47 protein-coding genes (1 of these 47 running past the window's edge) are annotated in these 57671 nt (G+C 56.3%); 17 read left to right on the top strand and 30 right to left on the bottom strand.

Going from position 1 to position 57671, the window contains the following annotated elements; all coding sequences use genetic code 11:
• From ACXJGX_RS00285 to hflX, 6 genes are all read left to right on the top strand, one after another.
• A protein-coding gene (locus tag ACXJGX_RS00285; RefSeq protein WP_474778138.1) for a sensor histidine kinase NtrY-like crosses the window boundary here: on the top strand, nucleotides 1-1656 show its 3' portion. 594 nt of this gene lie to the left of the window's left edge; the window shows 1656 of its 2250 coding nt (coding positions 595-2250); the start codon falls outside the window, past its left edge; it ends in the stop codon at nucleotides 1654-1656.
• An 8-nt stretch (nucleotides 1657-1664) separates the two neighbouring features.
• Nucleotides 1665-3065: a nitrogen assimilation response regulator NtrX gene (gene ntrX / locus ACXJGX_RS00280; RefSeq protein WP_474779139.1), complete on the top strand. Its 1401-nt coding sequence runs from the start codon at nucleotides 1665-1667 to the stop codon at nucleotides 3063-3065.
• Complete coding sequence (gene trkA, locus ACXJGX_RS00275) at nucleotides 3065-4441, top strand: Trk system potassium transporter TrkA (protein WP_474778137.1); 1377 nt, start codon at nucleotides 3065-3067, stop codon at nucleotides 4439-4441. The genes ntrX and trkA overlap by 1 nt, the downstream gene beginning before the upstream one ends.
• Entirely contained in the window at nucleotides 4441-5961 is a 1521-nt protein-coding gene (locus tag ACXJGX_RS00270; protein ID WP_474778136.1) for a TrkH family potassium uptake protein, read from the top strand. Before trkA ends, ACXJGX_RS00270 begins: the two co-directional genes overlap by 1 nt.
• Before the next feature lie 119 nt (nucleotides 5962-6080).
• Complete coding sequence (gene hfq / locus ACXJGX_RS00265; protein WP_045996137.1) at nucleotides 6081-6314, top strand: RNA chaperone Hfq; 234 nt, start codon at nucleotides 6081-6083, stop codon at nucleotides 6312-6314.
• Nucleotides 6315-6316: 2 nt separating this feature from the next.
• Nucleotides 6317-7591 carry a GTPase HflX gene (gene hflX, locus ACXJGX_RS00260; RefSeq protein WP_474778135.1) on the top strand — a complete coding sequence of 425 codons (1275 nt, stop codon included), beginning with the start codon at nucleotides 6317-6319 and terminating at the stop codon, nucleotides 7589-7591.
• A gap of 4 nt (nucleotides 7592-7595) precedes the next feature.
• Here hflX and ACXJGX_RS00255 read toward each other — a convergent pair whose 3' ends face one another.
• From ACXJGX_RS00255 to ACXJGX_RS00215, 9 genes are all read right to left on the bottom strand, one after another.
• Nucleotides 7596-8345: a GGDEF domain-containing protein gene (locus tag ACXJGX_RS00255; RefSeq protein WP_474778134.1), complete on the bottom strand. Its 750-nt coding sequence runs from the start codon at nucleotides 8343-8345 to the stop codon at nucleotides 7596-7598.
• Between the two features lie 42 nt (nucleotides 8346-8387).
• Nucleotides 8388-10850, bottom strand: coding sequence for a penicillin acylase family protein (locus ACXJGX_RS00250; protein WP_474778133.1), 2463 nt, complete (start codon nucleotides 10848-10850; stop codon nucleotides 8388-8390).
• A gap of 56 nt (nucleotides 10851-10906) precedes the next feature.
• Entirely contained in the window at nucleotides 10907-12253 is a 1347-nt protein-coding gene (locus ACXJGX_RS00245) for a branched-chain amino acid ABC transporter permease (protein WP_474778132.1), read from the bottom strand.
• Nucleotides 12250-13260 (bottom strand): branched-chain amino acid ABC transporter permease, encoded by a 1011-nt coding sequence (locus ACXJGX_RS00240; RefSeq protein ID WP_474778131.1) that lies wholly within the window; start codon nucleotides 13258-13260, stop codon nucleotides 12250-12252. Before ACXJGX_RS00240 ends, ACXJGX_RS00245 begins: the two co-directional genes overlap by 4 nt.
• A gap of 406 nt (nucleotides 13261-13666) precedes the next feature.
• Nucleotides 13667-14380 carry an ABC transporter ATP-binding protein gene (locus ACXJGX_RS00235; protein ID WP_474778130.1) on the bottom strand — a complete coding sequence of 238 codons (714 nt, stop codon included), beginning with the start codon at nucleotides 14378-14380 and terminating at the stop codon, nucleotides 13667-13669.
• Nucleotides 14377-14535 carry a hypothetical protein gene (locus tag ACXJGX_RS00230; protein WP_474778129.1) on the bottom strand — a complete coding sequence of 53 codons (159 nt, stop codon included), beginning with the start codon at nucleotides 14533-14535 and terminating at the stop codon, nucleotides 14377-14379. The genes ACXJGX_RS00235 and ACXJGX_RS00230 overlap by 4 nt, the downstream gene beginning before the upstream one ends.
• Entirely contained in the window at nucleotides 14532-15314 is a 783-nt protein-coding gene (locus ACXJGX_RS00225) for an ABC transporter ATP-binding protein (protein WP_474778128.1), read from the bottom strand. Before ACXJGX_RS00225 ends, ACXJGX_RS00230 begins: the two co-directional genes overlap by 4 nt.
• An 85-nt stretch (nucleotides 15315-15399) precedes the next feature.
• Nucleotides 15400-16596 carry an ABC transporter substrate-binding protein gene (locus ACXJGX_RS00220; RefSeq protein WP_474778127.1) on the bottom strand — a complete coding sequence of 399 codons (1197 nt, stop codon included), beginning with the start codon at nucleotides 16594-16596 and terminating at the stop codon, nucleotides 15400-15402.
• Nucleotides 16597-16761: 165 nt separating this feature from the next.
• Nucleotides 16762-17763 carry a GlxA family transcriptional regulator gene (locus tag ACXJGX_RS00215; RefSeq protein ID WP_474778126.1) on the bottom strand — a complete coding sequence of 334 codons (1002 nt, stop codon included), beginning with the start codon at nucleotides 17761-17763 and terminating at the stop codon, nucleotides 16762-16764.
• 170 nt (nucleotides 17764-17933) lie between these two features.
• Between ACXJGX_RS00215 and ACXJGX_RS00210 the strand changes: the two genes are divergently transcribed.
• Nucleotides 17934-19304: a class II 3-deoxy-7-phosphoheptulonate synthase gene (locus ACXJGX_RS00210; RefSeq protein ID WP_474778125.1), complete on the top strand. Its 1371-nt coding sequence runs from the start codon at nucleotides 17934-17936 to the stop codon at nucleotides 19302-19304.
• On the opposite strand, the gene ACXJGX_RS00205 is transcribed toward ACXJGX_RS00210, so the two are convergent.
• Nucleotides 19305-19946 carry a PAS domain-containing protein gene (locus ACXJGX_RS00205; RefSeq protein WP_474778124.1) on the bottom strand — a complete coding sequence of 214 codons (642 nt, stop codon included), beginning with the start codon at nucleotides 19944-19946 and terminating at the stop codon, nucleotides 19305-19307.
• Nucleotides 19947-20142: 196 nt separating this feature from the next.
• On the opposite strand from ACXJGX_RS00205, the gene ACXJGX_RS00200 reads away from it, so the two are divergent.
• The 10 genes from ACXJGX_RS00200 to phoB all read left to right on the top strand — a co-directional run bounded on the left by ACXJGX_RS00200 (nucleotide 20143) and on the right by phoB (nucleotide 29203).
• Nucleotides 20143-21021 carry a YicC/YloC family endoribonuclease gene (locus ACXJGX_RS00200; RefSeq protein WP_474778123.1) on the top strand — a complete coding sequence of 293 codons (879 nt, stop codon included), beginning with the start codon at nucleotides 20143-20145 and terminating at the stop codon, nucleotides 21019-21021.
• A 3-nt stretch (nucleotides 21022-21024) separates the two neighbouring features.
• Nucleotides 21025-21663 carry a guanylate kinase gene (gmk, locus tag ACXJGX_RS00195; protein ID WP_474778122.1) on the top strand — a complete coding sequence of 213 codons (639 nt, stop codon included), beginning with the start codon at nucleotides 21025-21027 and terminating at the stop codon, nucleotides 21661-21663.
• Entirely contained in the window at nucleotides 21660-22181 is a 522-nt protein-coding gene (locus tag ACXJGX_RS00190) for a gamma carbonic anhydrase family protein (RefSeq protein WP_474778121.1), read from the top strand. Before gmk ends, ACXJGX_RS00190 begins: the two co-directional genes overlap by 4 nt.
• Before the next feature lie 34 nt (nucleotides 22182-22215).
• Nucleotides 22216-23244, top strand: coding sequence for a sensor histidine kinase (locus ACXJGX_RS00185; RefSeq protein WP_474778120.1), 1029 nt, complete (start codon nucleotides 22216-22218; stop codon nucleotides 23242-23244).
• Nucleotides 23245-23358: 114 nt separating this feature from the next.
• Nucleotides 23359-24399, top strand: a complete 1041-nt coding sequence (locus ACXJGX_RS00180) for a substrate-binding domain-containing protein (protein WP_474778119.1) — start codon at nucleotides 23359-23361, stop codon at nucleotides 24397-24399.
• Nucleotides 24400-24461: 62 nt separating this feature from the next.
• A complete protein-coding gene (pstC, locus tag ACXJGX_RS00175) occupies nucleotides 24462-25664 on the top strand; it encodes a phosphate ABC transporter permease subunit PstC (RefSeq protein ID WP_474778118.1) in 1203 nt (400 codons plus the stop codon).
• On the top strand, nucleotides 25661-26980 hold the full coding sequence (gene pstA, locus ACXJGX_RS00170; RefSeq protein WP_474778117.1) for a phosphate ABC transporter permease PstA: 1320 nt from the start codon (nucleotides 25661-25663) through the stop codon (nucleotides 26978-26980). The genes pstC and pstA overlap by 4 nt, the downstream gene beginning before the upstream one ends.
• Nucleotides 26981-26991: 11 nt before the next feature.
• Nucleotides 26992-27792 (top strand): phosphate ABC transporter ATP-binding protein PstB, encoded by an 801-nt coding sequence (gene pstB / locus ACXJGX_RS00165; RefSeq protein WP_474778116.1) that lies wholly within the window; start codon nucleotides 26992-26994, stop codon nucleotides 27790-27792.
• 12 nt (nucleotides 27793-27804) lie between these two features.
• On the top strand, nucleotides 27805-28512 hold the full coding sequence (phoU, locus tag ACXJGX_RS00160) for a phosphate signaling complex protein PhoU (RefSeq protein WP_474778115.1): 708 nt from the start codon (nucleotides 27805-27807) through the stop codon (nucleotides 28510-28512).
• Between the two features lie 4 nt (nucleotides 28513-28516).
• Nucleotides 28517-29203: a phosphate regulon transcriptional regulator PhoB gene (gene phoB / locus ACXJGX_RS00155; RefSeq protein ID WP_474778114.1), complete on the top strand. Its 687-nt coding sequence runs from the start codon at nucleotides 28517-28519 to the stop codon at nucleotides 29201-29203.
• A 35-nt stretch (nucleotides 29204-29238) separates the two neighbouring features.
• Here phoB and gndA read toward each other — a convergent pair whose 3' ends face one another.
• From gndA to ACXJGX_RS00055, 20 genes are all read right to left on the bottom strand, one after another.
• Nucleotides 29239-30642 (bottom strand): NADP-dependent phosphogluconate dehydrogenase, encoded by a 1404-nt coding sequence (gene gndA / locus ACXJGX_RS00150; RefSeq protein WP_474778113.1) that lies wholly within the window; start codon nucleotides 30640-30642, stop codon nucleotides 29239-29241.
• Nucleotides 30643-30744: 102 nt separating this feature from the next.
• Nucleotides 30745-31728 (bottom strand): calcium/sodium antiporter, encoded by a 984-nt coding sequence (locus tag ACXJGX_RS00145; RefSeq protein WP_474778112.1) that lies wholly within the window; start codon nucleotides 31726-31728, stop codon nucleotides 30745-30747.
• A 118-nt stretch (nucleotides 31729-31846) separates the two neighbouring features.
• Complete coding sequence (locus tag ACXJGX_RS00140) at nucleotides 31847-34999, bottom strand: hypothetical protein (RefSeq protein WP_474778111.1); 3153 nt, start codon at nucleotides 34997-34999, stop codon at nucleotides 31847-31849.
• Nucleotides 34996-36351: an ATP-binding protein gene (locus tag ACXJGX_RS00135; RefSeq protein ID WP_474778110.1), complete on the bottom strand. Its 1356-nt coding sequence runs from the start codon at nucleotides 36349-36351 to the stop codon at nucleotides 34996-34998. Before ACXJGX_RS00135 ends, ACXJGX_RS00140 begins: the two co-directional genes overlap by 4 nt.
• Entirely contained in the window at nucleotides 36344-40045 is a 3702-nt protein-coding gene (locus tag ACXJGX_RS00130) for a contractile injection system tape measure protein (protein WP_474778109.1), read from the bottom strand. The genes ACXJGX_RS00135 and ACXJGX_RS00130 overlap by 8 nt, the downstream gene beginning before the upstream one ends.
• Complete coding sequence (locus tag ACXJGX_RS00125) at nucleotides 40042-42219, bottom strand: hypothetical protein (RefSeq protein ID WP_474778108.1); 2178 nt, start codon at nucleotides 42217-42219, stop codon at nucleotides 40042-40044. Before ACXJGX_RS00125 ends, ACXJGX_RS00130 begins: the two co-directional genes overlap by 4 nt.
• Entirely contained in the window at nucleotides 42216-43025 is an 810-nt protein-coding gene (locus tag ACXJGX_RS00120) for a hypothetical protein (RefSeq protein WP_474778107.1), read from the bottom strand. The genes ACXJGX_RS00125 and ACXJGX_RS00120 overlap by 4 nt, the downstream gene beginning before the upstream one ends.
• Nucleotides 43022-46879, bottom strand: a complete 3858-nt coding sequence (locus ACXJGX_RS00115; protein WP_474778106.1) for a hypothetical protein — start codon at nucleotides 46877-46879, stop codon at nucleotides 43022-43024. Before ACXJGX_RS00115 ends, ACXJGX_RS00120 begins: the two co-directional genes overlap by 4 nt.
• A gap of 55 nt (nucleotides 46880-46934) precedes the next feature.
• On the bottom strand, nucleotides 46935-47864 hold the full coding sequence (locus ACXJGX_RS00110) for a hypothetical protein (protein WP_474778105.1): 930 nt from the start codon (nucleotides 47862-47864) through the stop codon (nucleotides 46935-46937).
• 3 nt (nucleotides 47865-47867) lie between these two features.
• The gene (locus tag ACXJGX_RS00105; protein WP_474778104.1) at nucleotides 47868-48305 is read right to left on the bottom strand and encodes a GPW/gp25 family protein; all 438 of its coding nucleotides are present in this window, start codon (nucleotides 48303-48305) and stop codon (nucleotides 47868-47870) included.
• 3 nt (nucleotides 48306-48308) lie between these two features.
• Nucleotides 48309-48599 (bottom strand): PAAR domain-containing protein, encoded by a 291-nt coding sequence (locus ACXJGX_RS00100; RefSeq protein WP_474778103.1) that lies wholly within the window; start codon nucleotides 48597-48599, stop codon nucleotides 48309-48311.
• A 13-nt stretch (nucleotides 48600-48612) separates the two neighbouring features.
• Nucleotides 48613-50394, bottom strand: a complete 1782-nt coding sequence (locus ACXJGX_RS00095; RefSeq protein WP_474778102.1) for a phage baseplate assembly protein V — start codon at nucleotides 50392-50394, stop codon at nucleotides 48613-48615.
• 3 nt (nucleotides 50395-50397) lie between these two features.
• The gene (locus ACXJGX_RS00090; protein WP_474778101.1) at nucleotides 50398-51084 is read right to left on the bottom strand and encodes a CIS tube protein; all 687 of its coding nucleotides are present in this window, start codon (nucleotides 51082-51084) and stop codon (nucleotides 50398-50400) included.
• Complete coding sequence (locus tag ACXJGX_RS00085; RefSeq protein ID WP_474778100.1) at nucleotides 51084-51266, bottom strand: hypothetical protein; 183 nt, start codon at nucleotides 51264-51266, stop codon at nucleotides 51084-51086. Before ACXJGX_RS00085 ends, ACXJGX_RS00090 begins: the two co-directional genes overlap by 1 nt.
• Before the next feature lies 1 nt (nucleotide 51267).
• Nucleotides 51268-51723 (bottom strand): phage tail protein, encoded by a 456-nt coding sequence (locus tag ACXJGX_RS00080; protein WP_474778099.1) that lies wholly within the window; start codon nucleotides 51721-51723, stop codon nucleotides 51268-51270.
• A 2-nt stretch (nucleotides 51724-51725) separates the two neighbouring features.
• Nucleotides 51726-52184: a phage tail protein gene (locus tag ACXJGX_RS00075; RefSeq protein ID WP_090198084.1), complete on the bottom strand. Its 459-nt coding sequence runs from the start codon at nucleotides 52182-52184 to the stop codon at nucleotides 51726-51728.
• Nucleotides 52185-52207: 23 nt separating this feature from the next.
• Entirely contained in the window at nucleotides 52208-54403 is a 2196-nt protein-coding gene (locus ACXJGX_RS00070) for a phage tail sheath C-terminal domain-containing protein (RefSeq protein WP_474778098.1), read from the bottom strand.
• 13 nt (nucleotides 54404-54416) lie between these two features.
• Complete coding sequence (locus tag ACXJGX_RS00065) at nucleotides 54417-55163, bottom strand: hypothetical protein (protein WP_474778097.1); 747 nt, start codon at nucleotides 55161-55163, stop codon at nucleotides 54417-54419.
• Nucleotides 55163-55750, bottom strand: coding sequence for a Pvc16 family protein (locus ACXJGX_RS00060; protein ID WP_474778096.1), 588 nt, complete (start codon nucleotides 55748-55750; stop codon nucleotides 55163-55165). The genes ACXJGX_RS00065 and ACXJGX_RS00060 overlap by 1 nt, the downstream gene beginning before the upstream one ends.
• Nucleotides 55751-56329: 579 nt before the next feature.
• On the bottom strand, nucleotides 56330-57671 hold a 1342-nt coding region (locus ACXJGX_RS00055), incomplete at its 5' end, for an Ig-like domain-containing protein (protein WP_474778095.1).

Here is a 57671-nt window from a genome sequence, read left to right as displayed (position 1 = left end):
GAAGCCTACGTCATCGACGGGCTGGGAGAGATCGCGGCACGCGGGTCGGGGTCCTACGATTTCGACTACGAACGCCCGGATGCGGAAGCCTTTGCAGAGGCTGAAAGGGTCGGCATTTCGATTATCGAAGACGTCCATAACAACGAATTCAGGGCCCTGTTACCGCTTACTGCGTTTCGCAATCGATACCTTTATGTGACGCGGCGTGTCGATGGCAGCGTTCTGACGTTGCTGGATGATACGACCGAAACGGTCGCGCAATATGAACAGCTTGCGACGGAACGTGGTAAAATGTTGTTTCAATTTGGCCTTTTGTACCTAGGGTTCGCTGCAATCCTGATTTTGGGTTCGATTTGGGGCGCATTGTGGTTTGCAGAGCGTCTGTCGCGGCCCGTTGGGCGATTGGTATCGGCATCGCAGCGCGTTGGTTCGGGCGATTTGGATGTGCGGGTGATCGAAGACGACGGCGACGATGAAATTTCGCAGTTGGGACGTGATTTCAACCAGATGACCGCGCGGCTAAAGGGGCAGCGTGACGAGTTGTTGGAAACCAACCGGATGACCGAACAGCGTCGGCGGCTGTTTGACTCTGTCCTCAGTTCGGTCACGTCCGGCGTTGTGGGGCTCGATTCCGATGGTCGGGTCACGTTGGTTAATCCGTCCGCACGGCGTTTGTTATCGGTCGACCATATAAATGGGCCAACAGCGCTGGCGGCGGCAATTCCCGAATTTTCCGACCTTTTCAACGAATTGCGGGCCTCGGGAAACGACGGTGTGCAGGCTCAGGTCAACCTGATCCGTAACGGCCAACAAGAAAGCCTGCTGGTGCGGATGTCGCCGCGCCGGACGGCCGAGGGGGACTTGGAAGGGTTTGTTGTGGCCTTTGACGATGTCACCGACCTTGTCAGCGCCCAACGGATGGCTGCGTGGGGCGATGTCGCGCGCCGTATTGCGCATGAAATCAAGAACCCGCTTACACCGATCCAGTTGTCGGCTGAACGGATCAAACGGAAATTCGGCGGCCAGTTAGGCGAAGATGCGGGCAAGTTGGAACAAATGACGGATGTCATTGTACGACAGACCAATGACTTGCGCCGCATTGTTGATGACTTCTCAAAATTCGCTCGGATGCCGGAACCACAGATCGCCGCGGTCGACCTGACACAGCTTGTATCTGATGCCGTGTCGTTGCAACGCGTGGGCCAACCCAAAGTCGCAATCGATGCGGACCTGCCGTCCGTTCCGATGCTGGCCGATGTCGACGGAACGATGATTAGCCAAGCCCTGATGAATTTAATAAAAAATGCGGGCGAAGCGACTGAAACGTATATGGAAAAATATGGTACTGCGGACTACAAACCGCAGGTGCGCGTAACCCTTGTTCATCAGAATGATCAGGTTCAGATTACGGTTTCGGACAACGGTGTCGGCCTGCCAGAGGATCGCGCGCGGCTGTTTGAGCCATATGTGACGACGCGGGACAAGGGCACCGGTCTCGGGCTGCCCATCGTGAAAAAGATCATCGAGGAACATGCTGGCAGCCTGATCCTGACAGATGCCGAAATTTTTGATGGCCAGACCCACGCCGGGGCCTGCGCGATCATTCGACTGCCGTTGATGTCTGCGTCGGCGCAGACAGTGAAAATACCTGCATGAGGACGATTATGGGCGATATTCTGATTACCGATGATGAACGCGATATCCGAGAGCTTATCTCGGACATTTTAAAAGACGAGGGGTATAGCACACGCCTCGCGGGCACGTCCGACGAATGCATGAGCCAAATCGCGTCCGCGCCGCCCGCGTTGATGATCCTTGATATCTGGCTGAAAGACAGCAACATGGACGGGATCGATATTCTTAAAACCGTCAAACGTGACTATCCCGACATTCCTGTCGTGATCATTTCGGGGCATGGTAACATCGAGATTGCCGTGGCTGCGATAAAACAAGGCGCCTACGACTTTATCGAAAAACCGTTTAATATCGATCAGTTACTGGTCGTTATTCGCCGTGCAATGGAAACGTCGCGCCTGCGTCGTGAGAACCAGGAGTTAAAGCGTGGCGATGCGGTCAGTGCTGAAATGTTGGGCGACAGCGCCGCGTTTCGGACACTAAAGTCGCAGCTGGACAAGGTGACAAAATCGAACGGTCGGGTGATGCTGACAGGGCCAGCAGGCGCGGGCAAGGAAATTGCCGCCCGCTATATCCACGCCAATTCAAGCCGTGCGGGTGCGCCTTTTGTGACCGTAAGCTCGGCATCCATCGCCCCTGACCGCATGGAAGAAGTATTATTCGGACGCGAAGACAAGGGGCGCGGGATTGCACCGGGTCTTCTCGAAGAGGCACATGGTGGCGTTATCTATTTTGACGAAGTCGCAGATATGCCATTGGGAACGCAGTCAAAAATCCTGCGGGTTCTTGTTGATCAACGTTTTCAACGCGTTGGCGGAACAGATAAGGTGCAGGTTGATCTGCGCGTTATCTCTGGCACCAATCGCGATCTCAGCGAAAGCATTTCTGCGGGCACCTTTCGCGAAGAACTTTACCACCGCTTGAACGTCGTCCCGATCGCGGTGCCTTCGCTGGAAGAACGCCGCGAGGATATTCCGGTTCTGGCGAGCCACTTTATCGAAGTGTTCAACAAGGCACAGGGCCTGCCACTGCGCAAACTGGGCGATGACGCACGCGCATTGTTGCAAACCATGCTGTGGCCCGGGAACGTGCGTCAGTTGAAGAATGTCGTGGAACGTATTCTTATTCTTGGGGAAAATTCTGGTGACATTGGCGCAAAAGAACTGCCAACAACCGAAGATGTTGGGAATTCAGAGGGTAGGATCGCCTTGTCAGGCGGGCTTGCAACATTGCCGCTGCGCGAAGCGCGCGAGTTGTTCGAGCGCGAATATCTGTTGACGCAAATCAACCGCTTTGGTGGCAACATCAGCCGCACCGCGTCGTTTGTCGGGATGGAGCGATCCGCCTTGCACCGCAAGCTGAAATCCCTAGGTGTGGTCACGACAAACAAAGCGGGCGGTCGCGTCGCATACGTAGAGGGTGACGAATAATGAAGGTAATCATCTGCGGCGCTGGTCAGGTTGGCTGGCAGATCGCGCGGCACCTGTCTGGTGAGAAAAACGATGTAACGGTTGTCGACAACAACCCTGAACTGGTGCGTCGCGCCACCGATACGCTGGATGTGCAGGGGATTGCAGGCCATGCCAGCTATCCTGACGTGCTCGAACGCGCGGGTGCCCGCGATGCAGATATGATCATCGCCGCCACCCATTCAGACGAGGTCAATATGGTGACGTGTCAGGTGGCGCATTCTGTTTTCGCCGTGCAGCGCAAAATTGCGCGACTGCGGGCGCAAAGCTATCTGGATGCGATATATTCTGACCTGTACCGCCGTGACCATCTTCCGATCGACGTTGTTATTTCCCCGGAAAAAGAAGTTGCCGAAGCGGCCTTGCAGCGCCTTGCCGCACCCGCCGCGTTTGACACCGAAAGTTTTCTTGAAGGCAAGGCGCAGCTTTTGGGGATTACGATCGATCAGGATTGCCCGGTGATCAACACGCCTCTTCGGCAGTTGACCGACCTTTTTTCGACGCTGCGCGCCATTGTCGTTGGGATTCGCCGGGAAGGAACCCTTTTTGTCCCATCGGCTGGTGATCAGATATTTGCAGGCGACGATTGTTATATCTTCACCGTGACCGAAGACATGCCGCGCACGCTCGAGATTTTTGGTAAAACACAATCGAAACAAGAACGTATTGTCATCATTGGCGGCGGAAATGTCGGGCTTGGCGTGGCCAAGGCGCTGGAGGCGCGCACCGAAAAAGTACGTGTCAAAGTCATCGAATTAAATCGCTCTATTGCTGAAAAGGCCGCCGATTCATTGGATCGCACCATCGTGCTGCATGGTGATGGATTGGATAGCGCGCTGCTGGAAGAGGCCAATATTTCAACTGCAGACGCAGTTCTGGCCGTGACAGATGACGATAAAACCAACCTGTTGGCGTCAGTGCGCGCCAAAGAGATGGGCTGTGCGATGGCGATCTGTTTGATCAACGACCCGACCTTGGTTCCGCTCATGGGGCCGCTGGATATCGACGCCTATATCAACCCGCGCGCCACGACGGTCAGCTCGATCTTGCGTCACATCCGACATGGGCGTGTCCGGGGCGTTTATTCAATTGGTGACGCCGAAGCCGAGGTGATCGAGGCACAGGTTTTGGGCACATCGCCGATTGCGGGTCAGAAAATCAAAGATATCGCCTTTCCCGAAGGAACGCTGATTGGCGGCCTGATGAAACAAGGGAAATACGTCAAACCGGTCGGTGACACCCGTATCGAAGAGGGTGACGTGATTGCGATTTTCGCAATGAGTTCCGATGTCCGAGAGGTCGAACGCCTTTTGCAAGTCTCAATCGACTTTTTCTGATGAAGTGGATCGTCCGCCTGCCATTTTTCGTGGTGCTGATGGGGATTGGCGCGATCGCAATGATCGTGCCCGCAATTCACGCCGCGGTACTCCAAGATTTTGAAACCATGCGTGCCTTTTTCTACGGGTTTGTGCTGTTTTTAATCCTGACCGGCGTCATCGGCATGACGACGTCCGGGTATGCCCCGAAAAACGTCGCCCGCAGCCAGTTGGTCGGACTGTTGTCCGCTTTTACGGTGTTACCGGTGATGTTTGCTGTCCCGCTCTACGAAGCGATCGGCAACACAACATTTTTGGATGCGTGGTTCGAAATGGTGTCAAGCTTCACGACCACAGGCGCAACCGTCTATGACAATGCGGGTCATTTGACGCCGTCGATGCATCTTTGGCGGGCGCTGGTGGGGTGGCTAGGGGGGTTACTTGTCTGGATCACTGCGGTATCGATTTTTGCCCCGATGAACCTTGGCGGCTTTGAAGTCCGTGCAACGTCGAACATCGGCAAAGGCAGCGGTGCCAGCTTTAACCAAATCACCAAGATCGCGGATCCGTCAGAACGTCTGGTGCGCTACACGCTGTCGCTCACGCCAATTTACGTGGGGCTGACGTTTCTTTTGTGGATCGGCCTCGTGATTTTCGGCGAATACCCCTATGTCGCGCTGTGCCATGCGATGTCGACGCTTTCGACATCGGGGATCACACCAATCGGGGGGCTTTACTATGCGGCCTCCGGGTTTGGCGGCGAGGTGATTGTGTGCGTATTCTTTATCTTTGCCTTCTCACGCCTGACATTCAGCCGCGGTCTGATCGGCGAACGCGAAAATGGATTGCGTCGCGACCCTGAATTTTTAACGGCGCTGGTTCTGATCGGGCTGGTCACAGCAGGCCTGTTTATGGTGCATTTTTTAGGCGCGGCCGAGCAAAAAACAAGTACGTCGTTTGGCGAGATGACGCGCGCACTGTGGGGGACATTCTTTACGGTGACGTCGTTTCTGTCGACGACAGGGTTTGAATCGCATTTCTGGACCGGGGCGACAAGCTGGTCCGGGCTGCGTGTGCCCGGGCTGTTTTTGACCGGTATGGCGCTGATTGGCGGCGGCGTGGCGACAACGGCTGGTGGCGTCAAACTCTTGCGTATTTATGCACTTTATCGTCACTCTGAACGCGAACAAGAACGGCTGTTACACCCGTCATCAATTGGCGGCGGCGGGCGTGACGCACGGCGTATTCGTAAGCAGGGCGCCTATATTTCGTGGATTTTCTTTATGCTATTCGCGATCAGCATCGCGGTTGTCATGGCATTGATGTCGCTGACTGGGGTTCAGTTTGAAACCTCGATGGTCCTGTCGGTCGCGGCCTTGTCGACGACCGGTCCGCTAGCCGATGTCGCCGCAGAGGTTCCGATTGCCTATTCCGGCATTCCCAATTCCGCAAAGGCGATTTTGGCTGCGGCGATGGTTCTTGGGCGTCTTGAGACGCTCGCGATCATCGCGCTGTTCAACCCCGAAATATGGCGCCGGTAACACAGTCAGCAGTGCTGTCTTTTTGGGGCTGGAAAGTCTGCATTGCCCACGACATACTGCATTCAACAGAGAGGGCCGTCGCGTGGCCACAAAAACAAAAACAAAAAAAGGGTGTCACAATGGCTGCCGACAAAGCAAACCTGCAAGATGCGTTTCTGAACCATGTGCGAAAGACCAAGGTCCCCGTGACAATCTTTTTGGTGAATGGTGTGAAATTGCAGGGTGTAATCACTTGGTTTGATAGCTTCTGCGTTCTATTGCGCCGCGATGGGCAAGCACAGCTTGTCTACAAAAGCGCAATTTCGACCATCATGCCTGCGCAGCCTATCAGCCTTTATGAAGGCGAAGAATAAACTTGCAAGAACATGATAAGCCCAACACACGGGCTTGGGTTTTACACCCAGAATTGAAAACACGCAGTGTGCGCCGCGATTCGGAGTTAGCACTCGAGGAAGGTGTGGCCCTTGCGGACGCCTTGCCGAACCTTGAAGTCGTCGGCGCTGACGTCATTCGTTTGCCAAAAATCCACGCCGGAAAGCTTTTCGGGAAAGGCAAGATTGCCGAACTGAAAGAGGTTTTTGCCGCGAACGACATTGAATTGGTGCTGATTGATGGACCGGTCACACCTGTCCAGCAGCGCAACCTTGAAAAAGACTGGGGCGTCAAACTGTTGGACCGCACAGGTCTGATCCTCGAGATTTTTAGTGATCGGGCGCGCACGTCCGAGGGGGTGTTGCAGGTCGAAATGGCGGCATTGTCCTATCAACGTACGCGGCTCGTACGTGCATGGACCCACCTTGAACGTCAGCGCGGCGGACTTGGGTTTGTTGGCGGTCCCGGTGAAACCCAGATCGAGGCCGACCGTCGTGCCATCGACGATCAATTAGGCAGCTTGCGTCGTCAGTTGGCCAAAGTGGCGCAAACGCGCGAACTGCACCGCGCGTCACGCGCGAAAGTCCCGTTTCCGATTGTTGCTTTGGTTGGCTATACCAATGCTGGAAAGTCTACGCTTTTCAATCGATTAACCGGTGCAGATGTCTTTGTGAAAGACATGCTGTTTGCGACGCTTGATCCGACGATGCGCAAGATCACATTGCCCACCGGTGACGAGATTATCATGTCCGACACCGTTGGTTTTATCAGCAACTTGCCAACAGAGCTGGTCGCGGCGTTCCGGTCGACCTTGGAAGAGGTGTTGGAGGCGGATCTGATTGTGCATGTGCGTGACATCAGCCACCCACAAACCGAAGAGCAGGCCAAAAATGTAAGGTCCATTCTGCAAAGCCTGGGCGTTGCTGAAGATGCGCCAATTATTGAAGTCTGGAACAAGATCGATCTGCTGTCCGAAGACGACCACAACGCGACCGTCACGACCGCCGACCGCACCGACGACCTATTTGCGCTATCGGCAATCACCGGTGAAGGTCTGGATCGACTGCTCGCGGCGGTGCCTGACAAACTGAAAGATCCGCGCAGTACAGCAAATTTGTCACTGACCTTTTCCGAAGGGCGCAAACGTGCGTGGCTGTTCGAGGCAGGCGTGGTGACCGACGATGTGCAAACGGACACGGGGTACGATATGACCGTGTTTTGGACTGCGCTTCAAGAGGAACGATTCAAAAGGCTTTGATGTTTCAGGCGGCGCGCGTCGGGATTTCTTTGTTCCAAATGACCAAACGCGCGCGCCCCGTGGCTTTTGCAATGTACAACGCTATGTCGGCCCGTTGAAACGCGTCTTCGATGGTTTCTGTGTTAAGACGGTGTGCGGCACCCAGTGACAGCGTAAGTTGGAGCGACCTTTTTCCATCTTCGATCGCAATCGTAATGGGACCGGCAAGGCGCTCTCCTAATCCTTCGACCTCGACCAAGCCAATCAGTGGCATGAATGCGGCAAATTCTTCGCCGCCGATGCGCGCAATGACGTCATTTTTGCGGGTGTTTTGTTTGATGTGAACTGCAACCGCTTTGAGACAGGCATCACCCACGGCATGGCCGTATGTATCGTTGATCCCCTTAAAGTGATCGGCGTCAAGAATGACCAAAAAACCCTCAACGGGTGTGCTGCTGTCATCAAGAAACGCACGCCGGTTCGGCAGCCCCGTCAGAACATCGGTCATGGCAAGATGTGCAAGTTGCCGCTGTAGCCGGTCAAGGTAGTTGATGACCAAAAACGTGGCAGCCACGAACGGCCCGGGAATGAAAACTGTAAACAAGACCTTATTCAACTGCGAAATGCGCTGTGGTTCGTCAACAAGCAATGCTTCGACACCGTCACCGATGAAATAAAACGTCAGCAAGCTCAAAAGCGGTTTTACAATTGCATCGCGTTTTCGCCTGATTGCGAAAAGCGAGATAAGGCGGGATTGGGCGTTGTTATGCAACATGATGCCCAATCATTATCGCACAAAGGTTTCCCGGATGTGAACCTACATCGCCGGAGACAAGATTGTGATCCCGACCGCAGCAGCCCTCGCCAATGCCGGATCGAGCGACATCGGGATGTATTCGCCGCGACGCCAAAGTTCGCCCAGATTATCGTAGTATCGGGACAACGGATGCCCCGACTGGCCCGTTGCGGTGATAAACACAGAACTGTCTGGGTCAGCAAAGTCATAGACGCCGCGATAGCCTGCGGCATGGACATTCGCAAAAGGATCCGGTCCCACGCCTGATGTTCGGCCCCGTTGCAACGTGTTGTCGCCGCCACTGGTCGATTGCCGGATGTTCACAAGCCAGTGCAACAGCGGTGTTTTTCCTAACACCGGATGATCATGGGTGGCCTGATGCGCGTCGCCCCAGCGTACCGCTTCGATTGCACTGCCGTGATTTTCGGTGATCCAAATCAATGCTTCGTCCAAGGACTGCCGTGCGATGTCGGTGCAGGTCTCAATGGGGGCAGATTGAATGACATCACACCAGACGCCAGCCCCGTCGATGTCACGAAACACGCGTTCGATGAAAATTGGGTCGACATGTGTATATTCGGATGCAAGCGGACCCAGCTCGTCCCGGATCAGACGTTGCTGAACCGCGCGTACCCACGCGGCATAGATCAGCGGCTCTGGCAAATGTTCGTTCATTTCGCCGTTCCATGCCGATAACAGGTCAAGCGCAATTTGACGGCGGCGTTCGGGCGTACCTTCGGGTGCAGGTTCGCCCGTGTACCAAAGATTTGCACCCATCAACGCCGACAGCGTGCGTGCGGTGAAACTGACAGTATCCAGCTGCGCCTCGATGAAACTGTCGCGGGTGTGAACCTCTCGGGCTTGCATCAGACGCCGCCAGCGGTTGATCCGTTGGGTATCACCCCACAGGTACGACACATGATGCGGGAATGGTCGGTCGATTGTTTTGTTGTTGGTATTGCCAATAATGCCGCCAGTCGGGTTCACGAATTCTGGATTGTCACTATAGGCAAAACGGCCCATCCACCGATTTTCCGGCAGGTAGCCAAACGATGGGTAACGGCCTTGGCTTTGGTGATCCGGTGACCGCGCAGGTAATGCGCCGATCGTTTTCATCGCAATCCTGTTGCGGTCCGCCAATGTCAGGTTCAAGGCAGGAGCGATATAGTTTTCGCCGGCTCTGATGGCTTCGGCCACGGTCGTCGCGTGCATGATCCCCATCGCAGCTGACATGGAGGTGTCGCGATCCGATAGCGCGCTCCAAGCGATTGATGCCACGTGACCCGGGGGCGTGATCGTGGCAAGGTCATACTGGTCGCCTGGCATGACCGGTCCATTGGCCGTCCAACGCAAGCGCAAGGTGACGGCGGGGGCGTCTTTGACATTAATGATGCTGTCACGGGTCCGAAACGGCACCCATCCATCGGTTCCGCGGTATTGACCCGGATCGTCGGGGTTTACCTCTTCGATGAGAATGTCTTGGTCATCGACATAGGCGCTTGTGATACCCCAACCGATGCCATCGCCACGCCCTGTCAAGATCAAAGGCATGCCGGGAATAGTCGCGCCAATCACACCTCCTGACTGCAATTCGAGCCGTGCCAGATACCAGATTGTCGGCGCCGTAAGCCCAAGATGTGGATCGTTCGCCAACAACGTCGATCCTGTGGCCGACCGCGCTGGACTTGCGGCCCATGCGTTTGATGCACCTTTCAAGGCGGCAGGCAAAATCGGCGACAAAGGGTCATAGGCCATCCGTGTGTCTGGCATGTAAGGTGGCACGTTCGGCACCAGCGCGGCGTAGGCGGGCAGGGCGGCAGTGCCGCCTGTCGGGTCATCTGGCAGAATGTCGTGCAAACGGTCATTGCTGATCAAAAGCGATGTCCGTGCGCGTAAAACCTCGTTTTCCAACTGCGGCGTCAATTGCAAGGCCATCAGCTTTAAAATCGCGATAGAATCAGCGGGTTGCCAAGGCGAGATCGGGTGACTGAATAACCACATTTCCGGGGCGCCGCGTCCACGCGCACCCGCGTTCACTTCGTTCAGCCAGGCATTTACCCCCGCAGAATAGGCGATCAGGGCTGCTGTTGTTTCCGCATCTTGCGCGGATTGCGACGCGACCGACAGGTTATATAGATCAAACCGCCGCATGGCCTCGTCGATGCGGACTGTGCGCTCGCCAAACAGCTCTGATAACCGCCCCTGAACGGTCCGGCGCAGCATCGTCATTTGCCACAGCCGGTCTTGGGCGTGGGCATACCCAAGGGCAAAAAGAACGTCCTGGTCGGTCGCCCCGAAAATATGGGGAACATTCGCGTTGTCGCGGACGATTTCGACCGTATCGCTGATCCCTGAAACAGTCGTTTGCGCGCTGTAATCAGGTAGCGATCTGGCCGTAAAATAGTAGGTCAGGCTGACCAACAAAACACACAGAACAGTTGATGCAGTGGCCAGACGGATGAGCCAACGAAAAATCAGTACCATGCGGTCCTCGGGGGTTGTTTGGCCCTCGTTGTAGCAGCGCTGTCGGGAAGAACAAGTTAGCGTTCAGGGATCAGACCACGTGGGCTAAATCTCAGAACGACCAACATCAGAATTCCCATTGTGAATAGGCGCATATGTGCCGCGGCCTCGATCATCCGCTCCTTCAACGGATTACCATCGGCCAACCCTGAACTTAGCAGGTTCATCAGGCCCAGACCAATCGGTTCAACTTCGACCCACAGCCACCAAATCAAGATACCGCCCAGCACAGCGCCAAAGTTATTGCCGGACCCACCGACGATCACCATCACCCAGATCAGAAACGTGAACCGGAGCGGCTGATAGGTGCCCGGTGTCAGCTGCCCATCAAGCGTCGTCATCATCGCGCCTGCGATGCCACACATCGCTGATCCCAGTATAAAGATCTGCAAATGCCGTGCTGTCACGTTTTTACCCATGGCGCGGGCTGCGGTTTCATTGTCACGGATCGCGCGCATCATCCGGCCCCACGGGCTCTTGAGTGCGGTTTGCGCGAGCCACAACAAAATAACCAAGACCAAGGCAAAAAGACCGGTATAACAAAGTTTGGTATAAATCGTTGAGGCGGTCACAGCGTCCAGGCCATAGCTGGCAGCGCGCGCAACAAAATCAGGATCACTTTGCAGCGTGACCTCATAAGGCACAGGACGCGGCAGTCCGTTCACGTTTTTCACACCACGCGCCAACCAGTCTTCGTTTTTCATGACAGCGATGATGATTTCCGCAATGCCCAAGGTCGCAATCGCCAAATAATCCGATCGCAAGCCCAGTGCCGTTTTACCGATCACCCAAGCAGCCCCCGCGGCCAACACGCCGCCCAATGGCCACGCGAGCAAGATAAATAAATCTGGCAGCAACATGTCGTTTGCATCGCGGTGCGGCCCAAAGATATTCAGCCCGCCCAGATATCCTGTCAGGGCGGGATCTACGGCCTCAATTTTGGCGACACCGGCATCAAACACTGCGCGATATATGAAAAAACCTGCAATCAACGCGACAATCGTCCCGATCGTTTTGGCGCGCCCTGTCAATTTCCGGCGTAGGAAAATCACACCGACCACCGTCGCAACCCCCAAGAACAGGCCGGCAAAAGTCTGCGCTGCGCCTGCGGACCATGCTTGGGGTACCGGGGGCATTCCGATGATGACGGTCGCCAGACCACCCAATGCAACAAATCCCATGATCCCGATGTTAAACAGCCCGGCAAAGCCCCATTGCAGGTTCACACCCAGCGCCATGATCGCGGACACCAGTCCCATATTCAAAATGAACAGCGCTGCGTTCCAACCCTGTACCATGCCAGTGCCGACCAACAGGACGACAACGCCCATGAACAAAAGTGTGTTTTTCAATACGGGGTTCATACGGATTGTCCCTTGAACAGGCCGGTCGGTTTAAACAGCAACACGATAATCAAAATCGCAAAGCTGACGGCAAATTTGTAATCGGTCGACATCAACTGCACCAAACCATCGGGTTCTAAGCTGTCCGGCATCAGATAAACCAGCACCTTTTTCCAGGCATAGGTCACGGTGACTTCGCTAAAGGCGATGACAAATCCACCCGCAATGGCGCCAAGCGGACTGCCAAGCCCGCCAACAATCGCGGCGGCAAAGATCGGCAGCAAAAGTTGGAAATAAGTGAACGCCTTGAACGACTTGTCCAATCCATACAGCACACCAGCGGTGGTGGCGAGCGCGGCGACGATCATCCATGTGACCTTGACCACCCAGTCCGGATTGATTCCTGACAACAGTGCCAGATCTTCGTTATCGGAAAAGGCGCGCATCGATTTGCCGGTCTTGGTTTTGTTCAAAAACCAGAACAACAGCGCCACAACCATGACGGCAACAACCACCGTGATCGCCTGCGTTGTCTTGATCGCAAGGCCTTCGTCAAGGCCGGTTGCGTCCTTGAATCCTTTGGCGGTGATTAAAAACCGCTCACCGTCTGCAAAACGAATATCTTCAACCCCGATCGCAAACCGCACGATACCGTTCATCACAAACATCACGCCCATCGACACGATAACAAGGATCACGGGCTTTGCCTTTTGATCGCGGTAGAATTTATAGATCAGCCAATCGGTCAGCAGGACCAAAATGATCGTCGCGCCGATCCCAAAAGGCAGCGCAAGCAGGGCGGTGGGCAGCGGCCCAAAGGTGATCCCCATCCCAATCAGCACCGCTGTAATCTTGATGGTCATCGCGGTGCCAAAGGCCATGGTGTCGCCATGCGCAAAGTTCGAAAACCGCAGGATGCCGTAAATCAACGTGACACCAAGCGCACCGATAGCGAGCTGTGCACCATAGGCAAGGCCGGGGACGAAGACGTAGTTGGCGAAGGCCACGAGGGCGTTTAAGAAGTCCATCACTCAGTTTCCCCGCAGTGTCCCAAATAGCTTACATATATTGGGCCACCCATATGGGCCGTAAAACGTGCGCCTTCGGATGATACAGTAAGAAGATTGGTTGTGGTGCCGTCTGAAAGATGAAAACTTTCAGAATTAGTCTGCGCGCCCAAACAATAAGATGTGTTCGCACTTTCCAGACCTCGAATTTCGCCGAATTCCGTCTGGGCAGTGATGCCTCGTGGACCAGGTGCCCTGGGGCAAGAGGTCACCACATAGTCGATCTCGAAAGAGGTCTCTTGGCAGAGCCCGTTTTCAAAGCATTCGACTGTGAATTTGCATTGTACCTCTGCAAATGATGGGGCTGCGATAGCTGCAATAAAAATAGCAGAAGTAACGCGAGCACGGTATTTTTGAACTATGATGCTCATCCGCCCAAGAAACTCCGTCTAACATCTTCGTCGGCAAGCAATTCCTTACCGGTACCAGTATGCGCATTTCGGCCCTGTACAAGAACATAGGCTTTGTCTGCAATTTCAAGTGCTTGGCGGGCGTTTTGTTCGACCATCAAGATTGGGATGCCTGTGCGAGCGACCTCGATGATGCGGTCAAACAGCTCGTCCATGACGATAGGAGACACGCCTGCGGTGGGTTCATCCAGCATCAGTACCTTGGGTTTGGTCATCAGCGCGCGACCGACGGCGACCTGTTGGCGTTGACCGCCTGACAATTCGCCTGCCGCTTGGTGGCGTTTTTCTTTCAGGATCGGGAACAGGTCGTAGATCTGCGCCATCGTATCGGAAAAATCGTCGCGGCGGATAAAGGCCCCCATCTCAAGGTTTTCTTCGACCGTCATCGACGTGAAAATATTGTGGGTTTGGGGGACAAAACCCATCCCCTTTACCACACGTTCCTGCGGCGACAGTTTGGTGATGTCTTCACCGTCCAGCCGCACCGCGCCGGAGTTCACATTCAACATGCCAAAGATGGCTTTCATCGCGGTGGATTTGCCAGCCCCGTTGGGGCCGACAATCACGGCAATCTCGCCTTTTTCGACGGCAATCGTGCAACCATGCAAAATATCGGGGCCTTTGCCATAGCCACCGGTCATAGCGTCACCAATCAGAAACGGCTCAGTCACGGGTTAATATACTCCGCCAGGAAGGGCAGATAGGTGGTGAGCGTGTTGCGCATCAGCGCCTGCTCGGTTCCGTCTGCGTGATAGAGATAAATATAGTAAAATGCGCCAGCGGCCCCCAATACGGCCCCCAGCAAGATTGTCAGCAAAAATTTCATGGTGTTACCTTATCTTTGTTTTTTAAGCCGGTGCCGAGGTATGCCTCGATCACCTGTTCGTTGGCCTTGATTTCGGCCAATGTCCCTTCGGCCAAAACGTGACCTTCGGCCATACAAATAACGGGATCACAAAGGCGGCCGATAAAATCCATGTCGTGTTCGATGACGACAAATGTGTAGTTGCGTTCTTTGTTCAGGCGAATGATCGCGTCGCCAATCGTATTAAGAAGGGTGCGGTTCACACCTGCGCCGACCTCGTCCAAAAAGACGATTTTTGCGTCGACCATCATCGTGCGGCCCAGTTCCAACAGCTTTTTCTGGCCGCCTGACAGATTGCCCGCTTTTTCGTCTTTCAGGTGGTCGATGGTCAGAAATTCAAGCACTTCATCAGCCTTGGCAAGCAGTGCGCGTTCTTCGTCAGCGATCCGTTTGCGCCCGAACCACGCGTTCCACAGCGTTTCACCTGATTGGGCGCCGGGTACCATCATCAGGTTTTCGCGCACCGTCATGGACGAAAATTCATGTGCGATCTGAAAAGTCCGCAACAGTCCTTTGTGGAACAATTCGTGTGGCGGCAGACCTGTGATGTCTTCGCCCATCATCGTCACACGTCCGGATGTTGGTGTAAGAACGCCCGCGATCACATTGAAAAGTGTGGTTTTGCCAGCGCCGTTTGGCCCGATAAGGCCCGTAATAGAGCCCTGTTCAATGCGCAGCGACGCACCATCGACGGCCCGAAAACCTCCGAAGGTTTTCACCAGATTTTCGACAACGATCATATCTTCCCCTCGCACGCCTTTTTGGCATGTCTTTTGTTAGAAGCGGCGCAGGTTTCTGCGCCGCTTCAATTTTTATCCGAACCGCTTAGCGGTAACCGATTGTCGCGTAAACACCGTCAGCGAATTCGATTTCCTGATAGTTGCCAGCCGATTCACCGGGTCCGATCAGTTCAACTGCGGAGGCGCCGACATAGTCGATGTCTTCACCAGCGGCCAACAATTCCAGACCTTTGGCGATTTCACCCGGGAAGATTTCGATGCCTGGTGCGTTTGCCACGTCCAAGACGTGGTCCTTGAAGGCAGCAGAATCGCTTGATCCCGCAGCCTGCATTGCCAGCATGATCAAGGCAGCGGCGTCGTAGGATTCAGGCGCAAACGCGCCAGTACCGTCAAAGCCGGCCGCTGTCGCCATTTCAACGAATTTTGCAGCACCCGGGCTGTCGGTGCCGGGATAGGCGCCATACGATCCGTTCAATTCAGCGCCAAAGTTTTCGTTCAGCTTTGCGCCAACCATCCCATCGGGGAAATAGAAGGTGTCGAATGCGCCAGTATCAAGTGCCGAACGCACAACGCCGGAACCGCCCTGGTCAACGTAACCTGCGACAACCAATACTTCACCACCCGCAGATGCCAACGCGCCGACTTCGGCGGAATAATCTGCTTTGCCGTCTTCGTGGGCGGCAGAAATAGTGACAGTGCCGCCAGCTTCTTCGAATGCCGCTTGGAAGGCGTCAGCCAAACCTTTGCCATAGTCGTTGTTGGTATAAGTCAGTGCGACCTGCTCGACGCCACGCGACTGCAGAATTTCGGCGATGATTACACCCTGACGTGCATCCGACGGTGCTGTGCGGAAGAACAGACCGTCATCTTCCGCTGACGACAGGCCGGGTGATGTCGCCGATGGCGAGATCATAACAACACCGTTTGGCCGCGCCACGTTTTGCAGAATGGCACCGGTGACACCAGAACAGTCCGCGCCCATGATCGCCTTGATCCCATCTGACGTGACCAGTCTTTCAGCGGCAGCAGTCGCGGCACCTGCGTCGATGCATGTGCTGTCACCGCGCACGGATGTGACGGTTGCACCACCCAGCAGCGCACCGGATTCGGTTGCTTCTGCCATCGCGAGCTCTGCACCTGCGCCCATCGCTGGGGTGATGGATTCGAGCGGGCCGGTGAATCCAAGTACCACACCAATTTTGACTTCTTCGGCGTGGCCTGCAGCCATCGCTGCGCTGGACATCATTGCGATGGCCGACGTCGCCATTAACAGTTTTTTCATTTTTGTCTCCCGGTTGGATTTTTATTTCTGCACGCAGCTTATCAGGGCGTTTCCAAAAGGAAAGTCGGAATGCCGCGGCAAATCTCCTGAAAATTCCATTGTTTTCAGGCGAAAAGCCGCGTTGCATCCCCTGCGTGTTTCGTGGGGCTTGCGCTGCCCTTCAGGTTAAAGCGGCGCGCGTGTCGCATGACTTCCTCGTTCGCGGTAGGGTGTCGTGTCGTAATGTGACCGATAGCACTTGGAAAAATGCGATGGCGATGCAAAGCCGCACGCAAGTGCGACATTGATCACTGTCATATCGGTTTGCATCAACAGGTTGCGCGCCCTCTGCAGGCGTAATTCCATATAGTAGCGTTTCGGGCTTCGTGACAGATACCGCCGAAACAGCCGTTCAAGTTGACGTGTCGACATACCAACATCAGAGGCAAGAACCGCGGGACTGATGGGTTCCTCGATGTTGTTTTCCATCATTTGGATCACTTGTGATAGCTTTGGGTGGCGCACACCGATCCGGGTTGGGATGGACAGTCGCTGCGTGTCCTGATCCGTCCGGATGGCAGAATACACAAGAATATCCGCGACGGCATTTGCCAAATCTTCGCCGTGGTCGTCCGCGATCAGTTTGATCATCAGATCAATTGACGCGGTGCCGCCGGCGGCCGTGATCCGGTTGCCGTCGACGACGAAAATGGACTTGGTCAGGATCACGTCCTCGAACTCTTCGGCAAAACTGTCCTGATTCTCCCAATGGATGGTTGCGCGTTTGCCATCCAGCAGGCCTGCCTTGGCGATACTATATCCCGCTGTGCAAAGGCCTGCGATTGTGGCGCCGCGCCGCGCTTCGCGACGCAGCCAGTTGAGCAGGCGTTTGGTCGTGGCGCGTTGCACATCAATCCCGCCGCAAAGCATGATTGTGTCGTCGCGCTCCATCTCGACCAATCCGTCCTCGACGCGAAAGGCGCACCCGTTAGAGCACACTGCATCATGTCCGTCTTCACTGACAATTGTCCAACGATACAAGGGTGTCCCGGCGGTGCGGTTCGCGATCCGCAGGCTTTCGATCGCGGCTGCGAAGCTCAGCATCGTGAATTGGTCCAGCAAGACAAATACAAAGCGGCGGGGTTTGCCTGTATGGTCGACTTCGACGATTTGCGGTTCAACGATCATGCAGGATTCCGTTCATAAGATCGAAAGACCGAACCAGTTTTGACGCACGCCTTCAAGTGCAAACATCGCCATGACGACGCAATACGCACTTTGATGTTGGCCCGCCGCACTGTGCGCGTTATACGGACCTCCTGAAAATTATTCACCACGCTTGGATATGGAGCAATAAAATGACCAACTGGCAAAGATCTGACTGGCGCAAAAAGCCCCGGGTTCAGATGCCCGACTATACCGACGCAGCCGCGCTGAACGCTGTTGAAGGTCGTCTTGCCAGCTATCCACCGTTGGTTTTTGCTGGCGAAGCGCGCAAGTTGAAGAAACAGCTTGGCGCGGTTAGCCGTGGCGAGGCATTCCTGCTGCAAGGCGGCGATTGCGCAGAAAGCTTTGCTGAATTCGGCGCCGACGGCATTCGTGATACGTTCAAAGTGTTGCTGCAAATGGCCATGGTTCTGACCTATGGCGCCAAAGTCCCCGTTGTTAAGGTGGGGCGTATGGCGGGTCAGATGGCCAAGCCGCGTTCTGCACCGACTGAAATCATTGATGGTGTTGAATTGCCCAGCTACCGCGGTGACATTATCAATGGCTTCGACTTTACACCGGAAAGCCGGATTCCTGATCCAGAGCGGATGGCGCAAGCCTATACGCAGGCCGCGGCAACGCTGAACCTGCTGCGCGCATTTTCAACGGGTGGTTTTGCCAATGTCCACGAAGTCCACAAGTGGACCTTGGGCTTTACCGACGCCAACGAGGTTAAGAAATACAGTGATATGGCTGCCCGTATCACCGATACCCTTGATTTCATGGAAGCCGCAGGTCTGACCACAGAAACCAACCACGAACTGCAAACGGTTGATTTCTACACCAGCCACGAAGCGCTGTTGCTGGAATACGAAGAGGCATTGTGCCGTTTGGATTCGACATCCGGGAAATGGTTGGCGGGCTCTGGTCACATGATCTGGATTGGCGATCGCACCCGTCAGCCTGACGGTGCCCATGTCGAATTCTGCAAGGGCGTTCAGAACCCGATTGGCCTGAAATGCGGGCCGAGCATGACCTCTGGCCACCTGAAGGCGTTGATGGCATCGCTGAATCCGACCAACGAAGCCGGGCGTCTGACACTGATCGCACGCTTTGGTGCAGGGGCGGTGGGTGACCACCTGCCACGCCTGATCAAAGCGGTCGAAGAAGAAGGCGCAAACGTGGTTTGGACCTGTGACGCGATGCACGGCAACACAATCAAATCAAGTACCGGCTATAAAACCCGGCCATTCGACAGCGTCCTGCGCGAAGTCAAAGAGTTTTTTGCCATCCACAACGCCGAGAACACGGTCCCGGGCGGCGTCCACTTTGAGATGACGGGCAAAGATGTGACCGAATGCACGGGTGGCATTCGCGCTGTGACGGACGAGGATCTATCGAGCCGCTATCATACGGCATGTGACCCACGTTTGAATGCGTCGCAATCTTTGGAATTGGCGTTCCTCGTGTCCGAAGAACTGTCGTCCCGCCGCAACCGTTTGATGCAGGCGAAAGCGGGCTGATTAGCCATTATTCACAACTAAACGCAGGGCCGGGCGTGCAACGTCTGGCCCTTTTTCCTTTTGACGATGCGGTAGCTGTTGGACAGCAGCAAGTTTGATCCCCAAAGTTTCATGCCGGATCGGTATTGTATCCGGAATTGAAAAACGGCGCGGCCGCGTGCCACGGTTTCCTTCGGTGACGATTGCACCCATTATCCGGCTGGTCATCCCTTCGTCGTCGCGCAAAGGGAGCAGCAACATGGCGCCTGTCAGGCTTGGTTTGATCAGGCTGCCGGGTGAATACAGCGGCACTGCGATAATGGCAGGCTCTGAAAAAGCGGCTTCGATCAAACCGGCAAGCTGGTCACGCGCTTCTGGTAGAAAGAACGTACTGATGGGCATCCCGCGGGCGTCCATTTTCAACAAATCGTGCAGTTGCTGACCCGCGACGCGCATGCGTGCGATGCCCGGTGCAACACGTTGCAATATAAATGTATGGGGCAGGGCCGCGTCGATCTGGCTTGGCTGGACATCGTTTCGTGACGGGACATACCGTGCGTGGCGCAGCGCCTGCCAATATGTTTCAAGTCCCTGCAAAACAGGATGGTGGCTGCCGGGCATGTCACCTGTGCGACGAAGGTTGGTTGTATCGACAACAGTCATAATGGTCCTACCATTTTTCACGATCGGTCCAGAAGGCACCAATCCGATTTCCCTTTAAATCGAATTTAACAGAGTTTAGTCACAAATTCACTTAACAAAGTATTAAACGGTTAACGTCACACTACGCGCTCCCAAGGTCCGTTCTTAATGTGACCGCCGTGACTTAGGAAAAGGTAGGGCAAGTATGACAAAGTCAATGACCGCATTTGCAAGTAGGATGGGCGCGCTCGGATCTGTCTCGTGGCAATGGGAAATGCGCGGCGTCAACGGCCGTGGTCTTGACGTGCGGCTGCGGTTGCCCGACGGGATCGGCGCGCTTGAAGCTGACCTGCGGTCACACATTACGGCGGTGATCGCGCGCGGAAATGTGACCGTAAACTTGCGTCTCACGCGCGCGGACAGCGCGGGTGTTTTAGCAATAGACGAAGCGCGGCTAGATTCCGTGCTTGCAGCACTTGATACCATCCAAGAGCGGGCTTTTACCAAAGGTGTCACGCTGGGACAGCCCACCGCGGCTGACGTGCTAAGCCAGCGCGGCGTGCTGATCGCGGGCGAAGTCGAGGAAGACAGTGCCGCGCTTCTTACTGCTTTGCGTGGTGATATCGCGCCTCTGTTGGCCGATTTCAACATGATGCGACAGTCCGAAGGGATGCATTTGCACGCAGTGATTGCGGACCAGTTAACGCAGATTGCCGACCTGACGGATCGCGCCGGCAGTGCCGCAGCGGACCGCATTCCCAAACAGCGCGAGACCCTTACCGCAGCGTTACAGCGCGTCATTTCTGATGTGGCCGAGGCAGATCCAGGGCGCATCGCACAGGAACTTGCGCTGTTGGCGGTGAAATCCGATGTGACCGAAGAAATCGACCGGCTAGGGGCGCACATTAAGGCCGCGTGGGTTTTGTTAAAATCTGACGCACCCTCGGGCCGCAAGTTTGATTTCCTCGCGCAGGAATTCAACCGCGAGGCCAATACGCTGTGCGCTAAGGCGCAGTCAGCACCGTTGACCGCGATCGGGCTTGACCTGAAGGCCATGATCGACCAGATGCGCGAACAAATTCAGAATGTGGAGTAAGTGATGGCGCGTCGTGGACTTTTGATTATTCTTTCGTCCCCGTCTGGGGCGGGAAAGTCGACACTGGCGGGTCGGCTGCGCGCGTGGGACGACACGCTCAGGTTTTCGGTCTCTGCGACAACACGCGAACCGCGTGCGGGCGAACAGAATGGTCAAGATTATTACTTTGTCAGCATACCCGAATTTCAGGACCAGGTCGCCAGTGGCGATATGCTGGAACACGCGCGGGTGTTCGGGAATTATTACGGGTCGCCCAAGGCCCCCGTGCAGGCCGCGATCGAAGACGGGCGCGATGTTCTATTCGACATCGACTGGCAGGGCGCCCAGCAGATCAGCAATTCAGCGCTGCAAAAACACGTGCTGTCGATCTTCATCCTGCCGCCCTCGATCGCAGAATTGCATCGTCGTTTGGTGTCGCGCGGTCAGGACGCACCCGATATCATCGAAAAGCGGATGCAAAAAAGCTGGGACGAGATCAGCCATTGGGACGGATATGACTACGTCTTGGTGAATGATGATTTGGACACCACCGAAGAGCGGCTGAAAACGATCATCAGCGCGGAACGTCTGCGCCGATCGCAGCAACCTGATCTGGTGGATCATGTCCGTGCCTTGCAAAACCAGTTCGGAGACCGCGAATGACACTTTATGCACTGGGTACGACGCGCCCGCATGTGGCCGATGGCGCATGGGTGGCGCCGGGGTGCCACATTATTGGCAAGGTCACGTTAAATCCCCAAACCTCGGTTTGGTTTGGCAGCACACTGCGCGGCGACAACGAGATGATCACTGTTGGCGCGGGCAGCAATATTCAGGAAAACTGCGTATTGCATACCGATATCGGGTTCCCGCTGACCATCGGGCTGGGCTGTACCATTGGCCACAAGGCGATGCTGCACGGCTGTACCATTGGCGACGACAGCCTGATCGGGATGGGGGCGACGGTGCTGAACGGGGCGGTGATTGGCAAAGGGTGTTTGATTGGCGCCGGTGCCTTGATCACCGAAGGCAAGGTGATCCCGGACGGATCACTTGTCATGGGCGCACCCGGCAAGGTCGTGCGCGTGCTGGACGCTGCTGAACAGGCGCGATTGCGCGCTTCTGCCGTGCATTATCAAGAAAATGCTGCGCGTTTTGCGCGGGATTTGATCGCGCTTTAGCCTAACGCCCGTCTTTTGAATTTTGGATTGCATCGTGACCTATGACCATATTGCCAATGTGATTTCCGCGCTGCCGATCCCGGTTTTGGTCGTCGGCCCCCAAGACCGTGTACGGGCAGTCAATGCCGCTTTGGAAAAGATTTTGGGTCCGGAACTGGTCGGCAAACATTATATCACGGCGCTGCGCCAGCCCGCGATTATTGCAGCAATTACGACTTTGCGCGGGCGCGGCACGCCGGGGACCGTGCGGTTTACCAGCAGGGACGGTGCCAAAGACACTGTCTATCGGGTCACGCTGGCCGAAACCAACGGGGATATTGTCCTGAGCTTCGAAGACCAGACCGCGTCAGAAGAGGCAGGACAAATGCGCCGCGACTTTGTGGCCAACGTCAGTCACGAATTGCGCACACCGCTGACGGCATTGATGGGATTCATCGAAACGCTGGGCGGCGCGGCGCGCAATGATGCCGCAGCACGGGACCGTTTCCTATCCATCATGGCGAACGAGGCGGCACGGATGACGCGGCTTGTCGATGACCTGCTATCGCTGAGCCGGGTCGAGGTCGAAGAACGCGTGCGCCCGCGTGACAATGTCGACTTGGGCAGCGTGCTGACGTCGGTCATCAAGGCGCTTGAACCGCAGGCGATGACCGCAGGCGTGACAGTGACGCTTGTGAATGATGGCAACGGCGAATTGATTCCGGGCGACGCGGGGCAGCTGGTGCAGGTGTTCACCAACCTGGTTGAAAACGGCATCAAATATGGCGCTGCCGGAAAACGGGTGACCGTGACCATACACAAGCGTGCGCATGACACCCGTCTTCGGTCAGATGCCATGTGTGTCACTGTCACCGATGACGGTGAAGGGATCGCATCGCACCATCTTGCCCGTCTGACCGAACGATTCTATCGGGTGGACAATCACAGGTCGCGCGAGATCGGCGGAACCGGGCTTGGCCTTGCAATTGTAAAACATATTGTGAACCGGCACCGTGGGCGCATGCGCATCGAAAGCGAAGAAGGCCAAGGCACAAAGGTATCTGTGATCTTACCGACGTTTTGACTGTCATAAAACTTTTACATTAGTGTCACAAAAGGTTCGGGGAGGGCGCTTAGACGCGCCGCAATGGGTCTGCGATGTGCGCGGAGCCGATGTTTGACTGACTGGAGTAATTTGATGTCGATCATGAAACTGACTGCAACAACTGCTGTTTTTGCTGCTTTGACCGCTACCTCTGCATTTGCACGCGACAACGTGCAGGTTGCAGGGTCTTCCACCGTGTTGCCATATGCATCCATCGTCGCCGAAGTGTTCGGCGAAAACTTTGATTTCCCGACGCCTGTCGTTGAATCAGGCGGCTCTTCCGCTGGCCTTAAGCGTTTCTGCGAAGGCGTGGGCGAAAACACCATCGACATCGCAAACGCTTCACGCGCGATCAAATCGTCTGAAGTCGAAGCCTGTGCCGCCGCTGGCGTCACCGACATCATCGAAGTGCGTATCGGCTACGATGGGATTGTTTTCGCATCCGACATCAACGGCAACGCGTTCGAATTCACACCTGCCGACTGGTACAAGGCGCTGGCAGCCGAGGTCGTCGTTGACGGCGCATTGGTTGCGAACCCGTTGACAACATGGGACCAAGTGAACCCAGCGTTCCCTGCGCAACCGATCCAGGCGTTCATTCCAGGCACCAAGCACGGCACACGTGAAGTGTTTGAAGAAAAAGTGATCCTTGCCGGTTGTGAAGAAAGCGGTGCATTGGAAGCAATCGTCGCCTTGAATGGCGGCGACGAAGATGCAGCCGAAGGCACATGTATGGCGATCCGCACCGACGGCCTGTCGGTCGACATCGACGGTGACTACACAGAAACGCTGGCCCGTATCCAAGCTGACAACAACGGCATTGGTGTATTCGGTCTGGCCTTCTACGAAAACAACACAGACAAGCTGCAAGTCGCAACAATGTCTGGCGTTGTGCCGTCGACTGAATCCATCGCAGCTGGCGACTATCCTGTATCGCGCCCACTGTATTTCTACATCAAAGCCGCCCACATCGGCGTGATCCCCGGCGTCAAAGAATTCGCTGAATTCTTTGTATCCGACGACATGGCAGGCCCAGACGGCCCATTGGCACAATACGGTCTGGTATCCGACCCAGAGCTTGCAACAGTGCAGGCAACCGTCGCTGACGAAGTGACGATGGGCAGCGGCTCTTAATTCAACACTGTCAGGGGCGCTTTCGGGTGCCCCTGATATCCTTCTTACATCTGGAATCGATCATGCAATCGCTGACCCTTCCGCTGCTTGTTATTCTGGGGCTGACAATCGTCGGCTTTTTTGTGGCCAAGTCGCGGGCAATGCAAGTCGCTGGCGGGGATATCCGCAAGCTGGTTTCGCTGCCCAAACAGCACGCTCTGAACACAGTTCTTTCAACTGCAATCCCGCCGCTTGCTGCAATTCTTATTTTTGCGCTGTACCGTCGGCTTGCTGACGCAAGCGGGTCGTGGTTATTTACAGTTGTGATTATCGCGCTGGCCGTGACCGGATTTGCGCTTTCGCTGCTGAAGATCAAAGTGGATAGCCGCGCGCGCACATTTGCAGAGCGCTGGATCATGGGTCTGCTGATTTTTGCGTCGACCATCGCGATCATGACGACGGTGGGCATTGTATTTTCGATGCTGTTCGAGACATTCCATTTCTTTGATCAATACGATTGGCGCGATTTCTTTTTCTCGGCCAACTGGTCGCCGAACTTTCGGGGCAATTCCGATCTTGGCATCCTGCCGCTGCTTTGGGGGACGCTTTACATCAGCTTTATCGCGCTGTTCTTCGCGGTGCCGATCGGGCTGTTTGCCGCGATTTACCTGTCGGAATACGCCAGCCGCCGTATGCGGTCCGTGGCGAAACCGGCGATTGAAATTCTCGCAGGGATACCAACGATCGTTTACGGTTTGTTTGCGCTGGTGACTGTCGGGCCGTTTTTGCGCGACTACTTTGCAGCGCCGATGGGATTGGGCACCAGCGCATCTTCGGTGATGACAGCAGGTCTGGTCATGGGGGTGATGTTGATCCCCTTCGTCAGTTCGCTGTCGGACGACATTATCAACGCTGTGCCGCAATCGATGCGTGACGGGTCACTGGGTCTTGGCGCGACCAAATCCGAGACGATCCGCCAAGTGGTCGTGCCTGCGGCCCTGCCGGGTATTGTGGGTGCTATCCTGCTGGCGGCCTCGCGTGCGATCGGTGAAACCATGATCGTGGTTCTCGGGGCAGGGGCTGCGGCCCGCCTGTCGTTGAACCCGTTCGAGGCGATGACAACCGTCACCGTGAAAATTGTCAGTCAGTTGACCGGCGATACCGATTTTGCCAGCCCTGAAACGCTGGTCGCCTTTGCCCTTGGCTTGACACTTTTTGTCATCACCTTGGGCCTCAACGTGTTTGCGCTTTATATTGTGCGCAAATACCGGGAGCAGTACGAATGAGCACCTCTTTGTTAGTGACGGATGCGCGCACCAAAAAGCGTAACGCCGCCGAAGCACGTTTCAAGGCCTACGGATTGGGTGCGATCATCGTGGCCATGCTGGCGCTGGTGATCTTGCTCAGTTCGGTTTTGGGCAACGGCCTGAGCGCGTTTCGCCAAACCTACATCACCATGAACGTCGAACTGCCCCAAGACAGGCTGGACAAATCCGGCGTACGCGACCTAAGCGTGATGTCAAAGGTCACGACGATCGGCTATGCACCGGTGTTGCGCGATGCGTTGGTTGCGACGATCGCCGCGCAAGGGATCACGATCGACCTGTCCGACAAGGACGTCGGTGAAATGATTTCAAAAGAAGCCGCCGCAACTGTTCGCGACCGCGTGCTGGCGAACCCTGAATTGGTGGGGCAAACGGTGCAGTTTGATGTCCTGGCATCGGGGCGTATCGATGGGTTCTTTAAGGGACGCGTGACGATGGACAGCGCGGCACTGGATAACAACACATCGCCCGAAGCCCTGCAAGTCGCGCAGGCCTTGGCAGATGCCGGAATTTTGCGGACAAAATTCAACTGGAACTTCTTTTTGTGGCCCGACGCATCTGATCAACGCCCCGAAGCCGCCGGTCTTGGCGTGGCGATCCTTGGATCGCTTTATATGATGGCGGTGGTGCTGTGTCTGGCGTTGCCCATCGGTGTGGCATCGTCGATCTACTTGGAAGAATTCGCGCCAAAAAACCGTTGGACCGATGTCATCGAGGTCAATATTTCAAACCTGGCAGCGGTGCCTTCGATTGTGTTCGGTATTCTGGGCCTTGCGATTTTCATCAACTTTATGGAATTCAATCAATCGTCGCCTTTGGTGGGCGGTTTGGTTCTGACCCTGATGACCTTGCCCACGATCATCATTTCGACCCGTGCGGCGCTGAAATCGGTGCCGCCGTCGATCCGTGACGCGGCCTTGGGGGTTGGCGCATCGAAGATGCAGTCGGTGTTTCACCATGTGTTGCCTTTGGCCGCACCGGGTATCCTGACTGGCACCATCATCGGGCTCGCGCAGGCGTTGGGTGAAACAGCACCGCTGCTGTTGATCGGGATGGTCGCATTTGTGCGCGAATACCCAGCGGCCTATTCGCCCGAAAGCGGCCTATTTGGCGAGGCGTCAACCGCGCTGCCGGTGCAGGTCTTTAACTGGACACAACGCGCCGATCCGGGCTTTGTTGAACGGGCATCGGGTGCAATTATTACACTGCTGGTCTTTTTGCTGATTATGAACGCCGTCGCGATCTATTTGCGGCGTCGGTTCGAGCGGCGCTGGTAGGGAAAGAGACAATGGAAGATATGATTCAAATGGACCGTACCATGAGTACACAGCAAGACGTCAAAATTACCGCGCGCAATGTGCAGGTATATTACGGCGACACGCACGCCATCAAAGATGTGAATGTGGACATTGCCGATAAAACCGTCACCGCCTTTATCGGGCCGTCCGGCTGTGGGAAATCGACGTTTCTGCGCTGCATCAACCGGATGAACGACACCATCGATATCTGTCGGGTGACCGGGAATATCTTGCTTGATGGCGAAGACATCTATGACCCGAAGGTCGATCCGGTCCAGTTGCGTGCCAAGGTCGGCATGGTATTTCAAAAGCCAAATCCGTTCCCGAAATCGATCTATGATAACGTGGCCTATGGCCCCAAAATTCATGGATTGGCACGCGACAAAACGGATCTGGACGAAATCGTCGAAAGCTCTTTGCGCAAGGCGGCTCTTTGGAACGAAGCAAAAGACCGGCTGCAATCACCGGGCACCGGATTGTCCGGCGGCCAGCAGCAGCGTCTGTGTATCGCACGCGCTATTGCGACCGCGCCAGAGGTGCTGTTGATGGACGAACCCTGTTCGGCGCTTGACCCGATTGCAACTGCGCAGGTGGAAGAACTGATCGATGAGCTGCGGCAAAGCTTTTCGGTGGTTATTGTTACGCATTCCATGCAGCAGGCCGCGCGCGTCAGCCAAAAGACCGCGTTTTTTCACCTTGGCAACCTTGTCGAGTTTGACGACACCGACAAGATTTTCACCAACCCGCAAGACCCGCGCACGGAAAGTTATATTTCCGGTCGGATCGGTTAAGGAAGACAACAGATGAACGAACATATCTCATCCGCCTATGACCGCGATCTTGAAGGGATCACAACCCTGATCATGAAAATGGGCGGCCTCGTCGAAGAAGCAATTTTGCTTGCGGCCAACTCGTTGGCTGAACGTGATGTCGAAATGGCCGAAAAAGTCCGTAAATCCGACAAAGCGATTGACGATCTCGAAGAGCAAATCAACGAAGAAGCGGCACGCACAATTGCGCTGCGCGCCCCTGTTTCCAAAGACTTGCGCGCCATTCTTGCCGTACTGCGGTTGTCTGCCTCGCTTGAGCGGATCGGTGATTATGCCAAAAACATCGCGAAACGCACGAGCGTTCTGGTGGAACTGACTCCGGTCAGCGGCGCCGATGCCGCCCTGCGCCGGATGGCACGCGAAGTCGAGCAAATGCTAAAAGACACGTTGGATGCCTATTTGCGCCGCGACGCGGAATTGGCCGAAGCTGTGCGCCAACGCGACCAAGAGGTCGACCAGATGTATAATGCACTGTTTCGCGAATTTCTGACCTTTATGATGGAAGATCCACGCAATATCACCCCCTGTATGCACCTGCATTTCATGGCTAAAAACATCGAACGCATGGGTGATTTGACGACAAACATGGCGGAACAGGTGATCTATCTTGTCACCGGGTCGATGCCTGACGACACCCGCCCCAAAGGCGACAAAACCGCCTATGTGGCCAAAGCGGGCTAACGATATGGCACAGCAACCACATGTTTTGATCGTCGAAGACGAAGCCGCACAGCGCGAGGTCTTGGCCTATAACCTCGAGGCGGAAGGGTTTCGCATCACGCGCGCCGAGAACGGCGAAGAGGGCCTGCTTTGCGTTGAAGAAGACACCCCTGACGTCATCATTCTTGATTGGATGATGCCACATTTGTCTGGCATCGAAGTCTGTCGGCGGCTGAAAATGAAACCTGAAACCCGCGGGATTCCGGTGATTATGCTATCTGCCCGCTCGGAAGAGGTCGACAAGGTCCGCGGCTTGGAGACAGGAGCGGACGATTACGTCGTAAAGCCGTATTCAGTTTCCGAACTGATGGCGCGTGTACGCACGCAGTTGCGCCGTGTCCGCCCGGCGACGGTGGGTCAGGTGCTGACCTATGATGATATCGTGCTTGATGCGGAAACCCATCGCGTGACGCGCGCTGAAAATCCGTTGAAGCTGGGCCCTACCGAATTTCGCCTGCTCACCACATTTATGGAAAAACCAGGCCGGGTGTGGTCGCGCGATATGTTGCTAGACCGGGTCTGGGGCCGCGACATTTATGTGGATACACGGACGGTTGACGTGCATGTCGGGCGCTTGCGCAAAGTCCTGACCCAGCATGGCGGCGACGATCCGGTTCGCACCGTGCGCGGCGCGGGCTACGCATTAGGGTAACGCGGGTGGGTAAAAACCCACCCCACGTCCTTTTCTTACACTTGGCCCCACGGCCCGTGATGGCCGCTGCCACCGTCAGTACGGGCAAAGCCGTGCGCGCCAAAGAAATCACGCTGACCTTGGATCATATTGGCCGTGCCACGTGCGGTGCGCATGGCATCAAAATAGGTCAGGCCGGATGACAGCGCGGGCAGGGCGATGCCGTTCAGCGCACCTTGGGCAACTGTCTGGCGCAGGGCGTCATGGTGGGCTTTCAACCTGTCAGCAAATGTCGGTGCGAACATCAGGTTCCGTGTTGCATCCTGACCCAGCGCGGTCGCCATATCATCGAGCATCGCCGACCGGATGATGCAGCCTTCGCGCCATACTTTGGCGATTTCGGGCAGCGGTAACGCCCAGCCGAAGTCGGCCGATGCTTTCGCAATCATTTCAAAGCCCTGCGCGTAACACAGAATTTTGCCGGCCATCAGCGCCCCTTCAAGATCAGCTAATGTCAACGCGCCTTCGGGGAGTGCACGGGGGCCGGTTCCAAACAAGGCTTCGCCAGCCGCGCGTGTTTCGATCTGCGATGACAGATTCCGCGCCACAACTGCGGCCTCGATCGCGGGAATAGGTGCGGCCAGATGCTGCGCCTCGATCACGGTCCAACGTCCGGTGCCTTTTTGTCCGGCGGCATCAACAATCAGATCCAGCATGGGTTTGCCGGTTTTCGGGTCAGTTGCCCCCGCGACCTTTCCTGAAATCTCGATCAGGTAGGATTTCAGCGGCCCTTTGTCCCACGTGGCGAATGTATCCGCGATGGCCGCGTTATCCATTCCCATTCCGTCGCGCATAATCCCGTAAACTTCGGCGATCATTTGCATATCGGCGTATTCGATACCGTTGTGCACGGCTTTGACAAAGTGGCCTGCACCCGCTTCGCCCATCCACGTGGCGCAGGCTGTGCCTTCGTGTTTCGCGGCGATAGCCGTCAGGATATGTGCGACGCGGTCCCAATACGCACGCTTGCCGCCGCCCATAATCGACGGGCCAAAGCGGGCACCTTCTTCGCCGCCTGAAACACCGATTCCTAAAAATGGCAAATCGCCTGCTTCATCGGCACGCCGGTTGGTGTCGTGAAAGTTGGCATTTCCAGCGTCAATAATCAGGTCATTGTCACCCAAAAGCGGGCGCAGCGCTGCAATTTGATCGTCGACCGCCTGACCCGCAGGGACCATCAAAATGATAGCGCGCGGTTCAGCGATCGCGGCAACCAATTCCTGCAACGTCTCTGTCGGGATGATTTTTTCCGCAAGACGGCCAGCAGCGGCATGGAAATCATGTGTGACTTTGGTTGTCCGGTTCCAAACGGCAATATCAAAGCCGTTATCGGCGATGTTAAGCGCAAGCGCCGCGCCCATTGTACCAAGGCCAATCAGGCCGATCTCTGCTTTGCTCATGTCTTAGGATCCCCGGGTGATAAGCTAATGAAAGGCGGTATAGGTTGTTCGCATTCAGATGAAAACGGGAAAGCCGTGAAAATATTGCACCACGGGCATCGCCTAAAGAATGGGTGCCGGTCCGGTGGGGACGATATACTGCGCCGCCATAAACAGGACGTAGGCTGCGACCATCACAATACCGATCCTCTTGGTGATTTTGCCAACCGTTAGCATCCAAACTGCAAAACCGACGGCAACACCGATGGTCGCCCAAAGCTGCATGCCCATCAACACAGGCGTCACCGCCAAAGGTTTAATCATGGCGGTAACCCCAATGATCGACAGGATATTGAACGTATTCGACCCGATGATATTCCCGAGGATCATATGGGTCGATTTCTTACGGGCAGCGGCAATGCAGGTCGACAGTTCCGGAAGCGATGTGCCAAACGCGACGACAGTCATGCCGATAATCGCCTCGGGTACCCCGATCAGGCTGCCAATCACAACTGCGCCTTTCACCAGCATTTCCGATCCGATCGCCAATGCAACCAAACCACCCAGCAAAATAAACACCGCGCCTTGCATCGATGCGATTTGGCATTCGCCGTCATCGTCATCAAGGTCGACCTCTAGGCTGTCGGTTTTGTATTGGTAAAACACGAATGCTGCCAACACAGCGAACATGATCAGGCCAAGCGATGCGGAAAAGGCGCCCATCATCATCCCGTAGGTCAAGATGGCCGTCGCGAGCAGCATCATTGTCAGGTCCTTTACCAACTGTTTTGGTTGACCCACGATCGGCATGATGATGGCGGTTGCGCCCAAAACAAGAAGGATGTTGGCGATGTTTGATCCCAAGACATTTCCAAGCGCGATCCCCGGAAACCCCTGCAAGTTTGCATTGACCGATGTAAACAGTTCGGGCACCGAGGTCCCAAAAGAGATGATCGTCGCACCGATAAAGAGCGGCGATAGCCCCGTTCGTTTGGCAATAAACACAGCTGCATCAATCGTCAGGTCACCGCCTTTGATCAAAAGCTTGAGACCTACAAGAATTGCACCGACGGAAAGAACAAAGAGGTCATAGTGAGAAACTAACAAAAGGCGGTGTCCTTATAGGGGGGGTGCTGTGCTGCACGGAATTTTGTCACAAACTATGTCGTAGCGCAGCAGTTACAACCCGCTTTTTGCAGGCGTTAACTTGCACAGTTGCATAGCGCTATGGTTTTGGTCCGTTACGCGCACCTTGATATGTCTGGAAGGCGATCAGAACGCCCACGCCAACAATGCACATGAATAACAAAACTGGCGGCCAGATCGCGACGGCATCACACACGGTCAACGCCAGTATTGCCGCAAAGAACGCGGCGCCGCCCAGCCATGCCAGCCCCAACTTAAACGCCAGTTTGTCGACAAAACCGCTGTAAAATGAACGCCAGACCAGCAAAACGGTCGCCAAAAAAATCAGCGCAGCCACGGCCGCCACATAGCTACGATTTGGACATATGGCCGTGCATGCGCGATCGACATTATCTTCAAATGTCGTGAAAAATTCCGGCAATGTGGGTTTGAACCACATTTGGGCTATTTTTGCCGTTATCACTGGAGCTTCTGGGTTCAGCGGATCGGGCGCAGGCCAAAACCCCACGCCCCCAAAATTGTCATGAAAATAAACCAAATCATCCGTTAGCTGGCTAAACGATCCGGGAACAGGGGCATCTGTTGCTGCGCCAGACGCGGCGCTTTGCAGGACATGTGCATTTCCGCTTGGTGGAATCACCGGAATGATGCGGCGCAACACCTGCGCGCGATCAATCCCGCGAAATGCCCCGTTTTCCATCCGTGCGCGCAAAGTTTTTTTGCTGTTGGACGTCGGCCTTTCCAGAAAGATCAGGATGTAATCCACAAAAGGGCTATCGCCCGTGAGCAACGACCGGATGTCGGAAAATATCGGCTGGGTCGTGGGCGTTTGTGACAACGCGAGGTCGAACGCCAGGTTGATCGTCTGACCGCGGTCCGCCAAATCTGCATGCAGTAGTGTCACCAAAGAGATCAAACGTTCGATGTGCGGGACGCTGGCGGCAGTGCCATCATAATCGTCAATAATCAGTGTTACGCCATCGACTTGCGGGCGATCCAACAGATACGGAAAGGCGGCACGCCACGCTGTCGCATCGCTGCTGTCAGTATGGGGGTAGCGGTCGGTGAGGGTCACGATTTTCTGTACCGCAGTTGCGATTTGCACATCAGACCAATCGGCCCAACCCGTCAGCTTGATCGCCAGATCAGCCTGCGCGCGGTGCCGGTGCGCCGCATTTACGAAATCGCGCTGGCCATGGACCCATTGAATTTCGTTCTGCAATTCAAGAGTTTGACCATCCGCCAGAACAAATTCGAGCCCATAGAAAGCCGCGCGGCTGACAAGGTTGAAATCGACCATCCGCCCCGGCACCGGCTCTGCATCAGACTGTTCTGGCGCAAACCAGAAGGGGTAAAAGCTATAGATTTCTGCATAGTCGGTGCGGCGATCGACGCAGCCACAATCCGGCTGCGCGATCTTTGTGTCATAGCGCGTCGTCAGGTCCGGCGCAGTACGGCTGACATTTGTGCGGATATCAGCAAGCGTTGTTGCCGATGGGGCAGGGTTCAGTTGCGCCAGTGCCGCATCGAACAACCTTGAGTTGGGGTATTCCACACCGAGCAGCTGTTTCAGCTCGCCCGCCGCGGCAGGATCAGTTGTGACCTCGTGTATCGCGCGTGCTGCCGGGGCCGCAGCAATCGCCTGTGACAGCGTGTCGGTCAGGCTCCATGTTGTTTCAACGGCGCCCAACAGCTGAAGCATATCGCGGTTCACGCTGGTCGCAATCCTGTCCTCGGCAATGGGTGCCAAAATTTTGCGCGCGTCGGATTTGAGAACCTCGGCATTTGGTGCGGGGGCATAATTGGCAGCGAGAAGTGCGTCGCGAAATGGCACATCAGTCACCGTTGCGGCGACTGCACTATCGGTCGCGTCGGTCACGCCAATGGTTGGGTTGATCGAAATCGGTTCGAATGCGGGGACGCCCTCGGGCAATGTGTCAAACGTGTCTGATAATGGTTCGGCCGCGTTCGCGAGGACATCTGCTGCGGCTTCCACGTCTGCTTTGACGCGCGCAGTTGTTGCAGACTGCAAATTGGCGCGTAACCCCGTCAGCAGTACGGCACGGCTTTGTGCGGTCAGTCCGACGTAGGGCGCGACGACGGGCGCGCTGGGGGCAAATTCCGGGATCAACGCAAGGTTCGCCGTCTTGTCCGCGTTCAGCTGAAACGCTTGGCCAAAGTGATCGGGGCTTTGTACCGCAAGCATCACCTGGTCGCGGGTACATGCGCTGACTTGGCCCGCAAGGGCCGCATCAATCGCTGCGGTCAAATCGCGGGCACTGTCAAAGGATTGCGCGGCCAATCCCGCCAATAGCCCGGCGACATCAACGGGCGCGACCAGCCCATCCAGCGCGGATTGGTCGAAACTGACGTAATCCGTAATGCGCGTTCCTGTGGACTGGTGGCAACTGGCCGGTGGTGTGATGTAGAGCGCGCTAAAATCCTGCGGGGTGGCCGCGCGGTTCTCAGCACGGTACTGCGCAACCAAAGCGATCAGCGCGTCGTCGCTGCCGACCAGCCGCGGTCCGCGTGTTGCGATATCTTCGGCCAGCCAAAGCGCAAAGTCCGGCGCAAGGATCTGGTTTACGGCGCCCGGCAGCGACGCCTCAAGACGGCCAAGACTGGTCAAAGCATCTGTTGCGGTTTGCGCGCCACCCGATTGGTCAAGCGCGGTGCAGACTGATCGGGCAGAAGGCCACGTAATTGGGTCCAGCGCCGACAGCGTCATCAGCCCGGCGCGCGCAGGCGCAGCAAGCGCCGCATCGCCAAGCGTCCCGCAATCACTGGCCGCTGTTTCATCCAGCATCCACTGCGCCACACCAGCGGGCGATCCAGCAAGGGCCATAACATTCAGATTGTAGGGTTCTGAATCTTGCGGAAGTATCGCGGCTGCAAAGGCATCATCGCTTGCTATGCCGTGCCAATTCGGCACCAATGTCGCCAGTGCGCCGTAATCGCGCGCAAGCCCGAACGTTGACTGCACCGGATCGGTCGCGTTGGGCAGCGGGACCGTCTGACACAGACGTACCAAACCGACCCGCGTGTAGACGCCCAATTTGCTGTCAGACAACAGGATGTTGTTGTCATCCAACGCAGTGCGCAGACCCAGCTGAATTTGATCCACGATTGCCACATCAGGCGTCGTAATCGCAGCCGTGCGCAGAACGCTGCAATCGGCCTGCGCGACATACGGCATTGCGATCAGGCTTAGGGTTGCGATGGTCTTTTTCATCCGGTTCGTCCTTCTTTGCGCATCTCGCCGGCAATGGCTTGCTGCAAATCGCGGGTGCTGACGTGGGTGGCATTCCGGCGCAGCGCCGAAATCGCCGCGTGTCGCGCCACATTGGTAATAGGTCCGCCTGCCAAAGGCGTTTCGCGGGCCAACGCCGCAATATCCACGTCGGGATCAAGCGGCATACGTCCAAGAATACTGCGCCACAGTGCTGCACGCAGGTCAGCATCAGGTTTGGGAAAACCAACAGCCATCTGGAACCGCCTGAAAAATGCTTCGTCGATGTTGCTACGCAGGTTGGTGGCCAAAATCACAAGGCCAGAACATTCTTCGATCCGCTGCAACAAATACGCGACCTCTTGGTTGGCATGGCGGTCATTCGCGGAACTTGTCGCACCGCGTGATCCAAACAGCGCGTCGGCCTCGTCGAAAAAGAGAATCCAGTCATTTTCTTCCGCCATATCAAAAACATGAGCCAGATTTTTTTCGGTCTCACCAATGTATTTCGACACGACCATTGATAGATCGATGCGGTAAACCTCAAGCCCGGTACGTTGCCCCAACATCGTCGCGGTCAGCGTCTTTCCGGTTCCGGGCGGGCCGTAGAACAACGCCTTGAAACCCGCACCAAGGCGCGCCGCCATGCCCCAGTCGTTCAGGATTGTATCGCGATTGGCTAACCACGCGGCAATGTGATCGAGGTGATGTTTTACGTCGCGCGGCAAAATAAGGTCATCCCACTTAAGGCCTGTGCGCAGCCGCTTTGCCGGAAAATTGGGAGAGAAATCAGGCGCGGGCGGCTGACCTGCACATAATGCAGCCACGCGCTGCGGTGGCAAAAGCAATGGGCCCGCATAAAGCGCGCCGTTTGATGGCGCGGTGCCCGGTATGTCGCCGACCACCAGTCCTGCCTTGGTGCGCAGCGGGTGATCCGCTGCAAAGAGGGCCATGGCCGCAATTCGGCGCGCCGTGTTGGCACCACCTAACAAGAAAAGCGCGGTAATCGCCGTAGGGATAAAGCTGCTTGCGTCCACACGTAGTCCGCCAAATTCTGAAAATGGCCGATCGATTGCGGTGTTTCGCACGAAAAAAGCATCAAGAATTGCTGGATTGACCTGTGCTGCCAATGCCAAGGCTAAAACCAGACGCGCTGACGTATCCAACGGTGCCGACGTCACCAAATCAGACAGTGCTGATCCGACAGGTAAAACGGGGGCCGCAGGCGGTGCAAACCCGTCACTTTCGCCGCCAAAGAAATGGGCAAGACGCGCTGTAATGACGTTACCGAGCCAAGTTAGCTCGATTGTGACGGCAGCCGCATGACTGTTGGCGGTGTGGCTTTGGTCAGTCATTGCTGCCTCTCCAATCGATCATCAAAGGGGCGGGCATCCACGGCAACGCAACCATCGTCAGCGCCCATGGCAGCCCGTCCAGCAACATATCAAACGGACCTTTATTGACGGTCAGGTGTGCATTTTGCGGGTCGCTTAGATCCAATATCCCGCCCCGCAATACAAAGGCCGCGCGAAGCCCGTCAGCCGATGTGGACCCAAGCCTGCCCCATTGGGCGATGACCGATTGCACCAACCCATCGATCAACGCGGCCTGCGCATCAGGCAAGGGCGCCGGCGCAACAGAAGGCGCATCTTGCGCCAACCCCATCAGGCATTTGTGTAACGGGTCAGTGGGCTGCACAGGGGCTGCGTCGCCCAGCGCCAGTCGATGTAACGCGGCCGCGGCAAGCGGCAGGTCGTTTTCTAAAATGCCGTTCTTGTCGCGCGCAATCTCAAGCCGCTCGAACAGCATTTTGATGTAAGGATGAAAAAGCACCAGGCCGGCATGAACGGTTTGCAGACGGTTTGCGTTGGCGACCGTCGATGGTTTTACCTGTAGCGCGGCGGGGGTGCCATCTGCGGGTTGCATCATCCGGGCCAACAATTGCTGCGCATCCTGACGCATCTGCGCAGAGGCAACGGCGGGATACCCCAACCGCGCGATCGCGCCGCGAACGGCAATGCCCCGCTTGCGTGCGTCAGGAATTAGGGCTGTCGCAAAATCATGGACCGCTTGCGGCAAGTCATGTGTCGGTTTGTTTGTATGAACCGCTGCCATCAGGGCTGCCCAAAATACGGCACTGTCGCCTGATGCCCCCCCAACGGCAGGCGCAAGCGCCGAGAATATCAACCTAATCTGTGCAAAAGACGCATCACTTTCATCGCCGAAGGCTTGATCGAATAGCGCGCGCAAACGTTCGGCTGGCGTCGCAATGATCGCGGGCGATCCGTCACGACCGTCACTTTCCGGTGCAACCAGATTGAAGCGCGGCGTTAACTTTGCTTCACCGGACAGTGCGTCATGCGCGCTGGGTGCTGGCGATGAATCCGACACGCCCGGTGCCGCATGATGCGCAATCGGGCGGTGCTGGCTGTGCGATGTGACCTTACCCTTCGTCACTTGTGATGCATCGGCATCTGACTGCAGTTGGGCGGTTGTTTCTGACGACAGTCGACCAGATCGCGAAACCTTGCTGGCAATGGCATTTTGGGATGCAACGCCGCTTTGGTCGGTCGCGGCGGTGGTTGTTTCCTGCGATAGGTTTGGCGGAAATGTATCGGCAAAGGCTGGTAAACTGGCCGTCACTGTCGCGGATGCCGCCGGCGTCTTGCGGGGCAGGTCATCTGTCGTCGTGTCGTTCGCATGATCCGGGCCTTGCACGGGCATCTGCGGCGTCGCGGCAAAATCTGCGGCGCGGTGCGGCGGATCAGGCATGTCATTGCTTAGCGAGACGCGAGATCCCGGATCGCGATTGCGCGATGTGACCGCAGAACTTTCCAGATCTGCCGCCGATCGCGCGAAAAATCCGTCATGATCGGGGGCATCTGACCGATGGTCCGCTGGTTTGAAAGCTTTTGGCGGCTGAGACGTGCCATGTGGGCCTTCGTTTATGTCTTGATCCGGCCCTTTTGCGAAATCGGTGACCGCCGACGTCGGGTCCTGCGTTACTGGCGCAATACTGTTTTCGCGATCATCGTTGCCAATCGATCCAGAGTTCAACTGCGGCGTATTCAGTTCATCTGTTTCCGCCTGCGCGTCAGCGCGGTCACCGTCAATAACGGGGGTATCACTGACATCGTGCGGGTTCGGCGACAGAAATATGTCGTTGGTCATCACGGGGCGCGCCGCAAAGGTGCGCGAACGACCATCATCGTTTTGCGCGTCGGTAAAGTCTTTGATTGCCGGTTTGACACTGCCATCAGTTGTATTGTTGTCCGCCGTCGGCGCCGCAATTCGCTGATCGTGAGGTGATGTCAGTGGCGTCGTTTCAACATAACCATCAGTCTGTGTTTGTGATCTGGGCACGGCCTGTGGATATTGTTCGTTCCCTTGCAACGTCTTTGGCAACACCGTTCCAGGTGTATCCGCAACGGATCCTACGCGGTGTTTGGGTTCCGATTTGACACTTTGGCGAACGATTTTATCCCTGACCTCTTGGTCGGAAGGCGACATGGTTGCTGACTGTCGGGATGGTCGAACGGGCGGTGGTGCAGTGCGTGCATTTTCGATGGTGGGCGCATCGGGACTGATGTCAGATGATGGGGTCTTGGGCTGCGCTGAAAAGGCCGCAGGCGTGTGGGTGGCAGCAACTGGCGTGTCTTCATGTGACCCCGGATATACCGTCGCTTGCGGTACCGGTTCGCGCGATTTGAAATCCGCGGCAGGTTCATCAATTCTGGCTTTGGCACCTTGCAACACGGTCGCCCCATCGGTTTTCGTGGGGCCATGCAAATCCGGCCCGAAGACGTCTGGATCGCGACTTTTACCGATTGTGCGCGGGACAGAGTCCCCATTTTGCAATCCAGCAGGTGTTTCGACCGACGATTTCAGACTGCGCGACCTGCGGAAAACAGGGGGCGGCGCAGCGGCGGGTGTCTGATTTAAGGTCAAAGTCGCATGTGCTGCGGTGTAGGGATCATCGCCCATTTGCATAAATCGTTCCGCTAGGGCGGCTTGTGACTGGTGCCGCGGCAGCGTGGTCGCCGCGCGGGCGGCGGCAATATCAATCGGTTGACCCGTGTATAGCGCGGTAAGCACGGCGCGTTGCGCGGGACTATGTTGCGCCAGTTGCGCGATGGCATCGGCGAGCGGACCGGTTTTGTGGGGTAGCAAGGTTGAAATATATGCACTCAGGTGGTCGTCAGGGACGAATAGACTGAATATAGGTGCAACATCCGGATGATCGTGACAGATTGCGCGCGCCATTTTTGCGTCAGGCAGTGCAGGTTCGTATTTTTGCGGGGCAGCGACGTTCGGGGCAGGGTCTGTTTTCGGCACGGGGGTGGTGGCGTCATGCGTCAGACATTCCAACAGGCGTTCGCTGTAAGGCCCCGCGCCGATATCTCGTGAAAAACCAATATTGCCAATCTGCTGGATCGCAATCTTAATGTCGTTATCCGCCCAGCCACGCAACGCGGCACGCAAGATTTTGTTGTCGTGGGTGTCTGTCCCTGTCAACATTCTGCGCACGTCACCCGCTGTTTTTATGTCCACCAACGCGGCCGGTGACAACTGCCACTGTCCAGCTTGATACTGCGTGATGCGGTCCGCCAATTCCGCTTTGCGACCGGAAACAGAAAGTCCTCTTGCGCGTGCCAGCGCCTTAAGGGTGACAACCGTGAGGTGCGAAAATTGGGGGCTGTCATGCCGCCCGATTACGGGTGTCTCTGGCGTCACCTGCGGCAAATAGGGCGAAATCGCAGACTGCAGCTGCGCGTAAAGTACGGCGCGCACGGCGTCCCAATCAATCGGCGCATCAAAATGGCCCAGCTCAAGCGCGATATCACCGATCGTCACAGCGATCATGTCAACGCCAGCATCATCTAGTGCCTGGTCCACTGTCGCCAAAAGCTCTTGCCGTATCGCAAGCGCAAGGCGGTCGGGCGTGCCTATCTGTGGCAGATCATGCGCGACATCCACTGCGAATTCAATCTGCCCAATGTGATGCGGAAAACCGCGCGAGGCGGGGTGCGCGCTGCTGGCCATGCTCATGCCGGATCTCCGGCCTTTAGGGCGTCGCGCAATGCCTGGCGCAGTGCCGCGCGGCTTCCTTTGGTGCCATTATGCCAATCGGCCAAAATCGGACGAAAGAGGCGCGATTGCAGGGGGGATAACCAAAGCAGCTGGACATAAATATGCGCAGGGGCAAGTCGCGCAACCAGATCTGTCACATACAGTCTGAATGCGGGCTGGCTGGTCCGCGCAGTCCATCCCGGGATCAGCATGACCGCGCGATTAGGCCCGAAGTCAGCAACGTTTTGGCGCAGGCAAATATCCTCGATAAGCCAGATTTGTTCGGCCTCTTGATGCAATGCGCAAAATGTTTTGCGTAACCGATTGGCCCAATTTTCAACATTCTGGCGATCGTGGCTTGTCCCGCAAGGATACAGCCCGCCCCCGGACACCGGTTGAAACATGACTTCCCAGTCGCTTTGCCGATTGCGCGCCACAATGTATGCGTCTGCCTGCGTCGCGCGCTGGAACAACGCAGGTGTGGTGTGACCTTCGACAATCCATGGGCACGACATCAACAACTTTGGGAGCGTCAGGGTTTCAACGCTGTCGTCGCGTGTCACAAAGGCATCCAGTGGCCGCACTGGCAAGATCAGATCGCCGGGCTCGATCGGCGGCGCAGGTGCCTGCACCACCTGATCCAGACTGATGGTTTCGACACCCTGATGGTTGGCCACAGCCAAATCCGCAAACAGCGCCAGACGCGCGGCAAAGCCGAATTTGGGGTGGGCTGTGCCGGAAAATCGGTTGAAATTGGGCAGGGCCGCAAGATAGGTTTCGCGCCATTTGATCTGCCACGCGAGCCGGTCCGCCATGCTTCGGTAGCTATGCAGGCTTTGTGGATCGCAGACGGGCATCTCTTCACCTTGCAGTGAAATCAGGTAGTCCAACATCTGAATCCGTTCACGCACGGCAGTTGGATCAGTGACATCAATCGGTTGCCGCTGCACATAACTTTGGTCGATTTGCGCCAGCGGGGCCAGCATCGCGCCCAGATGCTGATCCATCATTTTGCGATACTGTATCATGCCGCCCGGCTTATTACGATCCGCCAAGGCCGCAATCCGGTAGGGCGTGGGCAATGTCGCGTCCAAAGGCAGATGACCGATGTCACGTGAGCGACCGGGATATAGCACGTCCCAATCGGCTGTATCTTTGCGGTTGCTGCGTCGGGCAATCCGCGCGGCCGCAATGCGCCCCAGTTCTTCGCGGATGGTGTCGGGATTCAACGGTACCGGTGCGCCGTCGCGTGTGACTGTGATTGTCATCGGCGTGCCAACTTGCGGCAGGATCGGGTCGTGATAGCTGCGCGGATCGTGCTGATGGGTAGTGAATGGCATACTGGTTGTCGGATCCCAGATGTCGAACGCGTTCACCTTTTCAACGCCCTGAATCTGCCGAAACGTTGCAAGCGCCGCATCAAACCGATTGGCGTCATTTGCGTTTGCCGTCAGTTGCGGCCACATGACGGCCGCATCGTCAAAGACGTCGGTCCGTGTTGCCCCCGTCAATCCGGCAGTGTTGATTGTATCGGCTGGCAGACCCTTAAGCAAAAGCCGGACTTGGTGGATGACCTCTGCAACCACGCGTTCGGCCTGAACATAAGGATCAATCGTAATATCACCTGCCAGAACGACAGGCACGGGTGACGCGATATCAATGCGGTTGATCGCGGTCGCCAAAAGACGGTTTTCGTCGAAATGTGCACGCACGGCAGCGATCAAGTTGTTTTGCCAGTCATCGGACCGGCGCATCAGCTGTTCACGGGGACTAATCCCGTCGTGCGGCACAATGATCAAATCAACCAATCCGGCTGCGGGGCCGGGACTGACAAATACACGTTCAAGGTGGGGCAGGTCCGAAAGGCAACTGGCCAGATCCGCGCCCGTCACAGGGCGCCCCGGCAAAACGTCCTCTGCGGCGAACAGCGCCAAATGATCGGGTAAAAAACCGTCGTGGCGCGTGGTCAACAGGTCACGGACCGCATGGTCGGCCTGATAGGCGACTTCAGTTAAGGCAAAGACGGTTTGCTCTAACAGCGTCACACCCGGATCGTGCAGGTTGTAATCGGTCCAGATGTTTCCTGATGCATCTTGGGCCGCAGCAATGGCGCGCGCGCGCAAAACATCAAAACTGATTTTCGACGGCGTCATTGCAGGTCAGCCTCGCGCGTGGGGCCACCGCGTGATCCTGCCATTGTCGGGTCGAACCACAGGCGCGTCATATAATACCGGATCACCTTGTCTTTGCCAAAGTTCGCATTTGTACGCATTTGTAATTTGTAATGGTGCCGGCTTTTGGTGGCGACCCAGCGCAGGCGGATCCGGTCCGCATAGCTGCCGTAGACTGCGGTCTGCGCCTTAATTTTGCGGCGACCAAACATCGCGTTAAGAATCCAGTTGCGCGGATGGAATGCGTTCATGGCGATGGCATGAACCATGGAATAGCGACCTTGGTTCAGGTCAGCCCCGGTGCCTGCCATGATTTCAAACGCCTGACAGCCTGTCATTTCCTCGGTAATGTCATGCCATGAACCGTTGGCCGGCACAAAAGGGATGCTGTCCGTTGCAAAACCGATCCGGCCACGGACCCGCTGCACACCGTTGACGTCCAGTTGCCATTCGGGTGCATCGTTGCGGATACCAAGCCGCCCTTGGGGTGAAAAACTGACACCGGCAGGCGCGTCTTTATCGACACCACGCCGGAAATGGAGGCTGCTGCTGTCTTGGCCGTGATCGATCACCCATGCGGGGTATTGCGCGCTCAGGTTTTCGTACAGGCTCAGCACCCGCTGCGATCCGCCTACCGACGTAAGGCGCAAACCGTCCGCCGCAGTTTTGGAATACCCGTCGTCAATCTGGTTCACACCGCTGTCGATCAGGTCGCGATAATGCTCGGCGGTGGGCAGTGCGCCATCGCGAAAGAATGCCTTGAGCGTGGTGCGATCTTTTTTGGTCATGAGTGACCCTCCTGACCTACAATAAGCATATCACCAATCCGAAGCCTCCCAATGCCGCTTTGGCTGGGCAGGACCGGTTGGCTGCGTTCGGATGCGGAAATCGAATGATCTGCCGCAGATAAGGGTAATGCCCAAGGCCGTGACGGTCTGATCACCGCGCCAAGTGGGCCGCGCCCGTCTGCTTGGGCGGTATCCGTCAGCGCATAGTGGCCGGTATCATTCGCAACAAAATGCAGGACCGAAAAATCGGTCACATCCACAACGTCAGGATGGGCTGCGATCTGGGCCTTGAGCATGGGGACATTCAACGACCAGCCGAAACGCGCCAAATCGTCGGGCGCGGTCCAAACTGACAGGTTTTGCTGTAGGTACTGCTGCAGCTTGCTGGACATGGCGCCGTCGTCCTTGAACGGCACGAACCGGACAGCCGCGCGCACATGCAGGCGGTCGAATGCCGGATTGACCACTTCGTACTGCGCCGCGTCTGCCCCGTGACGCTGCAAATATGCCCGTACTTTTTCAAGCGTTCCGACGTCAAAATACCGTTCTTGCGCACGCGGGTTCTGTGCCGCGCTGAAATCTGGTGGATGGCGGACGATCACGACCGTGACCGCACCGGGGCGTGGGCTTGGCGTGACCCGCGACATATGCGGCAGACACTTGCACCGCCATACGTCGGGAAAGGCGTCCAGCACCAACCGTTCGACGTCGAAAGGTGTGACCGCGCGCTGTCGATGCCGCAGGCGTTCGCTGACACGGGCCAAATAATCAACGCGGGTTTCAGACGGGCGCGCAGGTGCGCGGCGTGCGGCCTCTATCGGGGTGGCCATACCGGGTTGCGGTACGTCGAAACGCCAAAGACGGTCACCAACCCCCGCTGGACTATCTGTCATCGTGCTGACAGCCCAAACACCGTTTGTGCGGACGCGCGATAACTTCGGGTGCGTTTCAAAGCCGCGCCAAGGTGCCGAAATCGCGAGCCAAACACCGCCGCCGGGCATTTCGCCTACGGGTGTTTGCGCGTCATCGGGCAGATCAAGCGTGACAACCCCCGACCGCAACAGCCCGTCTGTTGTATCGGATGCAATTGCGGTTGGTGGTAAAGCGGTCCAGCCGTCGGCGGTCAGATAAAACCAGTTCAGTGCCACAGGCGGCGGCACCAGCCGCAAATGTCCACTGTCTGCGATATCAAACAAAATTCCCAATTGCCGCAGTGCGCCCGCACCACCCAATTGAATATAAAGTGTGCCTAGTCCCAGCCGTGGCGGAAACAGTCCCAGATTGCGCCGGATGCGACCAGGAAAAGCTTCGCGCATGCCAAAGGGTGAAATTTGCGTAATTTTATCGCCGGGCAGGGCCGTATCGGGCGCAGCCAGCGTCAGCACGCGGGACGCGGTATAGCCAATTGACAGGGTTTCAACCTTCGGGACATAGGGCGGGTTTGGCGCCTGCCGCGGCCGCATCGGCACACGGCGCGGTCGCATCGCGTCCACCAAGGCAAGCGGGTACTGCGATTGCCCGAAATCACTGCCACCGCGTGTGGTCAGGCGGATTGCGCCGCCCCGCAGTTGGGCCCGGCTTTTGGGTGGTTTATCGCCCATCGTCCCGGTTGCAGCCGTACCGCCTGAAACGTCCGCGGTCATTGCCCAATGCGGGTTCAAGGTCCCGTCATAGGTGCTGGTGTCGATCAACGGACGCGGCTTTTCGATAACCGGCTTCCATCCGTCGCCGGACAGGTAATCGACCGTAACGCTGGGGTCGGGGATTTGTGTGCCATGGGGGTAGGCCGCGTAATGCGTCGCAAACCCGCCGGGTTTGTCTGGCACATCCGCCCAGCGCAGGTTTAGCCTGACCGCCGACACGGGTTTACGTGCCATTTCCGAGCTTGCAAGTGTCAGCGACGCACCATCGGAAGGGCGGGCGCCGAATGGAAAAAATGACTGGCCGGTCGCAACCGGGCCATCATCACTGAACCCGGCCAGATTTGTCAGCCCGTCAACGTGCACACCGATCGCGACCTGTTCCAGGGTGTAGCGTTCAAAGAAACTGATCGGGCAAAAACGCGCTTGGGGGTCCCAGCGCAAGCTAAGCTTTGGCGCATTGCGCATATCACCAACGATTGGGGCCATGTCGCGTGTATAGGTCATCCGCACCAAAAGGCCGGCAGCCCCGTTCGCAAGCGGCAAAATTTGGGTGACTTTCGCCGGCAATGGCCCATCAATGGTTGACAGGGTGACCGTAAATGCATCCCCCAAAAGTTTTTCGAACATATCAGCAGGTGAATAGACGAATTGCCCGTTTTCTTGCGCAAACGCCTCGACGATCTGGTTGATATCACCTGTTGCCGCGGCTGACGGCGCTTGCCCGGTCAGGGCCGCCTCGCAGGCGATGATTTTCGTCTTTAGCGTCTCCCAGTAAGATCCCGTGGGCCAAGGGTGGTTTTCCACCAAGGCAAGTGTCACGATGCGCCCCAACACAAGGCGCAGCGGTGACACGGTCAGGGTCTTCTGGGCGATCACCTCGTAAATGAGGTCCATGGATGCGCTGCAACCCCGCGCGATTGCCACGCGCTGTACTTCGGCGACAAGCGTTTCAACCCCGGCGTTCAGATTGTTGAATCCCAAGGCGCGGATCAACGTCGGATCCGACCGCAATTCAAGCGCAATATCGGGGTCGGGGCCGTGGGATGGATCGGGGGCAATGGGTATTGATGCGGCTGGCAGGTCAGTGGCCCGTTGCAAATGCAAAGCGACGTCAATTTGGCGGTGACCCTCGGCGAGGCCGAACATATCCGACGCGATATCCAGCCCCATATCCAAATCTTGCTCTGTCCGGCCCATAAAGACGCCACGGTCCAACGGTTGGCGTGCAGCCGGCTCAATCGCACCGCGTACACCTGTGATACAGCCAAGCGTCGAAAATAAAGAAACCTGAGGATCGGTGTCATAAGTCAGCGCAGCAGTGGCAATGACCGTTGCAGGGGTGACGGGCACATCCGCTTCTGTTTGGAAACGCAATTTGCCGCCATCAGCCAATTGCGCGGTCAACGCGGTCCCTTTGGGAAGCAGCTTTGGTGTGGCGCCCGACGGCAAGTGAAGCAGCGCACGTTCAGGTGCGGCGCTGCGTCGTTTTTGACCCATGAGGTCTTCGTAATAAAAATCGGTATGGCGCTGCGTAAACTGATTGAGGTGCGCATCAACCGCCTGCGCGGCGGTCAATTCAGCAATTATCAGACCAATCGCGGGGTCCATCGCCCCAGATTTTAATCTGTCCTCAAACGCTAGATTTGCTCCGGGTTTTAGCGATGCAATTGCGTGAACCATCTGGCGGTGTGCCGCGCTTAGGCCGGATCTCTGCGCGCGCGCTTGCACGAGCACATCACCGGTTGCTGCGGGCATGAACCCTTTTTGCTGCATCATCCCCAACAAGCGCGGCGCGGATGTGCGGGCCAGATTACGCGCGCGGTCGCTAAGATCCATTTGCTGATCCAGTCCGGCAAGCACGTCGGCAAAGGATTTGGGCCATTGCTGGCGCAACCGGGCCAACCAGTCATCAACAACAATCGCAAGGCGACGCACCTCTTGTGCGGCGGCGGCAACACCTGTCTCTTGCGCGAGGTCAAATCGCTGCATTTCATCGGCGATGTGAAACGCCAAAATTTGTGCGACGACCAATGCGGGTTCCGCCCGCAACATGACGTCCCACGGTGCGGTGGCTGATGCGGCCAATCGGACAAAGTTTTGCGCCAAATTCTGTCGTCGCAGATGCGGCGCGCTGCCTGCCAATGGCGTTGGCAAACGGGCCCCGTCAATGGAACCGGGCGTGACGCGAATATGAGACCAAAGATTTGACACGAGAGCTTTCTGCTGCACTATATGTTATATATATTAAAGAGTTATCGGATATAATTCATGTTTTTGATCCACGCGACAAAAACACCGCGGTCACGCTGGAAACATCGCCCTGCACGGCAAACACCCCGCCAACATCAGTCGGGGCATTTGTGGTTTCACCCGCTGCGAACTGGCTTGCTTCGAACAAGAGCGTCCCTGCCGTCGGGTCCGCATTTGCGCCAAATACCGGAACACGGCCACCGCGGGCATCATACATCGTTAACACACCTTGGCCCGTGCTGACCAAACGCGCACCGCACAGGCCCAACCGGGTCCAGCGCATCCGCGCAAACGGCAGTTGCGGGCCACTTTGGACTTGAAAGTTGCTCGCAGTGAATACCGCACGTCCAGAGCCGTAACCGATTTGCATCGCAAAGTCGCCGATCGCCTGCGTCGTTTGCAGCGTGCCGTCCTGCATCACCGACACATAGCTAATGCGCACCGATCCTGCCCGCACAGCCTGACCCAAAAGCGGCACATCGTCTTGAAGGGGCGGAATGCCGACCACCAAAGGGCCGCTATAATCGACACCGTCGGCGCGGTAGCGCAGATCATAAGCCAAGGGAAGCGACTCACGGACATTCAACGCGCTGATCGGCGTTGCGGATGACCGCTTACGGCCACCTAAAATGCCATCGGCACCGGCTGATATGCCGCGAATTTTGCTATCATCCACCTCAAGGTTTCGTGGCAGTGGGGCGGTGCCGCCGCGCACGCGGCCCGTGACAGCGATGGTGGTCCCCCCCAAAGACCCATCAACGACCCGCAGATACGCCCCCGTCATCCGTTTTGCTTCATAGCGGTCGACGTCGCAGGGCAAATCGGGGCCAAGCCCCAATACTTCGGCGACAGTCGTATCGCGCGCCGCGCCGACAGCGCTGGAGACTGCTTCGCATCCCATCAAGAAAGCGACTGATACAGAAAGGACGGTGATCGCCTGACGCATGGGTTAATCCTCGAATACGGGCGCGTCGGTCACCAATGTGCCCTCGCGGATATAAAACGGGAAAACGACGTTGGCGCGCGAATTTGTCTGACGGACCCGGTACAGCAGCTTGATCGTAAGGCGGCCTTCGTTTGCATCGGCGATGGCGACTTTGGTGGCTTCGACGTCAATGCGGGGTTCAAAGAACAAAATGGCCTGGGCGATCGCCGCCTCCATGTTGCGCATCGTTGACGCATTCATTGGGTCAAAGATGTAGTCATGGATCCGGCATCCAAAGGTCGGGTGCATGACACGTTCGCCGGGGCGGGTTTCAAATAAAATGCGCAGGCTTTGCGTGATGTCTTCGTCCGCGCCGACCAGTGCGGTTTCACCCGTAAACGCGTCAAATTTCGGTGGAAAAGCCCACCCGCGCCCTAGGAATCCAGGATCTTCAAATGGCATGTTTCATCCTCCAATTATCACTGTGGGGCAACCGACAATGATGGACCCACCATGTGCGGTGCTGTCGCCCAACCGTGCGGCCGGTGATCCGCCAATCATCACCGTGGCAGACCCCTTGGTGATGCTTGCAGGCGGCCCGACACACACACAGTTGTCGCCTTGGACGGCAGCGGGCATTTTTCCGATCAGCACGGTGGCCTCACCGGGGCCGACGATTGGCCCGCCCACGTGTGGAACGGGTCCCGTCGCAGAAGGGCAAACGTGCATATCGGTTAAGCGGGCGGCGGGGGGCATCGTTCAATCCTTCCTAATTAATCATGACCATCGCGCCCTCGATGGTGCATTGACCACCCGAGCTGAATTTCGCACTTGCAGTGCCTTCGGCCGTCATTTCGGTATCGGCAGATATGCTGATGTTCATCCCTGAAATGGCGACATCCGCATCGCTGCGCACGGTGATGTCGCCCGTGGCGGTTAAATCAAGCGTACCCTGTGCCGAGAACGACATCCCGCTGTCGGACATTTTGATCGTGTTTCCGGTGACATCGGTCAGTGTGATCGTGCTGCCATCATCATCAATCACGATGGATTGGCCTGCGGGCGTTTCAGCCGTCAGGATCACGTTTTCATCGTCAAACGTGATGTGGATGCCCGATTTCGTTGTGATCGTCTTAAGCCCGTTTTCCGCAGTCGCGTCGTGGCTGCGGGCGATGCCGCCACTGTGCAGCGACCCCAACACCACAGGCGCGCTGGGATCGGCCGATAGAAAACCAAGGATCACCTCGTCACCGACTTCAGGCAAAAACTGGATACCGGCGCCGCCAGTCGCATATGGCTGCGCGTAACGCGCCCATATCTCGGCAGGGGTGTCACCCATCAATGGTACACTGACCTGGATCATCGTGGCATCGGCAATCGGGTTGGCGTTGCCGCTGTCGACAATAGCCAAGACCGTTCCGACGTGCAGGCCTTGCACGGGTGACGCAAGCCCGCTGGCACCCGGCGACGCCATTCCAAAGCTGTCGCTGCGCCATCCTGAAGGCAAACCCAAACGCGCAGTGGTGGTCCACGTTCCGGCACTGATGTCATGGGTTATCCCAGACACATAGGCCGTTCCGCCCATGCGGTCACCGACACCTGACAATATCAAAGTTTTGCCGACTTTTCCCAAGGTCGAGCCCGGATATTTGACGATTCCGGACATGGCCGACAGCGGCGTACGCAATGCGCGTGCCTTGGCGATATTGGACAGCGCAACCTGTCCTGTGGCATATGGCGTTGTCGCTGTCTGGGTGCGATCGCCGGTGACTTTGGTCAGATCACCGTATGCGGCGTTGCCCCACGATCCTTGCTTTGCCGTGTTGTCTGTTTCTGTTGTGACCGCCTGCGACGCAGGATCCCAACCCGTGACAGACACCGTTTTGATCAGACTGGTGGTATCCAGTTTGCAATCGAAATCCAATATATCCACGCCCAATGTCAGTGACATTGTCGCAGCCGTCGTCGGGTCGGGCGCATCAGATGTCACCGTGCCATCATCCACCGTTAAAACATGGCCGTTACGATCGGCAAGCAGACGCAAAAAATCCCAGTCGCAACAGTCATATTGTACCAAATCGGCTGGGTCGGCAGAGGTTGCGGCGACTGTTGCGGTCAGGCCAGCATCGCCGATGATGGTGGACATCGCATCGCTGTCTTTTGTTTGTGCAAAGCTGGTGGTTTTGCGAATTTCCATCAGCGCGATGGCCTTGTCGCGGCAGGTCAGTTCCAATTCGCCTGCGCCGCCGCCACTGATGCGCAAACGGGTTGCTGTGATGATGCCTTTGAACAGTGTTTCTTCGGCGCCGGCACCAAAATAGGCGGCAATTTCTATTGTGGTCCCAACCACAAAGTCGGCCCCATCGATCAACGGGAATTCATTTGTGGCCACGGACCCATCTGCAATCTTCACGGTGGCCTGCGGCACCCGGTTCACGTCTTGCGTCACCGTCACACTGTTCACAGCAATGTCGTCATTGATCGCGGCCCCCGCGACCTTTACGACGACCCCCAGCGGTCCGGCGATATTATCAATCGGCGAAGCGGCCATCAGTTACCTCATCGGCGGAAAGCGCAATAGCGTGTCCGGCTTTAGGTCGCGAAAGTTATCAAGATCGTTAAATCTGGCGATTTCAAGATACTTGGACACATCCTTGTAGATACGTTCACAAAGTAAGGGCAGGGTGTCGCCTTGGACCACGCGCACGAGATGGGTCAAGTCGGGCGACTGGTTATTTGCCTCTAGCGCGACCTGTGCTTCGGTCAGCGCCTCGATAAATTTAAGCTTGAGCGTGGCGCGCAGCGGTGCGCCGTCGGGGTCAAACAGCGTGTAGTCGATATCAAGGTTGGTCAGCCGCCCTTGAAATGCTTTTAATTCTTCGCCCCAGTCGATCTGCACGGCATCGGGTTCATGGTCTTCGCCAGAATATGCATACGCGATATTGCGCAGTTTGGTGATTTGGGCGGCAACGGTTGTATCCGCCGCATCGGGCACAACGCCGGTCCCGTCAAGCGTCAGGGTAAATGACACCTCTTCGGGTTCAGACGCCGAAAACTTGGGCACAGGGGCTGCCTTGCCGATCGCGTTATCTGATCCGCCGCCGGTCCCCGAAAATTTTGTGCTGTATTTCCGGTTATAGCTTGATGGGTTGATTGTCGTGGTAAATATATTTGCGGCACCCGATTTGGGCCTGATTTGGGATACGGACGTATCACAGCGGGTGATCTTCAGCTTGGTCATCACAGCATCCCTTCTTTGATGCGGGCTTCTGTCGCCGCAATTTCGCGCGCCAAAAGATCGCGAAATTCACGCCGTAGACGGTCCGTCACGCGCCGTAGTTCATCCTCGCTTAGGCCTTTGTCGACAGGGCGTGCCTGACCAAAGGAACCACGCACAACAAGGTTACCAATTTCGATTGCCATGCTATTTCTTCCTTTCCAGGCTCAGGTAGCTCAGTTCGATTGTTTCAATCGCCAGTTCATTTTTCATCGCGTCAAAATTGCCTGCCGCCCACTTTACGGGGAATGCATTTGTGATCGACCAGCTTGCCACTGGTTCACCTGCCGCATCGCGCAGGGAAATGAGCAAATCTTGCGGTTTGATCGGTTTGCCAAATCCCTGCTCGAGCGTATTTTTACACCATGTCACAAGACCGTTGTCGCCCGTCATCAAAGCCCGCTTGAGCATCAGGTTCTTGTGTTTCACCTGTTTAGGTAAATTATGCACAAAGCGGTTTTCACCGCCCTCCTGAAGTGGTTCGGTGACCAATTCGGTCTCCAAACCACTGACCTCTTGAAAAGCAGTGTCCGGGATATCCGGATCACTGCCTTGAAACGTCACATCGAAATGAAACGCCGTATAGGCGACAAAGTCGGTCATCTTTAGGCGTTCTCGATCACAAAGCCTTCATGTGCGATCTCGATGCTTTCGACCGCAACCTCGTTGCCTTCAGCCTTCAGATCCGTGCCACTGACCTTGACGGGGAACGCATTCTGCACTTTCCACACCATTGTCGGCGCACCAGCTTCGTCGAGCAAAGAAATCGTCAATGCCTTGCGCGTGATTGTGTTCATCTTGATTTCGGCAAACCAATCCCAAATGGCGTTGTCTTTGACAAAAACGCCTTTTTTCATGGTGATATTTCCCGTTTTCAACATGCCGGGCATTTTGATTGTGGAAAATACCGGGTTATTGCCAGCACGATACTCAAGCGGCTGGGTTTCGATATCGAGGCCCGAGACCTCTTGAAATGCCAGTTCCGTATCGTCCCACTTTACTTGGAAGTGGAACTTTGGAAGCGGCCAGATCGCCTGCGTTTGCGCGGAGCCATCATCTGCCATGGTTTAGATCCTTTCTGAAACTCTTATGATTTCTGCATTTGCTGCTGGAACGTAATTTCGATGAATTCCGCAGGGCGCACGATGGCGACCAGAACGGTGATCCGTAGGATCCCCTCCAGAATATCGACCGGAGTCATGGTGTCGCCCAACCCGCAATGCACGCTGAACGCGTCCGACGGGACCGCACCTGCCAGACCACCTTGTTTCCAGACCGACGTCAGGAAGTTTTCGGTCATCGACCTCATGGTGACCCATGTGTTGGCTGTGTTGGGTTCAAAAACATACGCCTTGGAGGCAAGACGCAGCGATTCCTCGATCATGATCATTGTGCGGCGCACGTTGATATAGCGCCAATCAAGGCTGTTGCCGTCCAGCGTACGCGCCCCCCAAACAAGCGTGCCTTCACCGACAAACGGCCGGATCGCGTTGATCGATTTACCAGTCGTCGAAACGTTCAGGTTTTCTTGTTCTTCGCTGTTGATGTTGACCTTTGGACCGACCACCGCGTTCATCGACACGTTGGCAGGCGCTTTCCAGACGCCGCGGCTGTTGTCGACCATGGTATAAAGCCCGGCCATGCCTGCGCCAGGCGCCATTGCATTTTCACGCTTGGCGATCGTGTCCATCATCGTGCCGTATAGCGGAACCAAAGACCGCAGTGTTTTGTCGATGACCGCAGGCGACGGGCCTTGGGCGACAACAGGGCTCGTACCGTCAACCAGCACGCGCAGTTCTTGCTTTGCAACCATCACATCGTCTTTGAAGATCGTATAGGTTGCTTTGGCTTCGGGGCCAGCAAACGATGGATCCGGTGCAAACGTGACCTTACCACCATCAGCGACCGCCCATTTGCCAACACCTTCAACCGCTTTGACTTTGCCATCCGATGTGGTGGCGTCTGCCAAAACGATGGTCGCGGGGTCGGCGTCGGGATGGTCGGCGGCAACATCGATTTCTGCTGTCGCTGTCTGGTCCTTGATCGCGGCAGGCAACAAGATGGCGCCGATCATTTCGACCTTCATCGTCAGGGTGTCTGTGGCCATGTCGGCCTCGTCACTGACGACCAGTTCGATCTTGCCTTTGTTGGTTTCGCCATCGTGCTGAAAGCTGACGGTGCTGGCGGTTTCTGCGTCACCAAGCATGTCTTGGGTAAATTCCCAAATTTCGGCGCCGCCTTCGTCGACAAACGTGCCGCCCATGTCACCCGTTTTGCTGATCACATATTTCAGGCCGCTTTTGTCGCTTTCGTCGTCTTCTGCTTGCACGTCGTGCGGCGTAACTTTGACAAGGCCGCCCTTCGGAACGGAGATTGTAAAATCACCTGTGACCGTTGGCGCGCTGATCCGGTTGATTTCGGCCGCGAGTTCCTTGCCGGCTTTCATGGATTGGCGCATCAGCGACATCGCCTTTGGATGGCTGGCCCCAACGATGTTTTGGTAGGTAAAATCGCGTGATTGAAAGATCGATGTGTCGAGCCAAGGAAAGTAGGCCGCGCCGAAATCAAGGTTGTTGATCCCGACGTCGTTACGGAAGGTCGCGACCGGATTGCCGAGCGGCGATTTTTGATCAAGGTGGCCCGCGAAAATATCCAGAATGGCGAACCGGTTTTTCATATCGTTACCGCAATGCTTTAGCATCGCTTGCTGAACTTTCACCGCGTTTTGACGTGCCAGACGGGTGGCTTCCGGGATCACCAACATCGTTGGTTCAGGTTCTTTTTTCAAACCATCAATTGCTGACAGCATTTTGTCTGCGTCAATGACATTGTCTTCCAGTTGGCCCATGTCATTCTTGACTTGGTAGCCCCCGATCGATGTCACGTAGCACGCGCCACCACCGTTTTGAAAGAAAAGACGCATGGCGCCAAATAGCGCAAATGCCGGATTTTTCTGTACAAATTCAAACTTGTTTTCACCCACGGTAAACACCGCGCGGGGCAGCGCGTCTTTCATCGCAGCGCCGTCTGCCGATAGCGGGGAGGTGCCGCTAAATTCTGCGAAAGTCACCAGTTCATACTGCGGCTTTGGTGGTCCGCCGAAATAGGACATATATTCTGAAAAAGATGTGATCCGGAACGGTGTGTCTAACAGCGACACGTTCCCGTTTGCGGCCTTTTCAGTATAGCCAATAAAGGCGGGAACCGCCGTGGCCACTTGCACGACCGAATTTGGAAATGCGCTTTTTTCGACGATGTAGACGCCGGGGGTCTTCATGACCATGGGAAATTCTCCTTTACCATAGGCTGACGAAAATGTCGGATTGAAGGTGCTGTGCGGCCGCCGGGTCATCCGCCGGTCGCATGTTGATCCCTGCCGCTGGTAAAACCGGGATCAGTGTAACGGGGTCGAAAGGCGGATCTTGAAGCGCCTCCAGCTTAAAACGAGCAGGTGACCGGTAAGCCAAAGCAATCGGTGCGGTTGACCGTAACACCCGCGCAGACAAGCCTTCGGTCAGGGCGCGTTCGCCCAAATCCTCGAATTGGTGGGTGTCGGACGGGTCAAGGATCTGAAGCGCGTCTTTTGCCTTTTCACCGGTAAAGTGATACGCCCAAAGCGGCGCAACTGTCGGCATATGCACCGTCATTTCGCGTGTGCCCGTCGCAGCGATTGCGACCGACATCCGCAGCAGCGGATCACCCGGCAGCCGGTCTGGCGCGTGATCGGTGACAATATCGGCGTAAGCAAAGATCGGCGCGTCCAGATCAGCGCCAAGCATCAGATGGGGCAGGGTTGCCCAATTCACGCCGCCCGTCACGGCCAACACGTCATTTGATGTCGCGACGACATCAAATGTAATGATCGCGGGTTCTGTGAACGCATCCGTTTCGGCGATGACATCAATTCTGGCAGCGCTGGGTTTGGCAAGCAGCCCCAGCCGCGCAAACATACGCGGATCACTGGGCGCAATCCGCAACGGCGGAACCTCGTCATCCCAAAACCCGTGGCTGATCCGAATAGATGCTGCGATGTGGTAGGACATCACTGCGTCTCCCGTAGCGGAAACAGGCTGCGCCTTGGTTTGCGAATAGTTGGCGTAATCGCAGTGATTGCGGCAGACGTCAGTGTAATGGTGCGAATTTTGAACATGACGGATGGCACATAGCGGCCGCCCAGATTGCCCCACATCTGACCCATTTCTTCGACCCGCAGATTGCTGATCTCGAACGACAGCTGCTGCATACCTTTGGGCATTTCGGGTGTGTTTTGCGGTGTCATGATGGGATAGCTTTGAAAATACATCAAACCCGCGGACAGCATTTTGAGCCCTTCGCCGTAAATATTGGCGTCGTAAGACGCCGCAAGCATGGCGTAGATATCAAGGTGAAGGGGGTCTTCGCCCGCAGCTAATCCCACAATGGACGCGCCACGCGGTTGCGACCGGCGCGGCATACTGTCTTCGCTGATGTTCGTGATAAATAACGCAAGGCGGTTGCGGGATAGCTCGGTGGGTTTGCCGTCAGCGTCCGTCAGTGGCGCAAGTACTGCAATATCTTCCGGGGCACCGTAGCGCCCCGAAAGATGCCCGTTCAGCTTTGCCACGGTCATGTTCAATGCGGCATCAATCATCGCCAGCACCACAGCCCGCAAACAGGAAAAAAGACATATCTATAGGAGAGACCACGCGGCCTCCTTCATGTTAAGTTTAATGACAGAGCGTGCAAATATGCGCACGCACAGGGGCTTAAAAAATACGATTTAGAAAAACATGGCTCCCCTTACGTAAAGCAAAGCACAGACCGACGTCGCATGGCAAGTATTGAGTAAGGCAGATTTCTATTTTTATTTTTATTCAATGTGTTATCTCGCACACTTATATTGTGAAATGACATTAATGCAGCGACTCAGCCGCAGTGCAGCGTGATCGCGTCACCACGATTAAGCACAAAACAGGTTAATGAATGGTTGGGCCAAAACGGCCTGGGGCAGCTTTCGTATGGCTGCCAGCATCGCAATTCTCATACGGATGCGGCGCCCGAAAACGGTGCCTCTTTCACTACTTATGATTGCGGTAATTTTTTACGGAATTCAGCGACAGTGACCTGCGCAAATTTAATAGTGCCAGCCACCAGACCGGCACGCCCTGAAAACGATAAACTGTCAGGGCGTGCCAACTATTACTGGCGATCGTCAAAGGTCTGCTTGCGCCTAAAAAACGAAGTTGAAGCCGACTTGCAGGCCGACGCTTTCATAGCCGGTGGCGCCGATACCATCATAGAATGTGTCCATGGTCAGAATGGCGCCATTTTCCATCAGGTAATGCGCGCCGAATTTGACCTTTGCGCGGCCACCTTCATAATTTGGAACGATCAGGTCTGCGTTACCTGTCCCTTTGCTCGACGCCCCGATCGCGGCGAAACCGCCATTCAGCTCCAATGTTGCATTGCTGTTTTCCAACGCGATGGTTTGGCGGAAATCGACACCGATCTGGGCTTGGCCAAGCGCGACACCCTGCTTTGGGATGACGTTGCCAAGACCGTCAATATACGCGTCCTGATCGTCCGTTGTGTAGGACAGTTGCACCGACGGAAGCACTGTCGTCGCACCATACTGCATTTCACCTGACACCTTAACTTGGGCAAGCATGCGCTCAGTATCAAACTGATCGGTATATGTGCCAAGCGGCGAGACATCGTTTGTCGTTTGTCCATACAAAGCCCGACCATCAATAAACAGCGGCTGGTTCGGCGTCCGTGCGACGAAATAAACGCCCGCCAACCAGCCCTGACCTTCAACAGTTGCGGGGCCATCGTTCTGCTTGATATAGTCAAGCTCGACCATGCCACCGATCAGCAGGTTCGGCGAAACAGCATAGTGACTGCCGGCGACACCAAAAACATACTGAGATTCGCGTGCGTCTTCGTTGGTCCAGGCCCCGTTCAGCCTGACCCAAACCCCGGTGTTGTTAGAAGACGAAGACGCAAAGTCAAAACCGCCTCCCGCTTGGGTTACCGCCAGATCAAAGCCACCTGAACCACCGCCCGACAAAAACCCAGTTAAACTTGGCTGGCTAGAGACCAGCTGGTTTGCGCGCGCTTGGACGAATTGCGCGATGACTTTGCTGGTTTCCGCGACCACGTCATTCGATATGATCAGGATATTGGACGCCACGCTGGCATTTCCTGCAGCGTCTGCCGCCGCACCGGCTGGAACAACGACTTCTAACGCGCCGTTGCCTGTCGCTGCGATTGTCGCGACGTAGTCAGCACCACTGCCTGTCAGGGCCGTGACGGTACCGTTCGTTACGGCCAAATCGCTGGCGATCAGCCCAACCACATCCTCAGAGAACGTAATGACAACCTCGACTGATTGCGCGCCAGCAATGCTTGACGTGTTGGCGGCAATGGTAACCGTCGGGGCGGTGGCGTCGTAGGTCGTCGTGACTTCGTTCGAGGCTGCGGTATTGGTGTTGCCCGCCGCATCACTGAACACGCCCACACCCACAGACAGGGCCACCGGCCCATCGGCGATGGGTGTCAGAACAGCCGTG

The organism is Yoonia sp. SWMV100, assembly GCF_056108365.1.
The sequence above is the reverse complement of the archived record's forward strand: the minus strand, read 5'-3'. Positions and strand labels throughout refer to the sequence as shown.

Bases quoted from the DNA above. Each gene is read 5' to 3' on its own strand.
- ntrX (WP_474779139.1), top strand. From the start codon at position 1,665: ATGGGCGATATTCTGATTACCGATGATGAACGCGATATCCGAGAGCTT.
- trkA (WP_474778137.1), top strand. From the start codon at position 3,065: ATGAAGGTAATCATCTGCGGCGCTGGTCAGGTTGGCTGGCAGATCGCG.
- ACXJGX_RS00270 (WP_474778136.1), top strand. From the start codon at position 4,441: ATGAAGTGGATCGTCCGCCTGCCATTTTTCGTGGTGCTGATGGGGATT.
- hfq (WP_045996137.1), top strand. From the start codon at position 6,081: ATGGCTGCCGACAAAGCAAACCTGCAAGATGCGTTTCTGAACCATGTG.
- ACXJGX_RS00255 (WP_474778134.1), bottom strand. From the start codon at position 8,345: ATGTTGCATAACAACGCCCAATCCCGCCTTATCTCGCTTTTCGCAATC.
- ACXJGX_RS00250 (WP_474778133.1), bottom strand. From the start codon at position 10,850: ATGGTACTGATTTTTCGTTGGCTCATCCGTCTGGCCACTGCATCAACT.
- ACXJGX_RS00245 (WP_474778132.1), bottom strand. From the start codon at position 12,253: ATGAACCCCGTATTGAAAAACACACTTTTGTTCATGGGCGTTGTCGTC.
- ACXJGX_RS00240 (WP_474778131.1), bottom strand. From the start codon at position 13,260: ATGGACTTCTTAAACGCCCTCGTGGCCTTCGCCAACTACGTCTTCGTC.
- ACXJGX_RS00230 (WP_474778129.1), bottom strand. From the start codon at position 14,535: ATGAAATTTTTGCTGACAATCTTGCTGGGGGCCGTATTGGGGGCCGCT.
- ACXJGX_RS00225 (WP_474778128.1), bottom strand. From the start codon at position 15,314: ATGATCGTTGTCGAAAATCTGGTGAAAACCTTCGGAGGTTTTCGGGCC.
- ACXJGX_RS00220 (WP_474778127.1), bottom strand. From the start codon at position 16,596: ATGAAAAAACTGTTAATGGCGACGTCGGCCATCGCAATGATGTCCAGC.
- ACXJGX_RS00215 (WP_474778126.1), bottom strand. From the start codon at position 17,763: ATGATCGTTGAACCGCAAATCGTCGAAGTCGACCATACAGGCAAACCC.
- ACXJGX_RS00210 (WP_474778125.1), top strand. From the start codon at position 17,934: ATGACCAACTGGCAAAGATCTGACTGGCGCAAAAAGCCCCGGGTTCAG.
- ACXJGX_RS00205 (WP_474778124.1), bottom strand. From the start codon at position 19,946: ATGACTGTTGTCGATACAACCAACCTTCGTCGCACAGGTGACATGCCC.
- ACXJGX_RS00200 (WP_474778123.1), top strand. From the start codon at position 20,143: ATGACCGCATTTGCAAGTAGGATGGGCGCGCTCGGATCTGTCTCGTGG.
- gmk (WP_474778122.1), top strand. From the start codon at position 21,025: ATGGCGCGTCGTGGACTTTTGATTATTCTTTCGTCCCCGTCTGGGGCG.
- ACXJGX_RS00190 (WP_474778121.1), top strand. From the start codon at position 21,660: ATGACACTTTATGCACTGGGTACGACGCGCCCGCATGTGGCCGATGGC.
- ACXJGX_RS00180 (WP_474778119.1), top strand. From the start codon at position 23,359: ATGTCGATCATGAAACTGACTGCAACAACTGCTGTTTTTGCTGCTTTG.
- pstC (WP_474778118.1), top strand. From the start codon at position 24,462: ATGCAATCGCTGACCCTTCCGCTGCTTGTTATTCTGGGGCTGACAATC.
- pstA (WP_474778117.1), top strand. From the start codon at position 25,661: ATGAGCACCTCTTTGTTAGTGACGGATGCGCGCACCAAAAAGCGTAAC.
- pstB (WP_474778116.1), top strand. From the start codon at position 26,992: ATGGAAGATATGATTCAAATGGACCGTACCATGAGTACACAGCAAGAC.
- phoU (WP_474778115.1), top strand. From the start codon at position 27,805: ATGAACGAACATATCTCATCCGCCTATGACCGCGATCTTGAAGGGATC.
- phoB (WP_474778114.1), top strand. From the start codon at position 28,517: ATGGCACAGCAACCACATGTTTTGATCGTCGAAGACGAAGCCGCACAG.
- gndA (WP_474778113.1), bottom strand. From the start codon at position 30,642: ATGAGCAAAGCAGAGATCGGCCTGATTGGCCTTGGTACAATGGGCGCG.
- ACXJGX_RS00140 (WP_474778111.1), bottom strand. From the start codon at position 34,999: ATGAAAAAGACCATCGCAACCCTAAGCCTGATCGCAATGCCGTATGTC.
- ACXJGX_RS00135 (WP_474778110.1), bottom strand. From the start codon at position 36,351: ATGACTGACCAAAGCCACACCGCCAACAGTCATGCGGCTGCCGTCACA.
- ACXJGX_RS00130 (WP_474778109.1), bottom strand. From the start codon at position 40,045: ATGAGCATGGCCAGCAGCGCGCACCCCGCCTCGCGCGGTTTTCCGCAT.
- ACXJGX_RS00125 (WP_474778108.1), bottom strand. From the start codon at position 42,219: ATGACGCCGTCGAAAATCAGTTTTGATGTTTTGCGCGCGCGCGCCATT.
- ACXJGX_RS00120 (WP_474778107.1), bottom strand. From the start codon at position 43,025: ATGACCAAAAAAGATCGCACCACGCTCAAGGCATTCTTTCGCGATGGC.
- ACXJGX_RS00110 (WP_474778105.1), bottom strand. From the start codon at position 47,864: ATGCGTCAGGCGATCACCGTCCTTTCTGTATCAGTCGCTTTCTTGATG.
- ACXJGX_RS00105 (WP_474778104.1), bottom strand. From the start codon at position 48,305: ATGCCATTTGAAGATCCTGGATTCCTAGGGCGCGGGTGGGCTTTTCCA.
- ACXJGX_RS00100 (WP_474778103.1), bottom strand. From the start codon at position 48,599: ATGCCCCCCGCCGCCCGCTTAACCGATATGCACGTTTGCCCTTCTGCG.
- ACXJGX_RS00095 (WP_474778102.1), bottom strand. From the start codon at position 50,394: ATGGCCGCTTCGCCGATTGATAATATCGCCGGACCGCTGGGGGTCGTC.
- ACXJGX_RS00090 (WP_474778101.1), bottom strand. From the start codon at position 51,084: ATGACCAAGCTGAAGATCACCCGCTGTGATACGTCCGTATCCCAAATC.
- ACXJGX_RS00085 (WP_474778100.1), bottom strand. From the start codon at position 51,266: ATGGCAATCGAAATTGGTAACCTTGTTGTGCGTGGTTCCTTTGGTCAG.
- ACXJGX_RS00080 (WP_474778099.1), bottom strand. From the start codon at position 51,723: ATGACCGACTTTGTCGCCTATACGGCGTTTCATTTCGATGTGACGTTT.
- ACXJGX_RS00075 (WP_090198084.1), bottom strand. From the start codon at position 52,184: ATGGCAGATGATGGCTCCGCGCAAACGCAGGCGATCTGGCCGCTTCCA.
- ACXJGX_RS00070 (WP_474778098.1), bottom strand. From the start codon at position 54,403: ATGGTCATGAAGACCCCCGGCGTCTACATCGTCGAAAAAAGCGCATTT.
- ACXJGX_RS00065 (WP_474778097.1), bottom strand. From the start codon at position 55,163: ATGTCCTACCACATCGCAGCATCTATTCGGATCAGCCACGGGTTTTGG.
- ACXJGX_RS00060 (WP_474778096.1), bottom strand. From the start codon at position 55,750: ATGATTGATGCCGCATTGAACATGACCGTGGCAAAGCTGAACGGGCAT.